Here is a 56,130-nt window from a genome sequence, read left to right on the forward strand (position 1 = left end):
GGTGGAGGGGGGGGGGGCGGGGCCCCCCCCCCCCCCCACTTCCGTTGCGGGCACGGCCTGCGTCAGGCGGGCACGGAGATCACGTCGTACGTCGTCTCCGGTGTCGGCGTCGTGGTGAAGCGCGCGTTGGGCAGGTAGAGACGGCCCTGGTACGCGGCCACCGTGGTCGGCACGTCGAACCGCGGGTCGGTGATGCGGCGCCGGAACACGCCGCTGCGGCCGTCGGGGGCGAGTTCGAGGACGTCGATGGCGTTCTGCCGGTTCTGGACGACGTACAACGTCCGCCCGATCAGCAGCAGTCCGTCGCCGTTGGTGAGCGGCGTCGCGCCCCCGAGGTCGACGAGTTTCGTGACGCCGGTGCGCGGGTCGACCCGGTGCAGCCCGCCGGCCCCGGACTGCACGACCAGCAGTGCGGAGCCGTCGGGAGTGCCGGTGATGCCGTTGGCGTTGACGACCTCGCCTGCGACCTGGCTCCAGTCGCCGCTCAGAGTGATCGTCACGATGTCGTCGGCGTCCGGGAGTTGGCCGTGCCGGCCGAGCGGCAGGGCGTACAGCGCGGGCTGGAAGGAGTCGGTGAACCAGGCCGCGCGCCCGGTGAGGAACACGTCGTTGGCGAAGGTCGGGGTCGCCGAGGTCAGCGCGTAGGAGGCGAGCACCTCGCCGCTGCGGGCGTCCACCACGCGGGCGCCCTGGCCGCGTCCGGCGACGAACAGGCGTCCCCGGTGGTCGATCTTGAGGCCGACCGAGGGGGTGCCCGGTCCGGCCGAGATGATCGAGCCGTCGCCGGTGCGCAGGTCGGCGCGGTAGAGGGAGCCGTCGCCGAGCGAGCCGAGGTAGGCGTACGGTCCGCCGCCGATGGCGATGCCCTCCGGGCGGAAGCCGTTCGGGAGGTGGAGCACGGTGGGGCGGCGCTTTCCGGCCGCGGCGGCGGGGGTGCCGGCGGCCGCGACGAATGCGGCGCCGGCGGTCGCGGCGCCCGTCGTGAGGAGTCTCCGGCGGGTGAGGTGACGTGCGAAGGAGCGGTGTTCGGGGGCCACGGTGCGTCCTTCCGCTGACAGGACCGGCCGACAGCTGGTCCAACGGTCAACTGACTCCCCCACCCCACCACACGCCCGGCGCCCCCGCAGCCGAGGACGGCGTCTCGACAGGGACTGGACAGCATCCGGCCGGATTATGGCGTGACATCTGTTTCCGGACGGATTGCACACGTTGCCCAGTTCAACTTGTTCTCAAACCATGTTGACGAAAAGGCTCTGGACGGACCGGCCGCCGCGTGCTTGGTTGTCCACCGAAGGCGCGCCGCACCACCCGCACTTGGCAACCCCAGGACCGAAGGGAGCGGCAGACCATGACCGACCAGGGACAGCCGGCGCAGGGCCCGGGAGCGGCCGGGCCGGGGCCCGACGGAGCGGGATTCACCTACCGAGGAGCCGAACCTGAACTGATCGTCGTAGCCCGTCCCGAGGCCCGGCTGCGGGCCCGGTCCGAGGGCGTCCGGTCGGTCGCGGGCGCCGACGTGACGGCTCTCAACATGTTCCTCAGCGACGAACAACTCGCGCTGGAGCCGCTGTTCGGCAGCGAGGAACGGCTGCAGCAGGCCACGGACGCACAGGACGTGCCCGACCTGGCCCTGTTCTACCGGGTGCGCGGCCGGCTCAGCCGCGCCGAGGAACTGCGGGCCCGTATCGCCGCGTTGCCCGGGATCGACACCGCGTACGTGAAACCGGGCGCGGTGCCGGCCGGGCTCGGGCAGGTCGGGGAGGGCAGCGGGCGTCTGAAGGAGGGCGCGCCGGTCACGCCCGACTACAGCGGCCGGCAGGGCTATCTGCGGCCGGCGCCCGAGGGCGTGGACGCGCACTGGGCCTGGCAGCGGCCGGGCGGTGCCGGTCAGGGCGTGACCGTGATCGACGTGGAGGGCTCCTGGCAGCTGGGCCACGAGGACCTGGCGGGCAAGCTGGCCGGGGTCGTCGTCGGCACCCCGCTGACCGACCTGGCCTGGCGCAACCACGGCACCGCCGTGATCGGCGTGATCGGCGGCGACCGCAACGACCACGGCGTCACCGGCATCGTGCCGGAGACGGTGACCGCGGCCGCGTCCTTCCACGGCATGGGCACGGCGGCCGCGATCCACGCGGCGGCCGACCGGCTCGGCCCCGGCGACATCGTGCTGGTCGAACTGCAGCGCCCGGGGCCCCGGTTCGAGTTCGCTGACCGCGACGACCAGCGCGGCTACGTCGCGCTCGAATGGTGGCCGGACGACCACGCCGCGATCCGCCACGCCACCGCCAGGGGCGTGCTGGTCGTGGCCGCCGCGGGCAACGGCGGCGAGTCCCTCGACGACGCGGTCTACGAGCGCCGCCCGGACGAGTTCCCGGAGTGGTGGCGCAACCCGTTCAACCCGTCCAACCCGTCCTCGGGGGCGGTCCTGGTCGGCGCGGGCGCCCCGCCCCCCGGGACGCACGGCCGCGATCACGGCCCGGACCGCTCCCGGCTCTCGTTCTCCAACTACGGCGCCCGGGTGGACGCGCAGGGCTGGGGCCGCGAGGTCACGACCACCGGCGGCTTCTGGGACCGGCCCGGCGACCTCCAGGGCGGACCCGAGGAGATCGCCTGGTACACCGACACGTTCTCGGGGACGTCGTCCGCGTCCCCGGTGGTGGTCGGCGCGCTCGCGGCGCTGCAGGGCATGCTCAGGGCCGCGGCCCAGCCGCCGATGTCCCCCGAGCAGGCGCGCGCGGTGCTGCGCGCGACGGGTTCCCCGCAACAGGACGCGCCGGGCCGGCCGTCCTCCCAGCGGATCGGCAACCGGCCCGACATCAGGGCGGCGGTGACCCATCTGGTGCCGCAGGCGGTCGGCTCCGGCCTCGCCGAGCGGTACTGGGACGAGTTGCTGCCGTATCCGCGCGAACTTCCGCCCCGGCTCCGGCTGTTCGTGGCCGGCGAGTGGCGGAACCTGAACCATCCGTCCCCCGAGATCCGCCAGGCGGTCCACACCGCCTTCGCGGGGGGACGGCCGGAGGTCCGAGTGTGGTTCTCGGACGACGAGATCGTCGGCCTGGTGATCACCGGCTGACGCAGCCCATCACATCAAGGGAAGGTGACACCCGTATGAGCACCACCCCGCAGATGAGTCACATGGGACAACAGCAGGGCCAGCAGTTCCCGAGCACGTCGCCGTACCAGCAGCCCTTCGGGCAGCAGCAGGGCTACGGCCAGCAGCAGCCGTACGGCATGAGCGGATCGCTGGAGCAGCTCCAGCAGCTCGGCCGGCAGCAGCCGTTCCAGCAACTGCTCCAGCAGCTCGGCCAGCCGCAGGGCTACGGGCAGCAGCAGAGCCACGGTCAGCAGCAGATCCAGGGGCAGGGGTTCCAGGGCGAGCAGCAGCAACAGCAGGTCGAGCAGCAGGTGCTGCACCTGATGCAGCAGGTCACCCAGGCCGCCGTACAGCAGGCGCCGCAGGCCGGTGTCGCGGACGGCTACATCGACATCGTCCAGCCGCAGCCGGGTCAGCCGTCGCAGATCTTCCTGCGCATCGACAACGTGTTCCGGGTCTTCAGCAACCCGAGCCCGCTCACCCATGAGCAGGTGCAGCAGGCCTTCACCTTCGGCCACCAGGTCGTCGGCGTCTGGGACAGCAACCAGCCGCTGGTCCTGCGGAGCATCCAGATCCGCAGGATCTGACCGGCCGCAGCCGCACCACGGCCAAAGGGGCGCTTCCTCCCGCGCGGGAGGAGGCGCCCCTCTCTTGTGCCTCTCGTGTGCGGACCGCTACAGGGCCACGCCCAACAGCGCGTCCACGGCCCGTGAAACGACTCCGGGCGCGCCGATGTCCGTGCCGCCCTCGGCCTCCTGCGTGGCCGCCCAGCGGTCGACCGCGGCGAGCGCGGCCGGGGCGTCGAGGTCGTTCGCGAGGGCGTCGCGGATCTCCTCGACGAGCGCTTCCGCGGCCGGTCCGTCGGGCCGGGACACCGCGGCACGCCAGCGGCCGAGGCGGTCCACGGCGTCCTGGAGCACCTGGTCGGTCCACTCCCAGTCGGCCCGGTAGTGGTGGGCGAGGAGGGCGAGCCGGATGGCGGCCGGGTCGACGCCGTCCCGGCGCAGCTGGGAGACGAAGACGAGGTTGCCCTTGGACTTGGACATCTTCTCGCCGTGCAGGGCGACCATGCCCGCGTGGACGTACGCCTTGGCCATGGGGAACTCGCCGGTCAGCACCTGGGCGTGCGAGGCGCCCATCTCGTGGTGCGGGAAGGCGAGGTCGGAGCCGCCGCCCTGGACGTCGAAGCCCATGCCGAGGTGGTCGAGGGCGATGGCGACACACTCGATGTGCCAGCCGGGCCGGCCGCGGCCGAGCGAACCGCCGTCCCAGCTGGGCTCGCCCTCGCGGGCCGCCATCCACAGCATCGGGTCGAGCGGGTTCTTCTTGCCGGGCCGCTCCGGGTCGCCGCCGCGCTCGGCGGACAGCAGGCGCATCGCGGCGGCGTCGAGGTTCGACACCTTGCCGAAGTCGGGGTCGGACTCGACGGAGAAGTAGATGTCGCCGTCCAGTTCGTAGGCGGCGCCCGCCTCCCGCAGTCGCTCGACGAGCGGGACGATCCCGGGTATCGCCTCGACGGCGCCGATGTAGTGGCGCGGCGGCAGCATGCGCAGCGCGGTCATGTCCTCGCGGAAGAGGGCGGTCTCCTTCTCGGCGAGGGCCACCCAGTCGATGTCGTCGCGCTGCGCCCGCTCCAGGAGCGGATCGTCGACGTCGGTGACGTTCTGGACGTAGTGAACCTGCCGCTTGGTGTCGAGCCACACGCGCTGCACGAGGTCGAACGCGTTGTAGGTCGCCGCGTGCCCCATGTGGGTCGCGTCGTACGGCGTGATGCCGCAGACGTAGATACGGGCGACGGGACCGGGGTCCAGGGTGACGAGACCCTCGGTCGCGGTGTCGTGGATCCTCAGGTCGCGGCCCTGACCGGGCAGGGCGGGGACCTCAGAAGCGGGCCAGGCATACATGTCATGAGCCTAACCGGACGGATGTTCCGTACACGAACCGGACCGGGCCGGATGGCCGGGGAGGCGTTCTTGCGCGACACGGGACATTGTGCTGCGGGGCCGGGAAGGCCGCCGGGGGGACGGCCGTGCCGGACGGACGGGCGTGGACGGGCCGGCGGGGGCCGCTAGACGGGTGGCCAGGGAATGGCCGGCCACTCCCCGCTCGGCTCGGGATGCGTGCCGGAGGCGAGCAGGGCGTCCACCCGCGCGCGCGTGGCGTCCACCTCGGCGGCGGTGATCAGCTCGGTGAGCCGCACGGCGAGCGCGCCGCCCTCCTTCAGCCCTTCCCGCAGGGTCGCGAGCACCTCGACGGCCTCTTGGGTGAGCGGCTCTCCCGCCCAGCCCCACAGCAGCGTCCGCAGCTTGTTCTCGGCGTTGAAGGTGACGCCGTGGTCGATGCCGTAGAGCCGGCCGTCCTCCGTGGGCAGCAGATGGCCGCCCTTGCGGTCGGCGTTGTTGATCACGGCGTCCAGTACGGCGAGGCGTCGCAGCCGCTCGTCGTCGGCGTGCACGAGCAGGGCCGTCCTGCCCTCCCCGACCTCGGCGAGGCCGATCGCCTTCCAGCCCGGTTCGGGCTCCTCGCCGTCCACCAGCGCGAGCAGCTCGGTCTCGGGGGTCACGTCGATCCACAGCTGGCACATGCCCTCGCCGTACGGCCCGTCGCGCAGCACGGTGGGCGGGACGAGTCCCCAGCCGGTCGCCTCGGAGACCTCGTACGCGGCGACCTCGCGCTCGGCGAGGGTGCCGTCGGGGAAGTCCCACAGCGGCCGCTCACCGGCGACCGGCTTGTACACGCAGGTCGCCTCCCGGCCCTCGTGCGTGACGGTGCAGTACAGGGCCGCGTTGGACGCCTCACGGATGCGTCCGCGCACCGTCAGCTCACCCTCGGTGAGCAGTTCCACCGAGGTCACGCTCCGCGGCGGTATCCGTTCTGGCGCGGACATACGTGTCCTTCCGGGTCGAGCGGGAGGCTGCACAGCGGACACGGCGGCCGCCCGGCGTTGACGACGTCCAGGGCGCGCTTGGCGAAAGCCCTCGCCTGCGCGCCGGTGAGCCGGACCCGCAGCATCGGGGGACCGTTCTCCTCGTCCTGGAGCAGCCGCTCCTCGGCCTCGGCGAGGTCCTCCTCGGAGTCGGCGTCGAGCTCCACGAGGGCCTGCGCCTCGACGATCATGCGCTGTTCCTCGCCGTCCCAGGCGAGCGCCATGGTGCCGACGCGGAACTCCTCCTCGATGGGGGTGTCCAGCGGGCCGGTGTCGGAGACCTCGCTGGGCGCCATCGCGGGGACCGCGGCGCTGCCGCCACTACGCCGTACGACCTCGTCGAGCAGTTCGTCCATGCGCTCGGCGAGTGCGGCGACCTGGGTCTTCTCCAGGGCCACGCTGGTCACCCGGGAGCCGGCGACGGCCTGGAGGAAGAACGTACGGCGTCCGGGCAGTCCTACCGTGCCGGCCACGAAGCGGTCCGGGGGGTCGTAGAGGAACACCTGACGGGACACGTCCTGTCTCCATTGGAATCGTGGGTACGGCGAATCGTGAGTTCGGCGACTCGTGACTGCGGCGATGTGCGGACCGCTTCACCCTACTGCGCCCGACGATCACGGTGCGCCCGCGCCGCCCCCGACCGTCGCGTCACCGGCCGGCGGTTCCTCGCGCGGGGCGAGGGACGCCAAGTCGCCGGTGTCCCCGAGCCGTACGAGGAAAGGCCTCAGGCGGGTGTAACGGATCGCGGTGATGGAACACGGTTCAACGGAAATCCTCTGGAAGAGGTCGAGATGAAGACCGAGTGCGTCCGCCACGAGGGACTTGATGATGTCGCCGTGCGAGCACATCACGTACACGGCGTCGGCACCGTGATCGCGCTCCACGCGCGCGTTCCACTCCCGTACCGCCTCCGCGGCCCGGGTCGCCATGGCCCGCATCGACTCCCCGCCGGGGAACGCCGCCGCCGACGGATGGGCCTGCACGACCTCCATCAGCGGCTCGTCCTTGAGGTCGGCGAGCTTGCGGCCGGACCAGTCGCCGTAGTGGCACTCCCCGATCCGCTCCTCGGTGTGCGCGGTGAGTCCGGGCCGGGCGTCCAGGAGCGGCCGGATCGTCTCCTGGCAGCGCTGGAGGGGGCTCGTGACGATCTCGGAGACCGGCAGCGCGGCGAGCCGTGCGGGCAGTGCGGCGGCCTGCTCGGCCCCGCGCTCGTCGAGGGTGACGCCGGGGGTCCACCCGGCGAGCACTCCCTCGGTGTTGGCGGTGGAACGTCCGTGCCGGACCAGGATCAGCGTGGGCATGCCGCCCAGGGTAGGCGCACGACGGGGTGCGTCCGGCGGCCGAGGGCGGGAGAATACGCTCCGTGATCGTCGACTGCGCCATCTACCGGGACGGGCGCCGTACGGAGGGGCCCGCGGACTTCTCCGACGCCCTGGATCTGTGCCGCCTCCAGGACGACGCGTTCGTCTGGATCGGTCTGTACGAGCCGACGGAGAAGGAGTTCGACAAGGTCACCGAGGAGTTCGGGCTGCATCCGCTGGCCGTGGAGGACGCGCTGAACGCGCACCAACGGCCCAAGCTGGAGGTGTACGACGACTCGCTGTTCATGGTCCTCAAGCCGGTCGGCTACGAACCGAAGAGCGACATCGTCTCCTCGGGTGAGGTCATGGTCTTCATCGGCGACTCGTTCGTGGTGACGGTCCGGCACGGCGAGGAGGCGCCCCTGGGGGTCGTGCGGGCCCGTCTGGAGCACGAACCGGAGATGCTGCGGCACGGCCCGACGGCGGTGCTCTACACGATCGCGGACGCGGTCGTCGACCACTACGTGGACGTGGCGGGCGAGTTGGGCACCGACCTCTCGGAGCTGGAGGCGGAGGTGTTCTCGCCGACCGGCGGCGGGTCCCGGCACACGGCCTCGCGCATCTACGCCTTCAAGCGGCAGATCATGGAGTTCCGCAAGGCCACCGGCCCGCTCGCGCAGCCCGTGTCCCGGCTCGCGGGCGCCGGCCCCATCGGTGCGCGGGTGCCGTTCGTGCACGACAAGGCGCAGCCCTTCTTCCGCGACGTGAGCGACCACCTCACGCGCGTGAACGAGGCCGTCGAGGGTCTGGACCGGCTGGTCTCCGACGTCCTGTCGGCGCATCTCGCGCAGATGAGCGTCCGGCAGAACGACGACATGCGGAAGATCTCCGCGTGGGCGGCCATGGCCGCGGTCCCCACGATGATCGCGGGGATCTACGGCATGAACTTCGAGCACATGCCGGAGCTGCACTGGACCGCTTCGTATCCGGTGCTGATCCTGGCCATGGCCGCCATCGAGGTGCTGCTGTACCGGCTGTTCAAACGCCGGGGCTGGTTGTAGCCGGGCCGTTCGGGGGCGTCAGGCGAACTCGGGTGCCGAGGTGGCCGGGCCGCCGAGGGCGTCGCGGCGTTCCGGCATCGACAGGGACACCATCTTCCGCCAGCCCGCGAACCGCTCCCAGGCGTACACGGCGTGGATGCCCGCGGCGAGCGCGGCGGCCTTGGCCCGCGGCCAGCCGAGGATGCGGCCCATGTGGTCCATGACCGCGAGGCTGACGTCCCGGTAGACGCGGATCTCGGCGAGGGCGCACTCGCGCAGGGCGGCCTGGATGAGCCGGCCGTGACCGGCGGCCGCGAAGCGGAGCAGTTCCTCGTGCGTGTAGGCGAGGTGGTTGTCCTCGTCGTTGGAGATCATCCGGACGGCCTTGCCGATCACCGGGTCGTCGGCGAAGAAGTTGCGGAGCATGATCATCTGGTCGGAGGCGCGTTGCTCGGTGACCCGGCTGTGCGCGAGGTAGGTGATGATGTCGTCGACCGAGAGCGGCTTGTCGGCCTTGAGTTTCTCGTGGGCGAGGCCGATGCCGTGCTTCTCCAGAAGCATCGTGTAGTCGGTCTCGGGCGGGACGGGGACGGGTTCGAGGCCGCGCTTCTTCAGCAGGGCGTTGAAGATCCGCCCGTGCTTGTCCTCGTCCGCGCCGTGCCGGGTGATCTTGGGGGCCATGGCGCGCTCGCTGTCGGGGACGAGCGCGGCGATGCGCGCGTTCTCCCAGCCGCCCTGCGACTCGCCGCTGGCGGCGATCGAGCAGAACAGCCGGAAGGACTCGTCGTTGTCGAGGATCTCCTGGAACAGACTCTTGGCCGAAAGCATCGTGGGGCACCTCTCTCAGGACGCCGCAGGATTCCGCAAAGAACGAGTCAAATGCGGAGAGAGAGCCGCTGCAACAGCTGAGTCGGACAACTGCGCCAAAAGAATGACCATCGGGGTCACGACGGGGGCGTAACCGGGTGGGCACGCGCGCGTTGTTCTGCGTGACGGCCGTGGCGGGGAAGACCCCCGAGCCCCCACCACGGCCGCAGAACTTTCCCGGCCGGTACGGCCCCTCGGCTCACGCCAGTCCGGCGCGCTCCAGGGCCTCGCTGCCGGCGCGCAGGGACGCGAGCCGCTCGTCGAGCGTGAAGCCGGCCGGCGCGAGGGACAGGGTGGTGACCCCGGCGGCGGCGTAGGCCTTCATCCGGTCCGCGATGCGGTCGACGGAGCCGAGCAGCGTGGTCTGGTCGATCAGGTCGTGCGGTACGGCGACCGCGGCCCCCTGCTTGTCGCCGGAGAGGTACTTGGTCTGGATCTCGGCGGCTTCCTTCTCGTACCCCATGCGCTGGGCGAGCTGGTTGTAGAAGTTCTGCTTGGGGCTGCCCATGCCGCCGACGTAGAGCGCGGTGTAGGGGCGGAAGGTGTCGGCGAGCGTGGCCACGTCCTTGTCGTCGCCGACGGCGAGCGGCAGGGTCGGGCAGACGTCGAACCCGTCGAGGCTCTTGCCCGCCTTCTCTCGTCCGGCGCGCAGGTGCTTGACGGTGGTCTCCTCCAGGTGGTCGGCGGAGGGGAAGATCACCAGGGCGCCGTCGGCGATCTCGCCGGTCTGCTCCAGGTTCTTCGGGCCGATGGCGGCGATGTACAGCGGGATGTGCTCGCGCTGCGGGTGCACGGTCAGCTTGATCGGCTTGCCGGGGCCGTCGGGCAGCGGCAGCGTCCAGTGCTGCCCCTCGTACGTCAGGCGCTCGCGGGTCATCGCCTTGCGGACGATCTCGACGTACTCACGCGTGCGTGCCAGCGGCTTGTCGAACTTGACGCCGTACCAGCCCTCGGAGACCTGCGGTCCGGAGACACCGAGGCCGAGGCGGAAGCGGCCGCCGGACAGGGAGTCCAGGGTCGCGGCCGTCATCGCGGTCATCGCCGGCTGGCGGGCCGGGATCTGGAAGATGGCCGAGCCGACGTCGATGCGCTCGGTCTGGGCGGCGACCCAGCTGAGCACGGTGGCCGCGTCCGACCCGTACGCCTCGGCGGCCCAGCAGACGGCGTAGCCCAGCCGGTCGGCCTCCTGCGCGACGGCGAGATTGTCCGCGTCCATTCCGGCACCCCAGTAGCCGAGGTTGATCCCGAGCTGCATGGCCGATCCCCTTACCGATCAGTAACGTCCCTTTGGGCCAGACCTTAGCGCGGGGGGCCTCTCGCGGGGAGGCCGATGTGGCGGGCGTCGCCCGACTGCCCCCGGGCATCGCCGGTGACGGTCCGGGAAACTGGTCATCCACAGGCCCCCACATGGCAGGTTCTGGCCAGTAATCTCGGCGTTCATGGAGCAGAGGCATCTCGGCCGCACCGGCCTGCGCGTGTCCCGGATCGGGCTCGGCACCCTCACCTGGGGCAGGGACACCGACGAGCACGACGCGGCGGACCTCTTGAAGACGTTCTGGGAGGCGGGCGGCACCCTCGTCGACACGGCGGACGTGTACGGCGACGGGGAGGCCGAGTATCTGCTCGGGCGGCTGATGGAAGGGCTGATCCCGCGGCGGGACCTGGTCATCTCGACGAAGGCGGGCAGCGTGCCCGACCCCGACCGCCGCTTCGACGGCTCGCGCGGTCATCTGCTCTCCGCCCTGGACGCCTCGCTGGCCCGGCTCGGCACGGACTACGTCGACGTCTGGCACATCCACGCCTTCGACCCGTACACCCCGCTGGAGGAGAGCCTCCAGGCGCTCGACCTCGCGGTCAGCAGCGGTCGGGTGCGCTACGCCGGTGTCTCCAACTTCTGCGGCTGGCAGCTCGCCAAGGCGGGCACCTGGCAGCTCGCGGCGCCCGGGATACGCACCCGGCTGGCGAGCACACAGCTGGAGTACTCACTGCTCCAGCGCGGTGTGGAACGCGAGGTGCTGCCGGCCGCGCTCGACCTCGGCATCGGCATGCTGCCCTCGTCGCCGCTCGGCCGGGGCGTGCTCACCGGGAAGTACCGCAACGCGACGCCGGCGGACTCGCGCGGCGCCTCGGAACATCTGGCGCCGTTCGTCGCGCCCTATCTCGACGACACGGCGAGCCGGATCGTGGACGCCGTGCAGACGGCGGCCGACGGGCTGGCCGTCTCCCCGCTCCAGGTCGCTCTCGCCTGGGTCCGTGACCGGCCCGGTGTGGCCGCGCCGGTCATCGGCGCGCGCAACGCGCAGCAGCTCACGGCGGCGTTGTCAGTGGAGGCCCTTACTCTTCCTGACGAGATCTGCCGGGCGCTCGACGACGTGTCGGCGCCCGTGCACCGCTATCCCGATCACGACTGGAGCACGCTGTGAGCACGGAGCCACCCGAGACCACGGAGAACACGGAGCCGGGGACGCCGGGGGCCGCGGCCCAGGAGGGGGCCGCCGCTGCGAGTGCGGGAGGCGACGGCACGAACGGCACGCCGGAGGACGGCGAGCAGGTGACCGGGGCCGCGCCGGACAGCGCCGACGGCGAGGGCTCGCAGAGCGCGGCACAGCAGTCGGAGGCGGAGGCCGAACTGGCCGCCCAGCGGGTCGAGCGGGAGCGGATCGAGCGGCGCAAGGCCGAGAAGACGGCGCCCGTCGACAGCGGGGCCAAGCTGAGCGGTCAGGCCGCCGATCTCCTCGCCGCGGTACGGGCCGTGGAGAGCGGCGCGAAGCCCGCGGCGACCGTCTTCAGCGAGCCGGAGACACCTCGACGCCCGGCCCCGGAGCCGGCCCGCCGGCCGCAGCCCGCACCGGTGCCCGCCGCGCCCGCGGCCCCCGCGTCACAGACCGTGGAGTCCGTGCGGGGCGTGCTGACCGAGGGCGGCGCCCCGGAGGCGCTCGCGGCGCAGGCCGCCGCCGCGCTCGGCGAGGGCGCCGCCGACCAGCTGCGGGCGGATCCCTGGCAGTTGCTGCGCGTCGGCGGGGTACGGCCCGAGCAGGCCGACGGGTTCGCGCGGGCGCTGCTCGGCGCGGAGTGCGGGCCGGACGACGAGCGGCGCGGCCGGGCGGTGGCCGTCTGGCTCCTGGAACAGGCGGCCCTGGCCGGACACACCGCCCTCGAACTTCCCGTGCTCACCGCCGCGCTGGCCAAGCAGGGCGTGCCGGACGCCGACGCGGCCGTGCAGAACACCCTGGCCGAGGGTGAGGCGTTGGCCTTCCAGGACGCCCTGGACGAGCCCGGCGCCCCGGCCCGGCGGAACGAGGAGACGGAGGAGGACGAGGAGCGCCCGGTTCGTGTCCTCGTCGGCCTGGAGCGGTACGCCCTCGCGGAGGAGAGCCTCGCCGACGGGCTGGGCCGCTTGATCAACTCGGCGCCCGAGCAGGACGGTTCCGCCGAGGAGTGGGACCGGGCGGCAGGACGAGCGGGTTCCGCCGCCGAGCTGATCCGGGCGGTCGCGGCGAACGGCCTGGTCCTGCACACCGGTGGGGAGGCCTCCCGCGCCGAACCGGCGGCGCTGCTGCGGGCCGCGCAGGCGCTCGGACTGCGTGCCTGGGCTGCCGTGCCCGGCCCGCCCGGCACGGAGCGCTTCTCGGCGCTCCTGAGCGGCGCCGGCCCCGCCGTGGCGGATTCGGTGCCCGGTGTCGCCACCGTGGCCGGGCTGCTGTCCGGCTCCGAAGGGCCCGGCCGGGACACGGACGGGGCGTTCGACCTCGATCTGCTCGTCGTGCTCGACGCCCCCCAGCTGGACGTGGAGACGGCCGCGCTGCTCACCGAGTCGCTGCCGGACGGGGCCCGGCTGGTGCTCGCCGGGGACCCCGGGGTGTTGTGGTCGGCGGGGCCCGGGCGGGTGTTCGCCGATCTGCTGGCGGCGCGGGTCTGCCCGCAGATCGCCTCGCGCCTGCCGGATCCCGGCCCGCTGGGCGAGCTGGTCTCGGGGGTCGGCATCGGTGAGCTGAACCAGGTCGAGGCGCCCGGCAAGGAGGTCGTGATCGTGCCCGTGCGGGACGCGGGCGAGGCCGTGCACCGCACCGTGCAGCTCGTCGCGGACTCGGTGCCGCGGGCGATCGGCGTCCCGGCGGAGCAGACCCAGGTGATCACACCGGGCCACGGCGGCGCGGCCGGCACGCGTGCGCTCAACGCCGCGCTCAAGGAGCGGCTCAACCCGGGCCCCGGCCGCTTCGGCGGCTTCGACCCCGGTGACCGCGTCGCGTACTCCCCCGCGCCGGGCCGTACCGTGCCCGGCCAGGTCGTGAAGGCCGACGCGGAGGGGCTGCACCTGTCCTGCGCGGGCGAGGCCGTGGTCGTACCGAAGGAGCGGGTGGAGCAGGCCGTGCGGCACGGCTGGGCGCTGACCGCCCACCAGGCGGCGGGCGCACGCTGGCCCGCGGTCGTCGTGGTCCTCCCCGGCGACGCGGCCCAGGCCCTGAGCCGCCCCTGGATCTACACGGCCTTCAGCCGCGCCGACCGCCACCTGTCGGTGGTCCACGGCGTCGAGCAGGCCCTCGCCCACGCGGTCGCCGAGATCCCGGCCAAGCCGCGCACGACCCGCCTGCCGGCGCTGCTGGCGCCGCAGCCGACGGCGGCCGGCTGACACGGCGGTCCTGGACGCGCGACGGCGGCGGTCACGGCGCCACCGCCCCGTGACCGCCGCCGTCCGGCAGCCTTCCGCCGTGTCTCAGCGATCCACGTCCAGCCTTTCGCCGTGTCTCAGCGATCCGCGTCCAGTGGTTCGAGGTCGTCCTCGTCGAGGTCGGTGTCGAGTTCGTCCTCGATGTCGTCCTCGGCGTTCACCGCGAGCCGCCTGCCGGGGTCGTCGTCCGTGTCCTCCTCGTCGAGGTCGTCGTCGAACACCGTGCTGACGTCGAAGCGGCAGACCACCTGCTGCGGGTCGACCCCCTCGAAGGGCGCCTCCAGCCATTCGCCGGGGTCGGTCTGGTCGTCCGCGGCGGTCACCCAGAGCGTGGAGTCACCCTCCTCCAGTCCGAACTCCTTGTGCCGGGAGGCGATCTCGTCCGGCTCGAACTCGCCGAACAGGATGCCCAGCGCCCCGTGCACCGTGCCGGAGGCGTCGCCGTCCGCACCGTCGTAGTCCGCCGCCTCGACCCGCTGGGCCTGGGCCAGCAGCCGCTGCGGCTCCGCCACGGCGTAGTCGCGGCGGATCAGCACGCTCAGCGCGTTCGGTTCCTCGGGGCCCGTGTACGGCGGCAGCGCGTCCTCCGTACCGGGGATCTCGAAGGGTGTGACCTCGTCGTAGCGGTCGTAGAGCAGCTCGTCGTAGGCCTCGGCGGCCGCGGCCAGCTGGTTGAACGCCTCGTAGACGGCCGGGTCGTCCTCCCCCGACCGGCGTTCGACCGCGGCCAGATGGCGGTCGAGCGCGGTCTTGACCGCCTCGGCGGCGGCGCGTACCTCGGCAGCGGTGGGCTGCACAGCATCAGACATAGTGCAGACGCTATCCGTACCGGGCCCCAGCCCGCACAATAGATGCGATGCCGGAATACGAATTTGTCGACGTGTACGTACCGCGCGGGGTCTCCCGCAAGGACGCCACACGCCTGCTGACGGACCATGCCGAGTACGGACACTGGGAGTTGGACCGCCTGAGCCTGCTGCGGGACGGAAGCCGCAGGGTGCGGTTGCGCCGCCGGATCATCCGGCAGGTGCGGGCCACGTGGTGAGCTGAGGCGCCGGACAGGAGTGACACGGAGCGGGCCCCGCCTCGGCGGGGCCCGCTCCGTTCGTACCGGAGGTCAGAGCCTCCTGGTGCGATGCCCTACTGCGACTGCCGTGCCTTGCGGTACAGCACCGCTCCCGCCAGCAGCGCTCCCGCGCCGACCGGAAGGACGAGGCCCAGCGGCATCTCACTGCCGGTTTGGGCCAGCTCCGCGTCGCCCCCGGGCTGGGTCACGAAGTGCGCGCCCGGCTGGTTCGGGGTGGAGGAGCCACCGCCCGGGGTCTCGCCGCCGGTGCCGGGCGGCGTGCTCGGGGTACCGGGCTGGTTCGGCTCTCCCGGGTTGCCCGGATTACCGGGGTTACCGGGGTTCCCCGGGTTTCCGGGCTCCCCAGGATTGCCCGGGTTTCCGGGGTTACCGGGGTTTCCAGGATTCCCCGGGTTTCCGGGCTCTCCCGGATTCCCGGGCTCTCCCGGATTGCCCGGGTTACCGGGGTTCCCCGGATTTCCCGGGTTACCGGGGTTGCCCGGCTCCCCCGGCGCGTGGTGACCGCCGCCGTTGCCGCAGTCGTTGCCCGTGCTGGGGTTGCCGATGCCGATGACGTCGACGCTGTTGCCGCACACGTTGACCGGCACATGGACCGGGACCTCGACGTGATTGCCGGAGCCGACGCCGGGCGAGTCACTGGCGTGGCCGTCGGCGGACGAGCCCCCGCCGCCGTGGGAGCCGCCGTGGCCGCCCTGGTTGGTGCAGCTGTTGCCCATCGCCGGGTTGAGCACCCCGACCACGTTCACGGTGTTGCCGCAGACGTTGACCGGCACGTGCACCGGCACCTGCACCGTGTTGCCCGACAGCACGCCGGGCGAGTTCACGCTGGAGCCGTGCGCGCCGGCGCCGGTCGCGTGGGCCGTGCCGCCCGCTGCGGCGATGACGCCGGTCGCGGCCGCCACGGTCATCAGGCCCTTGCGGGTGACCTGTCGCATTTGCTGAGTACCTGCCTTCGACCTTGTTCCGAAAGGACGACGTCGGACATTCGACCGACGTTCCGTAAAGGCCGGTCGGCCCCGGAGCGCATGGCGCGCGCTCCGGGGCCGACGGGCTCAGCCCCGGTTCACGGGGCGAGGCACAACGTCACTTGTTGATGCAGGTGTTGCCGAAGGCGGGGTTCAGCAGCCCGATCACCGAGATCGTGTTGCCGCAGACGTTCACGGGGACGTGAACCGGAACCTGAACCACGTTGCCGGACACGACACCCGGGGAGTGCACCGCGGCACCCTGGGCACCGGAGTCGGCCACGGCCAGGCCCGCGCCCGCGAGAACCAGCCCACCGGTGGCAGCCGCAGCGGCGACGACCTTCTTGATCATTATTCCTCCTTGTTGGCAATGCGATCACAAGTAGCTGATCGCATCACCTGTAACGAGGAGGAATTAATAGGGCTACGACCCTATGAGCGGGTTCACTCTCCCCAGTCACGGACAGTACGTCTGGACGATTTCTGGACGGTCCCGCCGACGGGCCGTTCAGGAGGCGTCGATGAACCTGTCGAGTACACGGACCCCGAACTTCAGCCCCTCCACCGGGACCCTCTCGTCGACGCCGTGGAACATGCCCGCGAAGTCCAGCTCCGGCGGCAGCTTCAGCGGGGCGAAGCCGAAGCCGCGGATTCCGAGGTCGTCGAAGGACTTGGCGTCCGTGCCGCCGGAGAGCATGTAGGGGATGGCCTTGGCGGCCGGGTCCTCGGCGACCAGGGCGGACTGCATGGCGTCCACGAGCGCCCCGTCGAAGCTCGTCTCGACGGCCTTGTCGGAGTGCACGTCCGCACGCCTGACCTTGGGCCCGAGGATCTTGTCGAGGTCGGCGAGGAACTCCTCCTCGAAACCGGGCAGGAAGCGGCCGTCGACATGGGCGGTGGCCTCGCCGGGGATGACGTTGACCTTGTAGCCGGCGCCGAGCTGGGTGGGGTTGGCCGTGTTGCTGAGGGTCGCGCCGATGAGCTTGGCGATGCCGCCGAGCTTGGCGAGGGTGCCCTCCATGTTCTCCGGGTCCAGTTCGGTGCCGAGCGCGTCGCCGAGCTCGTCGAGGAAGGCCCGGGTGGTCTTGGTGACCCGCACCGGGAACCGGTGCCGGCCCAGGCGCGCGACCGCCTCCGACAGTTCCGTGATCGCGTTGTCCCGGTGGATCATGGAACCGTGCCCGGCGGTGCCCGCCACGGTCAGCTTCATCCAGTGCATGCCCTTCTCGGCCGTCTGGATCAGATAGAGCCGTCGCTGCTCGCTCACCGTGAACGAGAAGCCGCCCACCTCGCTGATGGCCTCGGTGACGCCCTCGAAGAGGTCCGGGTGCTTGTCGACCAGGAAACGCGCGCCGAACTTGCCGCCGGCCTCCTCGTCGGCGAGGAACGCGAGGACGATGTCCCGCGGGGGCCTGCGGCCGCTGCGCAGCCGGTCACGGACGACCGCGAGGGTCATCGCGTCCATGTCCTTCATGTCGACGGCGCCACGCCCCCACACACACCCGTCGGTGACCTCGCCGGAGAAGGGGTGGTGGGTCCAGTCGTCGGCGTTGGCCGGTACGACGTCGGTGTGGCCGTGGATGAGCAGCGCGGGCCTGGAGGGGTCCTCGCCCTGGATGCGGGCCACCGTGGAGGCGCGCCCCGGGTGCGACTCGAAGATCTGCGGTTCGAGGCCCACCTCGGCGAGCTTCTCGGCGACGTACTCGGCCGCCTTGCGCTCACCGGGTCCCGAGTGGTCGCCGTAGTTGCTGGTGTCGATCTGGATCAGCTCGCGGCAGAGGTCCACGACCTCGTCCTCGCCGGTGACGTTCCTGGCCGTGTCCGTCTCGCTCACGCTGCTTCCTTCCGCGCGGTCGCTGCTGGTGGTCCCCCTCATCCTCCCCCCGACCGCGGCGCTGCCCAAGACCGGCCGGGACCCGTCACACGCCGTTCACGTCGCGACGGGGGGTGATCGGGCACTCCTCGAAGCCTGGTAATGTTTCCTCTGTCGCCGCGGGGGAAACCCCGCACGACAGACACCTTGTCCGGGTGGCGGAATGGCAGACGCGCTAGCTTGAGGTGCTAGTGCCCTTTATCGGGCGTGGGGGTTCAAGTCCCCCCTCGGACACCAGCTGAAACCCCTGTCAACCAGGGGTTTCTTGCTTTTCCGGGGTTCCCTGGGCGCGTGTGCGGCCGTCGGCCGCGAGCAGGGCGATGATCGCGAGCGCCGCGAGCAGGATGATCACCAGGATCACGACCGTCCAGACCGTGGGGTTGTTCCACAGCGCGAACACCAGCGTGATCAGCAGCAGGACACCCACGGTGAGCCACTTGCGGTTGTCCTGGGTCCAGGTCCCGGCCCGTCCCGTGGTGACACCGTGCGACTCCGCCCAGCGGGCGGTGGTGTCTGCGGCCCGCTCGCTCCAGCCCCGCACCGCGCGCGGGAGCCGGCCCGGACCGACGAGGTAGGCGCCGAGGGCGACGACCACACCGAGCACGATCACGGTCCGCAGGGTGACCTTCAAGAAGCGCAGAAGGGTGTCGAAGACCGAGGCCGCCGCCGGCTCGGACAGGATGGTCGGCGGCAGGTGGTCCAGGTAGTAGCGGCGGGCGACGACGAGGGCGATGGCCACGACGAGACAGCCGAAGGCCGCGCCGAGGGCCGCCTTGGCCAGCGCGCGGCGGCGCCGGCGGGCCAGCAGGACGCCCGCGGCCCCGAGCACCACGGTGATCACCGGCATCCAGTAGCCGGCCAGGTCCAGCGCGTGCGCGGCGTCCTGGAACTGGTCGAGTTCGTCGGACTTGAACAGCACCACCTGTTTCTCGACGGCCGGGATCTTGGAGGCCGGTTGCACACCGGCGTCCACCAGATCCTTCTTGACCTGTTCCACGGCGGTTCCGACGTCGAGGGTCACGGTGCCCTCCTCGACGCCGACCGCGCCGCGGCCCTTGCCCGTGAGGGCGTGCACCACGGCGGAGTGGGCGGTGCGGTTCGCCGTGACCCACAGCTTCTCGAACCGGTCGCTCTCCACGAAACGCTTCGCCACCCGGTCCGCCACCGCGTTGGCGGCCTCGTCGACCTGGGGGGCCAGCGCCTTGACGGCGTCGGCCGCGCGGGGCGGCAGTCCTTGCGACTTCAGCCAGTTCGAGATGTCGGTGGTGATCTGCTTGCCGTTCACGCGAACGTCCACCGCGTCGACGAGCCGGTGGCGCACGGCGTCCTCGATGTCACGGTCGGTGGCGAGCGGCTTCATCGTCTTGACGTAGCGGTCGGTGTCGAGCGCGATGTCGTGCACCCACACCGTGATCACGGTGACGGGGACGAGGACGCACGCGAGGACGATCAGCACCGCCGAGGCCGTGCTCCGCACGATCTTGCCCGCGCGACCTCCCTGTGGTGGGTTCGACATCCGCCCTCCGGGATGGGACACCGGCCGCGACCCGCCGCGGCTCGTGTCCATTCCCGCCCAACACGAGGGTTCCGGCATCCCGTGATGGGCCATCCGGACGCTGGGTCGACCTGATGGTCACGGACTGTGTGGGCGAAGTCTCCTTCGGTTGAAGATCACCAGGTCAGCAGGGGTGCCCCGGGTCCCGGGCAGGCCCCGTACGGGTGCCCCGAGTGGCCGTTGCCCGGCCGCGAACCTAGCGTCGTACTAAAATTTCCGGCTTGTTACGGAGCTGGAGCCGGACAACCCCAGGCAAACCTGCGGGCCCGCCAGCGCCCCGGAGGCATCCGGGATCGAGACGCGAGGACCGGATGGCAGCGATACACGAGAGCGATGCTCTCGGCCTGCTCGACGATGAGCTCCGCGAGAAGTTCGGCGACACCGCCCGTTTCTCCGGGGGCCTCGCGGCCTCCCCGCGCACGCTCGTCGACGTCTTCGACGCGTCGGTGCGGTCCTACCCGGACGAGCCGGCGCTGGACGACGGCACGACCAGCCTGACCTACCGGGCGCTGGCCGTCGAGGTGGAGCGGCTGCGGCGCGCGCTCGCCGAGGCCGGCGTGGGGCTCGGGGACCGGGTGGGCGTACGGGTTCCGTCCGGCACCAACGACCTGTACGTGGCGATCCTCGCGGTCCTCGCGGCCGGTGCCGCCTATGTCCCCGTGGACGCCGAGGACCCGGACGAGCGGGCCGAGCTGGTGTTCGGGGAGGCGGACGTACGGGCCGTCGTGGGCGCCGGACACGAGCTGACCGTGCACTCCCGCAGCGACGTCCCCGCCGCGCGCCCGGGCGTCGAGCACGACGCCTGGATCATCTTCACCTCCGGCTCCACCGGGAAGCCCAAGGGCGTCGCCGTCTCGCATCGCAGCGCCGCCGCGTTCGTGGACGCCGAGGCCGCGCTGTTCCTCACCGAGGAGCCCATCGCCCCCGGCGACCGGGTCATGGCGGGGCTCTCGGTCGCGTTCGACGCGTCCTGCGAGGAGATGTGGCTGGCCTGGCGGTACGGCGCCTGTCTGGTGCCGGTGCCGCGTGCGCAGGTCAGGAGCGGTGCCGATCTCGGGCCGTGGCTGGTGGAGCAGGAGATCACGGTCGTGTCGACCGTGCCGACGCTCGCCGCGCTCTGGGAGCCGGAGACCCTCAACGACGTCCGTCTGCTGATCTTCGGCGGTGAGGCCTGCCCGCCGGAGCTGGCGCAGCGGCTGGTGACCGAGGGCCGTGAGGTCTGGAACACCTACGGGCCCACCGAGGCGACCGTGGTGGCCTGTGCGGCGCTGATGAGCGGCGAGGAGCCGATCCGGATCGGGCTGCCGCTGAACGGCTGGGAGCTGGCCGTCGTGGACGAGGCCGGTGAGCCCGTGGCGATGGGCGCCAGCGGGCAGCTGGTGATCGGCGGCGTCGGTCTCGCCCGGTATCTCGACGCCGAGAAGGACGCGGAGAAGTACGCCCCGCTTCAGTCGCTCGGCTGGGAGCGGGCGTACCGCAGTGGTGACCTGGTCAAGGCGGAGCCGGAGGGGCTGGTCTTCCTCGGGCGGGCCGACGAGCAGATCAAGCTCGGTGGGCGGCGGATCGAGCTCGGTGAGGTGGATGCCGCGCTCCAGGCGCTGCCCGGTGTCGCCGGTGCGGCCGCCGCCGTGCGGACCGCGCGCAGCGGCAACCAGCTCCTCGTCGGATACGTCGTCACCCAGGACGGCTGGGACCAGGCGACGGCGGTGGAGAAGCTGCGGGCGGAGCTGCCGGCCGCGCTGGTGCCGCTGCTGGCGCCGGTGGACGACCTGCCGACCCGGACCTCGGGCAAGGTGGACCGGGCCGCGCTGCCGTGGCCGCTGGAGGGACTGGAGTCCTCCGGCCCGGCGGAGCATCTCTACGGCACCGAGGCATGGCTGGCCGAGCAGTGGACCGAGGTGCTCGGCATCCCGGTCACCGGCGCCCGCGACGACTTCTTCGCGATCGGTGGCGGGAGTCTGGCCGCCGCACAGCTCACGACACGGCTGCGCACCCGCTATCCGAGCGCGGCCGTCCTGGACATCTACCAGCAGCCGGTGCTGCGCAAGCTGGCCCGGCACCTGGAGGAGTCGGCGCACGACGACGGCGCGGAGCGGATCATCGCTCCGGTGCCCCGGCGCGCCCAGCTGATCCAGCTCCTGCTGCTCGTTCCGCTGTTCACGCTGCTCGGCCTGCGCTGGACGGTCGTGCTGGCCGCCCTCGGCAACCTGCTGCCCGCCTACGGGTGGCTGCCGACGGCGCCCTGGTGGCTGCTCGCGGCCGGGGCCCTGGCGCTGTTCAGCCCGCCCGGACGGCTGGCGCTGGCGGCCGGCGGGGCGCGGCTGCTGCTCAAGGACGTGAAGCCGGGCCGGTACCCGCGCGGCGGCAGCGTGCATCTGCGGCTGTGGACGGCCGAGCGGCTGGCCGAGTTCAGCGGGGCGACCTCGCTGACCGGCGCCTGGCTGGAGCGGTACGCGCGGGCGCTGGGCGCCAAGGTCGGGCCCGAGGCGGACCTGCACTCGCTGCCGCCGGTCACCGGGCTGCTGAAGCTGGGGCGCGGTGCGGCGGTCGAGTCCGAGGTGGACCTGTCCGGGTACTGGCTGGACGGGGACCGGCTGGAGATCGGCACGGTCAAGGTCGGCGCGCACGCCGTCGTCGGCACCCGCAGCATGCTCTTCCCGGGCGCCCGCGTGGGCAAGCGCGCCGAGGTGGCGCCCGGCTCGGCGGTCACCGGACAGATCCCGACCGGACAGCGCTGGGCGGGCGCGCCCGCGGTCAAGCTCGGCAAGGCCAAGCGCAACTGGCCCAAGGACCGGCCGCGGCGCGGCACGTACTGGCGGGTGATGTACGGCATCACCGGCTTCGCGCTCAGCGCGCTTCCGGTGCTGGCCGGGGCGGCCGCGTTCCTCGTGGGCCGGGAGTTCTTCACGCCCGCGTCGCCCCTGGCGGGCGCCGCGCTCGCCCTCGTACCGGCGACGCTGACCTTCGGGGCGGCGTACGCACTGCTGATCCTGATCTCCGTACGGCTGCTGAGCCTCGGTCTGCGCGAGGGCACGCATCCCACGCACAGCAGGGTCGGCTGGCAGGCCTGGACCGTCACGCAGCTGATGGACCGCGCCCGCGACACCCTGTTCCCGCTGTACGCCGGGCTGGCCACGCCGGTGTGGCTGCGGCTGCTCGGGATGCGCATCGGGCGGGGCGCGGAGGTGTCCACGGTGCTCGCGCTGCCGAGCCTGACGACGGTCGGCGAGGGCGCGTTCCTGGCCGACGACACACTGACCGCGCCGTACGAGCTCGGTGGCGGCTGGATGCGGATCGGGCGCGCGGAGATCGGGCGGCGGGCCTTTCTCGGCAACTCGGGGATGACCGGGCCCGGGCGGACCGTGCCGGACGGCGGGCTGGTCGGTGTGCTGTCGGCGACGCCGAAGAAGGCGAAGAAGGGCACGTCGTATCTGGGGCTGCCGCCGGTCAAGCTGCCGCGGGCCGCGTCCGACGGCGACCAGAGCCGGACCTACGAGCCGCCGGCCCGGCTGCTGTGGGCGCGCGCTCTGGTGGAGCTCTGCCGGATCGTGCCGGTGTTCTGCTCGGCGGGCGTCGCGGTGCTGACGGTCGCCGCGCTGTGTGCGCTGGGGGTCTGGGCGCCGCTGCTGTCGGGGCTGGTGCTGCTCGCGGCGGGTGCCGCCGCCGGACTGGTGTCGATCGTCGCGAAGTGGCTGCTCGTGGGGCGGCACCGCAGCGGGGAGCACCCGCTGTGGTCGTCCTTCGTGTGGCGCAACGAGCTGGCCGACACCTTCGTCGAGGTGCTGGCCGTGCCGTGGTTGGCGGGCTCGGTTCCGGGTACGCCGGTGATGACGGCGTGGCTGCGAGGACTCGGCGCGCGGATCGGCAGGGGCGTGTGGGTGGACAGCTACTGGCTGCCGGAGACGGATCTGGTGACCCTGGAGGACGCCGCGACCGTGAACCGGGGCTGTGTGCTCCAGACACACCTCTTCCACGACCGGATCTTGCGGACGGATACTGTGGTCCTCCGTGAGGGCGCGACGCTGGGCCCTGGCGGAATCGTTCTGCCCGGCAGCGCGATCGGGGCCCGTACGACGCTGGGTCCCGCGTCGCTCGTCATGGCCGCGGAGTCCGTCCCTGACGACACCCGTTGGCTGGGCAACCCGATCGAAGCATGGCGTCCCTGAGCACGGTCCACCCCGGGCCGGAGAGCGGTGGACCGGCACGGAGTGGCATCGGCAAGGCGCAGGGAGCACAGACAGCAGTGGCAGTTCAGCAGGCGGCGGGCGCGGACCCGTACTTCCCGGAGCACGGCGACCCCCGCTACCGGGTGCACCGGTACGAGCTGGCGCTGGACTACCGGCCGGGCCCGAACCGGCTGTCGGGCACGGCCCGGATCAACGCGATAGCGGGGCGCTCCCCGCTGGCCGAGTTCGTACTGAACCTCGCCGACTTCAAGATCGGGCGGATCCGGGTGGACGGGCGCCAGCCGCACTACTCGCACCGCGGCGGCAGGGTGCGTGTGCGTCCCGCGAAGCCGATCCGGGCCGGCGCCGCCTTCACGGTCGAGGTGCACTGGTCGGGCAATCCCAAGCCGGTGAACAGCCCGTGGGGCGGTGTCGGTTGGGAGGAGCTGGAGGACGGGGCGCTGGTGGCGAGCCAGCCGATCGGGGCGCCTTCGTGGTACCCGTGCAACGACCGGCCGGCCGACAAGGCGTCGTACCAGATCTCGATCACCACGCCGTCGGCCTACGCGGTGGTGGCGGGCGGGCGGCTGCTGACCCGGACGACCAAGGCGAGCACGACCACCTGGGTCTACGAGCAGGCCGCGCCGACCTCCAGCTATCTCGTCGGGCTGTCGATCGGGAAGTACCAGACGGTGCTGCTGGGCGACCCGGGGCTGGGCGGGGTGCCGCAGCACGGGCACATCCCGGCGCATCTGCTGGCGGAATTCTCGCGGGACTTCGCGCGCCAGCCGCAGATGATGGACGTCTTCCAGGAGCTGTTCGGGCCGTACCCGTTCGACGAGTACGCGGTCGTGGTGACCGAGGAGGAACTCGACGTGCCCGTCGAGGCCCAGGGGTTGTCGCTGTTCGGCGCCAACCATGTGGACGGCGCGCGGGGTTCGGAGCGGCTGGTGGCGCACGAGCTGGCGCACCAGTGGTTCGGCAACAGCGTGTCCATCGCGGACTGGCGGCACATCTGGCTGAACGAGGGGCTGGCGAAGTACGCCGAGTGGCTGTGGTCGGAGCGCTCGGGCGGGCGTACCGCGCAGCAACTCGCGGCCACCGCGCACCGGTTGCTGTCGTCGATGCCGCAGGATCTGCGCCTCGCCGACCCGGGCCGCAAGGCGATGTTCGACGACCGGCTCTACGAGCGCGGCGGGCTGACCCTGCACGCGGTGCGCTGCGCGCTGGGCGACATCGCCTTCTTCCGCATGCTGCGCGGCTGGGGTCAGCAGCACCGGGGCGGGACGGTGACCACGGCGGCGTTCACCTCGCACGTGGCCCGCTTCGCGAGCGAGCCGGTCGACGAGCTGCTGCAGGCGTGGGTGCACGGGGCGGCGCTGCCGCCGCTGCCCGGGGCCGCGACACGGGCGGCGGGGTGACCGTGGCACGCGCGACGTCACGCTCCTGCCCGTGCGGGCTGCCCGCGTCCTACGACGCGTGCTGCGGGCGCTTCCACGCCGTGGGCGGTGCCGCGGCGCCGACCGCCGAGGCGCTGATGCGGTCCCGCTACAGCGCGTTCGTCAAGGGCGATACGGCGTATCTGCTGCGTACCTGGCATCCGCGCACGCGGCCCGCGCGGCTGGACCTGGATCCGGGGATGCGGTGGACGGGGCTGGAGATCCTGGACACGGCGGACGGGTCGGCGTTCCACACCACGGGCACGGTGACCTTCAGGGCCTCCTACCGCGGTGGCTCGCTGCACGAGCGCAGCCGGTTCGAGCGGGTGGACGGGGCCTGGGTGTACGTGGACGGGGAGTTCCCGGACCAGTAGGTCTACGGCGCCAGGATGTCCAGCTCCTGGAGCGCCCCGACCGTGATCTCGCGGGTCAGGTGTTCCGCCCGTGTCGCGTCGCCGGCGCGGATGGCCTCGGCGACCTGGACGTGCAGGGTGACCGCCGCGGGGTCGGGGTCCTCGAACATGATCTCGTGCTGGGTGCGGCCGGTGAGGACCTCGGCGACGACGTCGCCCAGGCGCGCGAACATCTCGTTGCCGGAGGCGTTGAGGACGACGCGGTGGAAGGCGACGTCGTGGATCAGGTAGCCCTCCAGCTGGTGGCCCCGGGAGTGGGCGACCATGCCGAGGGCGCACTCGGTCAGTTCGGCGCACTGCTCGGCGGTGGCGTGCTTGGCGGCGAGGCCGGCGGCGATCGGTTCGATCGCCGAGCGCAGGACCGTGAGTGAGCGCAGCTGCTGGGGGCGGTCGGCGCCGGCCAGGCGCCAGCGGATGACCTGGGGGTCGTAGACGTTCCACTCGGACTTCTGGCGGACCGTCACACCGACGCGGCGGCGGGACTCGACCAGGTGCATGGACTCCAGGACGCGGACCGCCTCGCGCATCACCGAGCGGGACACATCGAAGCGCTGCGCCAGTTCGTCGGTGCGCAGGACGCTGCCCGGCGGGTACTCGCCGGCGGTGATCGCGGGGCCGAGTGTTTCCAGTACATGGCCGTGCAGACCCCGGCCCGGAGTGGTCATGCACTCAGCGTACGGGTTGGATCACGATCTCAAAAAGTCAGACTTATATGTCACACACTCTTGAATTCGTCGTACCTAATGGGTTTCAGTTGCGTCGACATCACGTGTCGACGAGGACAGCAGACAGTGAGGCAGCGATGAGTACCCCCCATGTCGTCGTGGTCATGGGCGTCGCGGGCACCGGGAAGACCACCATCGGTCCCCTGCTCGCGGCCCGGCTCGGCGTCCCCTACGCCGAGGGCGACGACTTCCACCCGCAGGCCAACATCGCCAAGATGTCGGCCGGTGTCCCGCTCGACGACGACGACAGGTGGCCCTGGCTCGACGCCATCGGCACCTGGGCGCACGAACGGGCCGGGCTCGGCGGGGTGGTCAGCTGCTCGGCGCTGAAGCGGTCGTACCGCGACCGGCTGCGGGCCGAGGCGCCCGGAGTCGTGTTCGTGCACCTCAGCGGCGACCGGGCCCTCATCGAGGACCGGATGGCGCACCGGCAGGGGCACTTCATGCCGACCGCGCTGCTGGACTCGCAGTTCGCCACGCTCCAGCCGCTCCAGGCCGACGAGGCCGGGGTCGCGGTGGATGTCACCGGCAGCCCCGAGGAGATCACCGCACGGGCCGTCGAAGCGCTGAGCGGGATTCCCGGGTCGGCCGCGTAACCCGCACCCCCCGCACCACCCCCGCTCCACCCCCGGCAGCCGCCGGACACCCCCCACGGCAGTACCCCCTCCCCCAACCCCCGTATCTGCAAGGGAACCCCCGTGACCAGACTCAGCGTCGAGATGCTGGCAGCGGACACCGTCGAGCCCATCACCTCGGCCGGCCACGCTCAGCTGGGCATCGCCGTCCTGACGGGCATCGCCGTCATCGTCCTGCTCATCACCAAGTTCAAGCTCCACGCGTTCCTGTCGCTGACCCTCGGCTCGCTGGTGCTCGGCGCGATCGCCGGGGCGCCGCTCGACAAGGTCATCGCCAGCTTCACCACCGGTCTCGGCACCACCGTGGCCGGCGTGGGCGTGCTGATCGCGCTCGGCGCGATCCTCGGCAAGATGCTCGCCGACTCCGGCGGCGCCGACCAGATCGTCGACACCATCCTCGCCAGGGCGAGCGGTCGGTCGATGCCCTGGGCGATGGTGCTGATCGCCTCGGTGATCGGCCTGCCGCTGTTCTTCGAGGTCGGCGTCGTGCTGCTGATCCCGGTCGTCCTGATGGTCGCCAAGCGCGGCAACTACTCGCTGATGCGCATCGGCATCCCGGCCCTCGCCGGTCTGTCCGTGATGCACGGCCTGGTCCCGCCGCACCCGGGCCCGCTGGTCGCGATCGACGCGATCGGCGCCAACCTGGGTGTGACGCTGGCGCTCGGCGTCCTCGTGGCCATTCCGACGGTGATCATCGCGGGACCGGTGTTCTCGCGGTACGCGGCCCGCTGGGTGGACGTCCCGGCTCCGGACCGGATGATTCCGCAGCGTGTCTCGGAGGACCTGGAGAAGCGGCCCGGCTTCGGTGCCACGCTCACCACCATCCTCCTGCCGGTCGTCCTGATGCTCTCCAAGGCCCTGGTCGACATAGTCGTCGACGACCCGGAGAACACCGTCCAGCGTGTCTTCGACGTCAGCGGCTCGCCGCTGATCGCGCTGCTGGCCTCCGTGCTCGTCGGCATCTTCACCCTGCTCAGGCCCGCGGGCTTCAGCAAGGAGCGGATCTCGCCGCTGGTCGAGAAGAGCCTCGCCCCCATCGCGGGCATCCTGCTGATCGTGGGCGCCGGCGGCGGCTTCAAGCAGACGCTGATCGACACGGGCGTCGGCCAGATGGTCCTGGACATCTCCGAGGACTGGTCGATCCCCGCGCTGCTGCTGGCCTGGCTGATCGCGGTGGCGATCCGGCTCGCGACCGGTTCGGCGACCGTGGCCACGGTCTCCGCGGCCGGTCTGGTCGCCCCGCTCGCGGCCGACATGTCGACGACCCACGCGGCCCTCCTGGTCCTCGCCATCGGCGCCGGCTCGCTGTTCTTCAGCCATGTCAACGACGCCGGCTTCTGGCTGGTGAAGGAGTACTTCGGGCTCAGCGTCGGACAGACCGTCAAGACCTGGTCCGTCATGGAGACGATCATCTCGGTGGTCGCCGGCGGTCTGGTCCTGCTGCTCTCACTGGTCATCTAGCGGTACGGCTGAGACAGGGACACGAGATGACGGCTCACCCCCTCTTCGACATCAGCGGCCGCACGGCCCTGGTCACCGGCTCCAGCCGGGGCATCGGCCTCGCGCTCGCCCGCGGTCTGGCCGAGGCCGGCTGCACGGTGGTCCTCAACGGACGCGACGCGCAGCGGCTCGCCGAGGCCGCCGGGGAACTCCCCGGCGACGTGCACACGGCCGCGTTCGACGTGACCGACGGCCCGTCGGTGGCCGCCGGGATCGCGGACGTCGAGGAGCGGGTGGGCCCGCTCGACATCCTGGTCAACAACGCGGGGATGCAACTGCGCGCGCCCCTGCTGGAGTTCGGGGACGCGGACTGGCACCGCATCCTGGACACCAATCTCACCAGCGCGTTCCTCGTGGGCAGGGAAGCGGCCCGGCGGATGACGGAACGCGGCCACGGAAAGATCGTGAACATCTGCTCCCTGCAGAGCGAGGTGGTCCGCCCCGGCATCGCGCCCTACGCGGCCACCAAGGGCGCGCTGAAGATGCTCACCAAGGGCATGTGCGCCGACTGGGGCCCCTACGGCGTCCAGGTCAACGGCCTGGGCCCCGGCTACATCGAGACCGAGCTGACCCGGCCCCTCGTCGAGGACGAGGAGTTCAGCGCCTGGGTGCGCCGCCGCACCCCGGCCGGACGCTGGGGACGCACCGGGGACCTGGTCGGCGGGGTGCTGTTCCTCGCCTCCCCCGCCGCGGACTTCGTCAGCGGCCAGGTGCTGTACGTCGACGGCGGCATGACCAGCGTGCTGTGAAGGAGGCCCGAGGGATGCTCGGTTGTGTGATCCACGGTCAGGGCGATCTGCGGGTCGAGGAACTGCCGGAGCCGGTCCCCGGTCCCGGACAGGCGCTGGTGGCCGTGCGGTACGGCGGGGTCTGCGGCTCCGACCTGCACTACTGGCGGCACGGCGGGGTCGGCGACTTCCGGCTCAGGGAGCCGATGCTGCTCGGGCACGAGGTCGTCGGGACGGTCGTCGGGTACGGCGACGGGGCGTCGGGCCCTCTCGCCGGCACGGCCGTCGCCGTCCACCCGGCCACGCCCTGCGACCGCTGTCCGGAGTGCGCGGACGGCCGGCGCAACGTCTGCCGGGACACCCGCTACCTCGGCAGCGCGGCGCGCTTCCCGCACGTACAGGGCGGATTCGCGGCCCGGGTCGTCGTCCCCGCCGACCAGGTGCGGCCGCTGCCGACCGGGCTCGGTCTGCGCCGAGCGGCGCTCGCCGAGCCGCTGTCGGTGGCGCTGCACGCCGTACGCCGGGCCGGCGAGGTGGCCGGCAGGCATGTCCTGGTCACCGGTGCCGGTCCCATCGGATGTCTCGTGGTCGCGGCGGCGAAGGCGGCCGGCGCCGGGAGCGTGACGGTGACGGACCTGCTGCCGGTGGCACTGGAGTACGCCCGAGCCGCCGGAGCCGACACCGTCGTACGGGCCGACGATCCCGGCGATGCCGGGTGGCCCCGCGAGGTGGACGTGGCGATCGAGGCGTCCGGGGTGGCGGCCGGGCTGGACACGTGTCTGCGGCTGGTGCGGCGCGGCGGTGTCGTGGTGCAGCTGGGGATGCTGCCGCCGGGCAACGCTCCGTTTGCGGGCAATCTGGTGGTGAGCCGGGAGATCGAGCTGCGCGGGGCGTTCCGCTTCGACACGGAGTTCGACGCCGCGCTGGAACTGCTGGCCGCCGAGGGCTCGTTCGACGGGCTGGTCAGCGCGGTGGTGCCGGTGCGGGAGGCCGCGGAGGCGTTCGCGCTGGCGGCCGACCGGAGCCGGTCGTGCAAGGTGCTGCTGGACTTCGGGGGCTGAACGGCCCGGCTTCCGTTTCCCCGGTCCGTGATCCTCGCGGGCCCGAACTCGCCCCGACGATCGGCTGAAGCCGCTTCCCCGGGAGCGCCGCGAGCCCGATGATGAGGGGACCCTCGGAAGCGGTGGCGGCTTTCGCGGGCGAGGACTTCGGGGGGCGTCATGGCGGTTTCCCTCGGGATGCGCATCTCGGGGCTGCTGGTCGTAGGAGCGGTGGCGGTGGCCGCCGCGGCGTTCACCGGTGACGGGGACGGCACGGCGGACGGCAGGGGCGGCGGGGGCACCGTCGTCACCGCCGGGCCCACGGCCGGTGCCCGGCAGCCCCCGACCGAGCCGGCCGGCAACTCCTCGGCCCCGCCCGGACAACGACCCGACGGGCACATCGGCGCACCCGCGTCCACGGGCACGCCCGCCCCTCCCCCGGTCCGCCGCACGCCGAGCGAACCCGCGAGCCCCTCCCCCGGCCCTTCCGTGAGCCGCAGGGTCCTCGAAGTCCCGCACTGGCTGCCGCCAGGCCCCGGCTCGCCGGACGCCGACGGCATCCCCGACCCGGCGAGCGTGTACGACCTGATGGGCGACCCCGCCGACTGCCTGGCCGCCCTCGACGTGACCCCCCGGCTCACCGCCGACGGCGACCGGACACTGCTGCGGGGCCTGGCCACCGCCTGTCTCGCCGTGCAGGGCGAGGGCGGCGACTGGGCGCAGGCGGTCCGGGATCATGCCGCGTCGTCGGGCGGCGACTCGTGCAAGGGGCGGGCCGCGTACGCCGTGCTCGGCGCCCTGCTCGACTTCCACCGGCGGCACCCCGGAGCCCATGTGCGGCTGAAGCCGGAGCCAGGCGCCACTCCCGCCTGCGCCTTGCGGATCACGGGAGTGGACACGGGCGGAGACGGAACGGCGATCCCGGGTGAGACGATCGGCATCGAGCTGGCGGACCTGTACTTCGACCCGGTCGAACTGCCGCACGGTGGGGGCGTGAGCATCGGGGGTCAGGAGGTGCCGCTGCTGAGCGGTCAGGGGCTGCTGTCGGTGGTCGTACCGGAACTGGCGCCGGGCCCGGTGGACGTGGCAGTGCGGTACGGCGGCACCGAGGTCCGACTGCCGACGGCCTTCACGGTCGCCCTGCCCGGCGAAGCGACCGACGGTTCATCCACGCCCCAAGAGGCGCGGGGAACTGCGCGACCGGCCACGACGAACCCGCAGACGCCGGACGCCCCGGCACGGCCCTCTCGCGGAGGGCATGTCACGGTCGCCACAGCCGGTGCTCCCGCTCGGCCCACTCCCGGCTCACCCTCCCCGTCCGCATGCCCCGCCGGGCTTCCGGATCCCCCAGCGCCATCCCGATGTGACCGGCGAGCACGATCCCGATCGTGAGAGCCAGCCAGTCATGGACGAACGTCGCGCTGGTGCGCCACTGCAGGGGCGTGAGATGGGTGAACCACATGATGAGGCCGGTGCCGAGCATCACGAGCGTGGCGCCGGCGATCCAGGCCGCGTAGATCTTCTGCCCGGCGTTGAACTTGCCCGCCGGACGTGCGGACCGCCGCTTGTCGCGCCGAACGGCGGCCCGCAGCCAGAGCCGGTCGTGCGGGCCGAAGCGGTTGAGGAAGCCCAGGTCGGCTCGGAACAGCCGGGAGGCGAGCCCGGCCAGGACGGGCACCGGCAGGGCGAGGCCGGCCCACTCGTGGATGCGGACCACCAGCTCACGGCGGCCGACGAGTTCGGCGAGCTGCGGGATGTAGAGGCAGGCGGCCGTGACCACGCACACGCCCATCAGCACGGCCGTCGTACGGTGCACCCAGCGTGTGGCCCTGCCGAAGCGCCGGACGCCGGTGGCCGCGCCGGGGGCGTCAAGTCGTAGGCTCATCGTCGCGTCCGTTCGAGCGGCCGACCCAGGCGTCGACGTCGTAGCCCCGTTCCTCCCAGTAGCCCGGCTCCACGTCCTCGGTGACCGTGATGCCGGAGAGCCACTTGGCCGACTTGTAGAAGTACATGGGGGCGACGTAGAGGCGGGCCGGTCCGCCGTGGGCGTGGCCGAGGTCCTTGTCCTGCATGCGCAGGGCCACCAGGACGTCCGCGCGGCGGGCCTGGTCGAGGGTGAGGCTCTCGCTGTAGGCGCCGTCGAAGCAGGTGAAGCGCACCGCGCCGGCTCCCTCGCGCACTCCGGCGGCGTCCAGCAGCCGGGACAGGCGCACCCCCTCGAAGGGCGTGCCGGGGACCCGCCAGCCGGTGACGCACTGGACGTCGCGCACCATCCGGGTCTGCGGCAGGGCGCGCAGGTCGGCCAGGGTGTAGGTCCGGGGGCGGTCGACCAGGCCGTCGATCTTGAGGCGGTAGGTCGTCTCGCTCTTGCGGGGTACGGAGGAGGTCACCGAGTAGTAGCGGAAGCCGCCGCCGTTGGGCAGCAGGTCCGTCAGGCCGGTGGGGTCCTTGTCGGAGGCGCCCGCGAGGAAGGACTCCAGGCCCCGCTGGAGGGTGGGCGCGGTGACGACGCCGAGGGCGCCCAGGCCGAGGGTGCCGAGCAGGACACGGCGGCCGATCGGCCGGCCCTTCCCCTCGCCCGGTTCCTCGTCCCGCGGCGCGGGCTGTTCGGGGTTCACCCCTTCATTCGAACACCCGCGACCCCGGCGGGACCAGGGATCGCGGGTGCTCGTCAGAGTTCCGTAAGCAGTTCTGCCCGGCTGCAGGTCCGGGGACGGCGCTACGACGTCTCCGTCGCGGCCTTGTCCAGTTGGAACGCCTCGTTGCCGAGTCCGATGCGGGCGTGCCGCTCGGGGGCGCGGGAGCGCAGGAGCAGGCCCTGGGCGACGCCGACGGCGAGCGCGAGGACGATGACGGCGGGCAGCGCCCAGCTCAGGACCGAATCCGGGCCCGCCCCGATCAGCACGTCGAAGTCCTTGACGGTGTACACGACGATGAACACCAGCCCGAGGACGGCGAGCCCGGAGGCGGCCAGCCGCCAGAACTGGGTGGCGACGGTCCCGCGGCGCACGAAGAAGGCGATGACGGAGACCGAGGCGGCGGCCATCAGCGCGGCGACGCCCAGCGCCCCGAGGTTGCCCATCCAGGTGAACAGGTGCAGCACCGGCGCGGTCGGGTCGCCGGCCGGCTTGTCGTCGGTGAGCGCGAAGACGGCGACGACCACGAGGGCGATCGCGGTCTGCAGCAGCGAACCCGTGCCCGGCGCCCCGCTCGCGCCGCTGGTGCGGCCGAACGTGGCGGGCAGCAGCCCCTCGCGGCCCATGGCGAAGGCGTAGCGCGCGACGACGTTGTGGAAGCTGAGCATCGCCGCGAACATGCCGGTCACGAAGAGCACGTGCAGCACGTCGGTGAACGTGTTGCCGAGCAGGTCCTCGGTGAGGAAGAAGAGCAGCCCGGCGCTCTGGTCCTGCGCGGTGCCGACGATCGCCGAGGGCCCGGCGGCGACGGTGTACGCCCAGCAGCTGATCGTGTAGAAGACCGCGATGCCGCCGATGGCCAGGAACATCACGCGGGGCACGAGGACGTGCGGGCGGCTGGTCTCCTCGGCGTAGACGGGGGCCTGCTCGAAGCCGAGGAAGGCGGCGACGCAGAAGCACAGGGCGGTGCCGATGCCCGCGCCGCTGAGGGTGTCCGGGTTGAAGGCGTGCAGGGACAGGCCCTCGGCCGCCGGGTCGGCGATGGCCGCGACGTCGAAGACGACCACGAGGACGACCTCGATGATCAGCAGCACGCCGAGCACCCGTGCGTTGAGGTCGATCTTCAGCCAGCCCAGCGCGCCGACGGCGAGCACCGCCAGCAGCGCCGGTATCCACCAGGCGATCTCGGTGTCGAGGTAGGTGGCGAACAGCCCGGAGACCTCGAAGCCGAAGATGCCGTAGATGCCGACCTGGAGCGCGTTGTAGGCGACGAGGGCGACCATCGCGGCGCCGGCGCCGGCCGTGCCGCCGAGGCCGCGGGAGATGTAGGCGTAGAAGGCGCCGGCGTTGTGGACGTGCCGGCTCATCTCGGCGTATCCGACGCTGAACAGGGCGAGGACGACGCCGAGGATCACGAAGAGCAGCGGCTGGCCGAGGACACCCATCACCCCGAAGGTCGTGGGCATGACACCCGCGACGACCATGAGGGGCGCGGTGGCGGCGAGCACGGACAGCAGCAGGCCCGTGGTGCCGAGCCGGTCGGCGCGCAGGGCGCGGTCCTGTCCTTTGAACGTACTGATGCCGCCGCCGTCGGCGGTGGCTCTGGTCGTACTGGAACTGCCCGTCGTCATCGAATGACCGTCCTTCGTCGGGTCGGGGGCGCTGGTGTGCGGTCGGTGTCGGTGCGGGTTCGTCGGGGCGGTGCTCTCGGTGCCGGCCTAGGCAGTGCCCAGCGCGGTGTCGCGGGCGGTGCGGAAGGCGGAGTACGGGTCCCGGTCGGGGTAGGACCACGGCGACGGGGTGGCGTGTTCGCCGATGCGGTGGAAGAGGGCTGCGGCCTCGGCGCCCCGGCCCTCGCACACCTTGGCGTGGGCGAGGAAGTTCAGGTCGACCAGCCGGCGCGGGTGCCCCTCCTGCTCCCACTCCAGCCACCAGTCGAAGGCGGCCCGCATCACCTGCCGGGCCCGGCGGCCGGTCCAGTGCCCGGAGGCGGCCGCGTCCCGGGTCTCGTGACCCGCCGCCGCCAGGACGCGGTAGCGCTCGGCGTGGGCGATGACCGGCAGGACGGCGAGCGGGGAGTCGGCGGGGGCCCGCTCCGCGGCCGCGTTGGCGAAGTCGTAGACCTCGTGCAGGGGGTCGATGCCGGTGCCGGACTGCTGCTCCGCGAGCCGGGCGATCATCAGGTGGTGGGCGTGGTGGTGGTCGGCGTACCGCGCGCGGACCTCGGCGAAGAGGCGGCGCACCTCCGGCTCGGCGCCGAGCTTCTTCTCCAGCATGAGCAGGCCGAGCCAGGGGGTGGGGTCGGCGGGCGCGAGTTCGGCGGCGGCATGGCAGGACTCACGGGCGCGCAGGGGTTTCTCCTTGCCCCGCAGGGCGCGCTGCACCTGGCCGAGGCCGAGCAGGACGGCGGCGTCGACCGAGTCGGGCTCGGCGAGCAGCCAGTCGCGGGTCCAGGGGACGCAGTGCTGCTCCTGGGCGAGGACGGTGACGCGGTGTCCTCTGCGGTCCCATTCGTCGCCGGTTCGGGCGAGCAGCGAGCGGGCCGTCTGCCACCTGCCCTGGGCGAGGGCGGTGCGGGCGGCGGCGAGCTCGGCGTCGTCGAGGGCCGCGTCGTAGGCGTGGGCGGCGCGCTTTCGGCCGCGGCCCAGAGGGGGTGGGGGTGGGGACACCGGCTTGGGTCCTGTGGTGAGCAGATTGTGGACTGTCATCAAGCGATCACTCGCAGCAAACCCCCCGCCATGGGTTCGCGTCAAGAGCCGCCGGCGCGTTACACGCGTCAACTGGTGTTACTGATGGGGCAGTTGCGGCATTCAACCTGTCCGTAATGACCCATTTGTTCGGAGTGTGTGGCGTACGTCATGGCGGCTTCCGTTTGGGCATCGCACGATGGTGGAACGCGCACGCCGGGCGTGGGGCCGCTACAGTCGGCCCTTAACGCACCCCGTCCCAGCCCGGCAGGATTCGAGGTACGCAGCGTGTCGCTCCAGATCCTGATACTCGCCGTCACCGCTGCGTGCTGTCTCGGATTCGGTTTCGTCCTGCAGCAGAACGCGGCCCAGAAGGCTCCGCTCAGCGACTTCCTCTCGCCGCGGATCCTGCTCGACCTGATGAAGGTGCCGCGCTGGCTCGGCGGCATCGGCCTGATGGTGGTCGGCATGGCCCTGGGCGCGATGGCGCTGGGCCAGGGCGAGATCTCCCTGGTGGAACCCCTGCTCGCGACGAACCTGCTGTTCGCGCTGATGCTCTCGCGCCGCCAGACCAAGCAATCCCTCGGCCGTCAGGGCTGGACGGGCCTCGCACTGCTCGCGGGCGGCGTGACGGCGTTCATCATGGCCGGCCAGCCGACCGGCGGCACCGCCACCAGCGACCCGGTGCGGCAGTGGCTGATCATCGGCGTCATGGTCGGAGTGGCGCTGCTGCTCACCACGTACGCCAAGCGCTCCCGGCTCAGCTCCGGCCCCGCGCTGCTGGCCACCGCGGCCGGACTCCTCTACGGCGTGCAGGACGCCCTGACCCGGATGACCGGGGAACGGTTCGCCGAGGGCGGCATGGCCGAGGTCCTCACCAGCTGGCAGCCCTACGCCGTGGTGGCGCTCGGCCTGACCGGGCTGATCCTGGTCCAGAGCGCCTTCGAGACGGCCTCCCTGCGGATGTCCCTGCCCGCCCTGACCGCCGCCCAGCCGCTGGCCGGCATCCTCTGCGGCGTCGGCTTCCTCGGCGACCGGCTGCGCACCGACGCGGGCGCGCTGGCCTGGGAGGCGGCCGGACTGGCCGGGATCGTGGTCGGCATCATCCTGCTCGGCACGCACTCGGCGATGCCCTCCGGCGTCCTCCAGCCCAAGCGCACGCCGGCTCTGCAGACTCCCTGAACGTGCCCGGGCCGCCCCTGCTTGGATGGCCCCATGAGCTCTGCTGACGAGATCCTCGACATCGTCGACGAACAGGACCGGGTCATCGGGCAGTCCCCGCGGGGCGAGGCCTACGCCAAGGGGCTGCGCCACCGCTGCGTCTTCATCGAGGCGCGGGACGCCGAGGGCCGGCTCTTCGTGCACCGCCGCACCCCCACCAAGCTGGTCTTCCCCTCGCACTACGACATGTTCGTCGGCGGGGTCGTCGGCGCGGGCGAGTCGTACGACGACGCCGCCCTGCGCGAGGCGGAGGAGGAGCTCGGGGTGAGCGGGCTGCCCCGGCCGACGTTCCTGTTCAAGTTCCTGCACGACGACGGCGCCGGTCACGCCTGGTGGTCGTCGGTGTACGAGGTGCGCTGCGAGCTGCCGGTGAACCCCCAGGTGGACGAGATCGCCTGGTACGGGTTCCTGTCCGAGGCCGAGGTGGAGCGGCGGCTGACGGACTGGGCGTGGGCGCCGGACGGGCTGGCCGCCTACGAGCACCTCAAGACCCTGCGGGCGGCCGGCTGAGCCGGCCCCGGCGGGCGGATCCGGCGGCGCCCTCGGCGGAGCGCCCGGATAGGGTCGGGCATGTGAGCGAGTTCGTGCGAAACGTCCGGCTGTGGTTCGCGCCGCAGGAGGTGCGCCAGGAGGGCGGCACCCCCGACTACCGGTTCTCCCTGGCGAACGAGCGCACCTTCCTGGCCTGGCTGCGCACCGCGCTCGCCCTGATCGGTGGCGGCTTCGCGGTCGACCAGTTCCTGCCGGACCTGCGCTGGGGCTGGCGGGTCGGCCTGGCGCTCGCACTGCTGGCGGCCGGCGTGCTGTGCTCGCTGCGCGCGGTCAATCACTGGGTGCGCTGCGAGCGGGCGATGCGCCGCGGCGAGGATCTGCCGTTGTCGCGCTTCCCGGCGGTGCTGAGCCTCGTGGTCGCGGTCGTGGCCGTCGCGATGGTCGTCGTCGTGCTCGTCGGGTGGGAGGGGTGAGCGCCTCGGCCACCCCCGAGCCGGTACGGGACCCCGGGCTGCAGCCCGAGCGCACCCGCCTCGCCTGGCGCCGTACGACACTGTCCGGCACCGTGGCCGCCGTGCTCGCCATGAAGACCGCGCTGCACGGCGGGATCTCGGTGGCCGGAGGTCTGGTCTGCGCCCTGTGCTGTGGGCTGTGGCTGGGCTTCCTGGCCCTCGCGCACCGGCGCATCCGCGCCCTCGCCTCGTCGCCCCGGCCCGCCGCACTGGCTCCCCGGCACGCCACGGCGACCGTCCTGATCACGGTGGCCCTGGCCGCGTGCGGCGCGGCGCTGCTGTTCTGATCCCCCTCGGCGCGACGCCGCCGTTCCGAGCACCCCTATTCCGGCTGCTCCGGCTCCTGCCACAGCCCGTCCGGCGCCGCCGGGTCCTCCGCCTCCCAGTCCACGGTGACCACGATCTTGCCCCGCGTGCGGCCCTCCTGGTTCAGCCGGTGGGCATCGGCCGCTCGCTCCAGCGGGAACGTCTCCGAGACGTGCACGGTCACCACGCCCTGCTCCGCCAGCTCGGTCAGCCGCAGCAGGTCGCCGGGGTCGGGGCGCACGAAGGAGTAGCGGCCGCCGTAGTCGACGACGTCTGGGTCCGCGATCGACACCAGGCGGCCCTCGGGGGCCAGCAGATTGGCGGACGCCTTCAGCGCGTCGCCGCCGACCGTGTCGAACGCCGCGTTCACACCCTCGGGGGCCAGCCCGCGCACGCGTTCCATCAGGCCGTCGCCGTAGGTCACGGGCTCGCCGCCGAGGCCGCGGACGAAGTCGTGGTTGCGCTCGCTCGCCGTGCCGATCACCCGGGCGCCCAGATGGCGGGCGAGCTGGACGGCGATCGAGCCCACCCCGCCCGCGGCGGCGTGCACCAGGACGGTCTCGTCCCGCTTGACCTGGAGGGCCCCGGTCAGGACCTGATATGCCGTCAGCCCCACCAGGGGCAGCCCGGCCGCCTCCTCCCAGGTGAGGTTGCGGGGCTTGCGGGCGAGGGTGCGCACGGGTGCGGCGACGTACTCGGCGAAGGTGCCCCGGGAGAGGAAGTCCTCGCGGACGTATCCGATGACCTCGTCGCCGACGGCGAACTCCGTGACGGACACGCCGGGCTGGACCACCACACCCGCCACGTCCCACCCCGGGACGACGGGGAAGACCGGCTCGATCAGCTGGTCCAGATAGCCCTCGCGGCACTTCCAGTCGACCGGGTTCACCGCCGCCGCCCGGACCTTGACCAGCACGGAGTCGGGCCCGACCCGCGGGTCGCGCACGTCTCCGTATGCGAGCGTCTCGGGCCCGCCGTAGCGTGAGTAGCTGATCCCCTTCATGGCTTCGACCCTCCGGGGTGACCGGACGCCACGCAAGCCGAATCGCCCGATATGCGGCGTTCGCGTGGCAGCCTGTCCGACGTCATCACCCGCTCCTCCGAAGGTGAGCCCCATGACCACCCTGCACACGGAACACCTCGCCCACTCGCACGCCCACGGTCCCGCCTGCGGCCACACCGCGGTGCCGCACGGCGACCACACCGACTACGCGCACGACGGCCACCTGCACCGCGAGCACGCCGGACACTGGGACGAGTGCGAGGCGGACGGACATCACGCGCACGAGGGCCACGCCCACCGGCACGGCGCCGACTGCGGACACGAGAGCGTGCTGCACGGCGACCACGTCGACTACCTCCACGACGGCCACCGGCACGCCGCGCACGACGGCCACTGGGACGACCACTGAGGCCCAGGGGCACCCCTCCGAGTCCCAAAAGATCCCCATCGACAGCTCCTCGGCGCCCGGCGCGGGGAGCTGTCGGCCTATCGTGGCCCCGATCACGTTCGGCTTCCGCACTGGACGACATACCGACTGGTCGGCATCATGAGTCAGGTCGCGTTCACCTGCCTTGAGGAGCCACGTATGAGCCCCGACCATCCGCCCGGCCTCGACCTGGACCGGCTGCGCGGCCTGCTCGAGCGCGAGCGGCCCGGTCTGGCGCACGGTCCGCTGACCGGCCGGCTGATCGAGGGTGGACGGTCCAATCTCACCTACGCGGTCTCCGACGGCACCTCGAACTGGGTCGTACGACGCCCCCCGCTCGGCCACGTCCTCGCCACGGCGCACGACATGAAGCGCGAGCACCGGGTGATCAGCGCGCTGTACCCGACGGACGTACCCGTGCCGCGGCCGGTACTCCTGTGCGAGGACGAGGAGGTGCTCGGGTCGCCGTTCTACGTCATGGAGTTCGTCGAGGGCACCCCGTACCGCACCGCGGACCAGCTGGCCCCGCTCGGCGCGGAGCGCACCCGGGGAGCGGTGCTGTCGCTGGTGGACACCCTCGTCGAACTGCACGCGGTGGACCCGGCGTCGGTGGGCCTCGAGGACTTCGGGCGCCCCGAGGGCTTCCTGGACCGTCAGCTGCGCCGCTGGGGCAAGCAGCTGGACGCCTCCCGCAACCGCGAGCTGGCCGGCATCGACGAACTGCACGCCACGCTCGGCAGGCAGCTGCCCTCCTCCCCCGCGCCGACGGTGATCCACGGCGACTACCGCCTCGACAACGTCCTGATCGGCGACGACGACCGGATCAAGGCGATCCTCGACTGGGAGATGTCGACGCTCGGCGACCCGTTGACCGACCTCGGCCTGCTGGTGATGTACAGCATGCCGCTGGGCATGGCGGACTCCCCGGTCTCCACGACCGCCGAGGCGCCCGGCCACCCCTCCCCCGCCGAGCTGATCCAGCGGTACGCCGAGCGCTCCGGGCGCGATGTCTCCGCGGTCTCCTGGTACACGGCGTTCGCCTGGTTCAAGCTCGCCGTGATCCTGGAGGGCATCCACTACCGCTACACGCTGGGCCAGACGGTCGGCCGCGGCTTCGACCGCATCGGCGACCTGGTCCCGGTCTTCATCGAGCACGGCCTTACCACTCTTCAAGACGGCATCCAGGAAGGCTGACGGGACATGGACTTCGCGTTCGACGCACGCACCGAGGAACTGCGCGCCAAACTGCTGGCCTTCATGGACGAGTACGTCTATCCGGCCGAGCCGGTCGCGGAGGAGCAGCGCGCCGCGCTGGCGTCCCCGTGGGACACCCCGGCCGTGGTGGAGGAGCTCAAGGCCGAGGCCCGCAGGCAGGGTCTGTGGAACCTCTTCCTGCCCGACGCCGAGTACGGCGCCGGTCTCACCAACCTCCAGTACGCCCCGCTCGCCGAGATCACCGGCCGTTCCCCGCAGTTGGCGCCGACCGCGCTGAACTGCGCGGCACCGGACACCGGGAACATGGAGGTGCTGTCCCAGTTCGGCGACGAGCAGCAGAAGAAGCAGTGGCTGGAGCCGCTGCTGGCCGGTGAGATCCGCTCCGCGTTCGCGATGACCGAGCCGGAGGTGGCCTCCTCGGACGCCACCAACATCACCACCCGCATCGAGCGGGACGGCGACGAGTACGTCATCACCGGCCGCAAGTGGTACATCTCCGGGGCGATGAACCCGGACTGCAAGATCTTCATCGTGATGGGCAAGACGGACCCGGACGGCGCGGACATCCGCCGCCAGCAGTCCATGATCCTGGTCCCCCGTGACACCCCGGGCGTCACGGTGCAGCGCGCGATGCAGGTCTTCGGCTACGAGGACCACTACCACGGCGGCCACGCCGAGGTGATCTTCGACAACGCGCGCGTGCCGGTGACGAACCTCATCGGCGAGGAGGGCGGCGGCTTCGCCATCGCCCAGGCCCGGCTCGGCCCCGGCCGGATCCACCACTGCATGCGACTGATCGGCATGGCCGAGCGGGCGATCGAGCTGATGTGCCGCCGGGCCGCCTCCCGTACGGCGTTCGGCAAGGCGCTGGCCCAGCAGGGCGTGGTGCACAACTGGATCGCCGACGCGCGCGTGACGGTCGAGCAGCTGCGGCTGCTGGTGCTGAAGACCGCCTGGCTGATGGACACCGTCGGCAACAGGGGCGCCCACACCGAGATCCAGGCCATCAAGATCGCCACCCCGCGCGCGGTCGTCGACATCATCGACCGCGCGATCCAGCTGCACGGCGCGGGCGGCGTCAGCCAGGACTTCCCGCTGGCCGAGCTGTACGCCGGGGCGCGGACGCTGATGATCGCCGACGGACCGGACGAGGTGCACCAGCGGTCACTGGCGCGGCGGGAGTTGAAGAAGTACCTGTGAGCTGAGGTGCCTGTGCGCTAGGGCCGCAGAGCCCTCAGCAGCAGATCGGCCAGGTGGTCGGCGAGCTGCTGGGGGCTCATCGGGCCGTCGGGGCGGTACCAGGTCGACAGGTGGTGCACGGAGCCGAAGTGGTAGTCGACCACGAGGTCGGCCGGGGTGGCCGTGGAGAAGACGCCCGCCCGCTGGCCCTCTTCGATGAGCGCACGGAAGCGTTCGTGGTAGCGCCGGCGCTCGGCGCGCACCTGCTTGTTCTTCTCCGGGCTCAGGTGGTGCATCGAGCGGAAGAAGATCATCGCGTCGTCGAGGTTCTCGATGGTCGTCACCACGACGTCCGCCGCGGCGCCCCGAAGCCGCTTCTCGATGGGCTCGTCGGCGTCCGCGAACGCGTCGAGCCGCTCCTGCTGGACGCGCAGCACACGCGCGTACACCTCGTGCAGGAGGTCGTCCTTGGAGCCGAAGTAGTGGTACAGCGCGCCCTTGGTGACGCCTGCCGCCTCGACGATCTCCTGCACCGAGGTGCGGTCGTAGCCCTGCTCCGCGAAGAGCCGGGTGGCGGCGGCGAGCAGCCGCTGCGGGACGGGCGTACCGTCTCCGTCCGTCGTCCTGGCCACTGTGCCGCCACCTGCCCTTCCGAGATGTTCCGCTTGCCGTGGTGCCGTCTGCCGTCTAGCCGTCGTTCGCGCGGGAACGAAGTTCCCGACGGAGGATCTTCCCACTCGCCGTCTTCGGCAAGTCGGGCAGGACCTCCACCTGCCGCGGGTATTTGTAAGCGGCCAGTCTCTCCCGGCAGTACGCGGCGAGTGCGTCGGGGTCCGCTTCGGCACCCGGACGGAGGCTGATGTACGCCTTGACGGTCTCTCCGCGGTACCCGTCGGGTACGCCGACGACGGCCGCCTCGCGCACCGCCGGGTGCGTGTAGAGCACGTCCTCGACCTCGCGCGGCCAGACCTTGAAGCCGGACGCGTTGATCATGTCCTTCTTGCGGTCAACGACGTACAGCCAGCCCTCGGTGTCCATGAAGCCGATGTCGCCTGTGCGCAGTTCCCCGTCGGGGAAGGTCTCGGCGGTGGCGTCGGGGCGCCGCCAGTAGCCGGGCACGACCTGCGGCCCGCGCACCACGATCTCGCCCTGCTCGCCGAACGGCAGCTCCTCGCCCTGGTCGTCGACGATCCGCACGACCGTCTCGGGCCCCGGCACGCCCACGGCGAGCGTCCCGGAGGCCGGGTCGACGGGGGCCTCCAGGCCGGGCGGTACGGCGGCGCAGGGCGCGGTGCACTCGGTGAGGCCGTAGCCGTTGCGGATGTAGGGCCCGAAGCCGGCCCGGAACTTCTCCACCAGGGCGGGCGGCAGCGGCGCACCGCCGGAGGAGATGTTGACGAAGGACGCGAAGTGCTCGCGGCTGACGTCCGGGTGGGCGGCCAGTGCCATGAAGGCGGTCGAGGGGCCGACGGTGTAGTGCGGCCCGTGCTCGGCGAAGGCGTCGAGCACGACGCCCGCCTCGAAGCGGTACGCCAGCACGAGCAGGCCGGCGCTGTTGAGGCAGGCGGCGAACTGGGCGACCATCCCGGTGATGTGGAACAGCGGCGCCATCGCGAAGTAGACGGGCGCCTCGGGCAGGGCGAGGCCGGTGCGCTGCCGCTCGGCGTTGTACATGATGTTGCCGTGCGTGTTGGTGGCGCCCTTGGGCGTGCCGCTGGTGCCCGAGGTGTAGCTGATGAGCGCGATGTCGGAGGGTCCGGCGTCGCGGCCCTCCGGTGCCTTGTTGCCGTCGCGTGCCACGGCGGCCAGGTCGTCGGCGTCGGCGGCCCGCGGCAGCCGTTCGAAGGTCAGCACCCGCGGGTCGTCGCGGGTCTGGAAGTCCAGCTCGCACCCGGTGAGCACGATCCGCACGGGCGAGTCGGCCGCGGTCTCGCGCAGATACGCCTCCCAGGCCCGGTCGGAGCAGATCAGCGCGGCGACGTCGCCGTCCCGCAGCACATGGGCGACCTCCCCCGACTTGTACATCGGGTTGACGGGCACGACGACCGCCCCCGCCTTCCACGCGCCGAGCACGGCGAGGACGAAGTGCGGGGAGTTCTGGAGCAGGACGGCCACCCGGTCGCCGCGCTCCAGGCCCCGTGCGGCGAGGTGCCCGGCGACGGAGTCGCTGAGCTCGTCGACCTCGCGGTAGGTCAGACGGCCGTCGAAGTAGGCGAGGAAGGGGCGGTCGGGAGACTCGGCGGCGACCCTGCGCAGGGCGTGCACGAGGGAGTCGTCGGGGGTGACCGGGGCGCGCTGGGTGTCGCTCAGCAGCGCAAGCCAGGGCCTCGCCGCGTACCGGGAGCCGGTCACCGGGCCTCCTCCCACTTCTGCTGGAGGTGGTTCATGCCGGCCAGCCAGCGCTCGGGATCACCGGCGCGCGCCTCGTAGAACCCGGCGACCTCCGGGTGCGGCAGGATCAGGAAGCGGTCCTCCGCCATGCCCTTGAACAGGGCGTCCGCCACATCCTCCGGGGCGATGGCGGTCGGCCTCAGGACCAGGTCACCGGCGGTGCCGGTGGCGGCGAGCATGTCGGTGCGCACGCCCTGCGGGCAGATCGCGTGCACCTTGATCCCGCGGTGCCGGTACGTCAGCGACAGGTACTCGGCGAAGGCGTACGCGCCGTGCTTGGTGACGGCGTAGGGCGCGGCGCCGATCATGGTGAGCAGGCCGGCGGCGGAGACGGTGGAGACGAAGCGGCCGCTGCCGCGCTCCAGCCACTCGGGCAGCAGGGCGTGCGCGGCCCGGACGTGGGCCATGACGTTGACGTCCCAGGACAGCGACCAGGACTTCTCGTCGCCGAGGTCGTCGAGGTCCGGCCCGCCGCAGGCGACACCGGCGTTGGCGCAGTAGACGTCGACCGAGCCGCCGAGCGCGTCCCGGGCGTCGGCGACGATCGAGGAGGCGTCCCCGGGGACGGCGATACCGCCGATCTCCTCGGCGACGGCCCCGGCCTTCCCGGCATCGAGGTCATTGACGACGACACGAGCCCCCTCGGCGGCGAACCGCCGGGCGAGCGCCGCGCCGATGCCACCCCCAGCCCCGGTCACGACGACTCCGGCACCCTGCACGGCTTCCACCATCGGTCTCCTTCGGCTGCGGCTCTCCTGCGATCGTCAGACTAACCGGTCGGTATGTGACTGGGAAGGGACACCGCGACGCCGCTCAGGGGCGCGGGGAACCGCGCGACCAGCCACCCACCACCCGCACCCTCCCCACAACCTGCGGGAGCGCATACCGTGCACCCCATGCGCCTATCCAGACGAGCTCTCCTCGCAGCGACCACGGCAGCAGCATCCCTACCTTCGGCAGCGGCGGCAGCCGAACGCACCGGACACCTACGGACCGGCTTCGAGCGCCTGGCGGCCGACGGATACGCGGTCCTCGAAGGCCGGAAGGTCGGCATCGTCACCAACCCCACCGGCGTCACGCGGGACGTCCGCCACATCGTCGACGTCATGCACGCGGACGACCGCGTGAACCTGACCGCCGTCTTCGGCCCCGAGCACGGCTTCCGCGGCACCGCCCAGGCCGGCGGCTCGGAGGGCCGCTACGACGACCCGGCGACCGGGCTCCCGGTCTACGACACGTACCTCAAGAGCGGCCGGCCGCTCGCCGACATCTTCACCGCCTCCGGCGTCGACACGGTCGTCTTCGACATCCAGGACGCGGGCGCCCGCTTCTACACCTACATCTGGACGCTCTACGACTGCATGGAGGCGGCCCAGCTCGCCGACAAGCGCTTCGTCGTGCTGGACCGGCCGAACCCGGTGACCGGCCGCTCCGCGCAGGGCCCGGTGCTGCACATGGAGTTCTCGACGTTCGTCGGCCGCAGGCCCATCGCGCAGGCGCACGGCATGACGGTCGCCGAGCTGGCCAGGCTGTTCAACGGGGAGTTCCTGACCACCCCGGTCCCCCTGGAGACCGTCCGGATGTCGGGCTGGAAGCGGTCCGCGTTCTACGACGCCTGGGGTCTGCCCTGGGTGCCGCCGAGCCCGAACATGCCGACCCCGGACACCGCTCTGGTGTACTCGGGCACCTGCCTCTTCGAGGGCACGAACCTCTCCGAGGGGCGCGGCACGACCCGCCCCTTCGAACTGCTCGGCGCCGAGGGCATCGACGGGCGCTGGGCCGCGGCGGCGAACGAACTCCGGCTGCCGGGTGTGCACTTCAGGGAGGCGTACTTCGCGCCGACGTTCTCGAAGTTCCAGGGCAAGACCGTCGGCGGCGTGCAGATCCACGTCCACGACCGGGCCGCCTACGACCCCGTCCGCACCGGAATCGCCCTGCTGGTGACCGCCAAGCAGGTGTGGAGCGGCTTCGCCTGGCGCTCGGACAACTGGATCGACAAACTCACCGGCAACACCCGGGTCCGCACGCTGATCGACGCGGGCGCGAGCTCCGACGAGGTGGTCGCGGACTGGCAGCAGGAGCTGTCGGCGTTCCGCCGGACCCGCCGGGAGTACCTGCTGTACACATGACCGGCCCACGGATGGGTGACGACGTATGGCCAATCCCGCCCGTCGGCAGGACGATGCGCCCGTATCGCACCGTCACGGGGGACGAGGGGGCCTGTCATGGCGGAACCGGCAGTGGGCGTGAGTCCTTACTGGGAGCTGACCTTCGACGCCGACGGGGACCCGGACGCCGGGCGGCGGGACCGGCTGCTGGCCGGGGTGGCACGGCACGGCGTCCGTGATCTGATCGTCTTCGCGCACGGCTGGAACAACGACCGCTCCGGCGCGACGCGGCTCTACGACGGTTTCTTCGCGCCGATCCCGCGGCTGGCGCCCCGCGCGAGGGTGGGCTACGTGGGGGTGGTCTGGCCCTCGATGCGGTTCTCGGACGAGCCGATCCCGGACTTCCCGCGGGCCGTGGCGGCCGAGATGCCACGCCGGCCGGTGCTCGACAAGGACACGCGGCACGCGCTGCTGGAGACGTTCCCGGGGCGGGCCACCGTGATCGACCAGCTCGCGCGGCTGCTGGACCAGCAGCCGCGCGAGGAGGCCGAGCTGGAGGAGTTCGGGCGGCTGGTGCGGCTGCTGGTGGACGTCGTGCCGCCGGGGCCGCAGGCGCTGTTCGCGGCGGACACGCTGTGCGAAGGGGTGCCGCAGGACTCCCCTGACCTGTTCGCCGGCTCGACCGCGGCCGTGTGCGAGGACTTCGCGCGGGCCCTGACCCACCTGGAGAGCCCGGACGGAACGCCGGACGGCGCGGCCTCCTTCTCGTTGCCGAACCCGTGGGAGGGCGCGCACGAGCTGCTGCGGCAGGCGACGTACTACGCGATGAAGCGCCGTGCGGGGACCGTCGGCGAGCGCGGGCTCGGCCGGGTCGTCGGGCAGCTCGCCGCGCGCTCGCCCGGGGTCCGGGTGCATCTCGTCGGGCACAGCTTCGGCGCGCGGCTGGTGTCGTTCGCGCTGCGCGGACTGCCCGAGGGCGTACGCACGGTGAAGTCCGTGACCCTGCTCCAAGGCGCCTTCTCGCACTACGCGTTCGCGTCCCGGCTGCCGCACGACGCCCGGGCGGGCGGGGTGCTGGAGGGACAGCACAACCGGATCGACGGACCGCTGGTGTGCTGTCACTCACGGCACGACTCGGCCCTGTCCACGATGTACCCGCTGGCCTCCCGCATGGCGGGCGACGCGCGCGGGGTCGGGGCACCCGACCTGGGCCGGATGCTGGGGGCCCAGTGGGGAGCCATGGGGCACGACGGGGTGCAGGCGGTGCCGGGGACGACGTCGTACGACCTGGCCGACGCGCTGCGGGCGGAGCTGCCCGCGTCGGGATGCGTGAACGTCGACGCCGCGGCGGTGGTCAGGCGCGGCGGGCCGCCCGCGGGGGCGCACAGCGACATCGTGCACCGGGAGCTGGCGCAGCTGGTGCTGGCGGCGGGGCGCATCCGCTGACCCCGCCGCCCGCCGCTCACCGTCACCGGTGGGACGTGAACTCCACGACCTGCTGATACGTCGGCCGGTTCTGCCAGCTGATCCTGCCGTGCTTGATGCCACCCAGGGTGCGCTGGACGATCGAGTCGGCGCACCACTGGTCGCCCGCCGAGCACTGGTCGTCGCCGGGGTAGACCTGCGCCGCGGTCCTGCCGGCGGCCTCCTTCAGGGTGCTGATCAGCAAGTCCCGGCAGGCACCGAGGCTGCCGCCGCCGCAGTACTTCCGGTCGAGCGGGCCCTGTACGGACTCGCCGAGGACGGCCCGGATGTCCTTGTCGACGTAGCTCCACCAGCCGTACTGGAAGGAGCTTCCGGCGTGCGAGCCGGTCGGACCGTGCCCGGCCGACGGGGACTCGTCGATGGGCAGGTTGGCGGTCATCGCGGCGTACAGCTCACTGCCGAGGCCGGGTTCGAACTCGGCCTTGACCAGCAGCGGCCACCACGCGTCGAGGATGCGGATCGCGTCGGCGTCGGCGTACTTCTTCGAGCCGGCCGACGTCTCGGTGCGCCTGCCGCCCGCCGACAGCCACGTCTGCAGCTTGCCGACGGCCGCCGCGGCCGCGGAGTCGGTCACCGCGGAGCTGTTGACGACCTCGAGCAGATCCGGCAGGACGTCCTCGGCCCGCAGGTCGGCGAGTCCCGCCTCGGCCATCGCCTTCACCAGCGAGGCCCGCGTCACACCGCCCGCGGCGACCAGCTTCTTCACCCGGTTCTCCAGCAGGTTGCCGCGGTGCACCGAGCCGTCGCCCCAGGGCGCGCTCGTGTAGTCCTCGGCCTGCTTGTTGTTCCAGGAGATGTAGTAGTCCTGGTCGACGGAGTTGGGGTGCGCCGAGGGCGGGGTGTAGTCGGCGGTGTTCGTCGCCGGGTCCCAGCCGCGCCACTCGTACGCCGGCTGCGCCCACGCCGGGAACTCCGCGTCGACGCCGGCCGCGCGGACCGGGTTGTCGCCGCTGTTGTAGTAGGCGGTGTGCGCGGAGTCGGCGTAGAACCAGTTGAAGGTGTAGTTGATGTGCTGCGCCGCCTTCTGGAAGTCCTCGGGGCCCTTGACGTAGTCGGGGTCGTTCAGCATCTGGAAGCCGATGATGGAGTCGGCCTCGTGCAGGTAGGAGGAGCGCAGGGTGGTGTAGGCGACCTTCTTTCCGCCGACGGTCGCGCGGTGGGTGACGGGACCGTACTTCGTGCGCCACACCCGCATCGTGTACGAGCCCGCGGGGGTGCTGTCGGCGGTCGTCGGCTTCCACGCGTTCTTCTGCTCGACCTTGTCCATCGCCGTGCAGGTGCCGCGGTACAGGTAGTGGTGGTCGTCCTGGCACAGCTCGACGGCGTAGGTGTCGATGATGTCCTGGCCGGAGGTCGTGGCGCTCCACGCGTAGTCCTGGCCGCGGCCGAGCTCCACGTACATGCTCAGGCCGGCGAAGGAGGCGCCGCGGGCGCTGATGCCGGGGCCCTGGATCTCCTGGAGCAGGAGCAGCTGGGGGGCGAAGTAGCCGGTCTGCGGGCCGAAGACGGCGACCGGGTGGCCGCTCGCGGTGTGCTCGCCGCCGACCACGAGGGCGTTGGACATGCCCCGCTTCGCCGAGGTCATCGCCGTCCGGGCGGCCGTGGTCGAGGCGCCGGAAGCCGCCGCGCCGGACGCGCTGCCCGTACGGTCGTAGACCAGTTGCTCCTCGGTCACCGAGCCCGCGTCGGGCAGTGCCTCGCCCTGCGGGTCGGCGGGCTTGGTGGCGTACGGGAAGCTCTTGTCGTGGACGGTGACGACGGCCTCGGGGTCGTTGCGCTCGCGGAACGACTCCCACAGTTCGGTGCCCTCGGTCACGCCGTACTTCTCCTGGGCGGCCAGCAGGGAGAGCGCGTTGTCGACCTCGCCGCCTCCCCCGGAGCCGAACAGCGCGCCGATCACCGAGCCGAGCGCGACCAGGTCGGTGATCTTGAAGTGCTCGATCGTGCCGGCGTTGGTGACGGAGTCCTTGTGCCCGGTCAGGACGTACTCGCCGGGGAAGTAGCGGCCGCTGTCGGAGGCGTCGATGTAGGCGTTGATGCCGTCGAGGTAGGCCCTGGCGTCGGCGAGGGCGAGCTGCCCTCGTTCACCGTTGGAGGACACGGCGTTGTCTATCTGCGCCTGGAGATCGGCCTCGGTGTACGGCGCGTTGCGCCAGAACTGCTGCTCAAGGCCCTGGTTGGAGGGGGCGCCGCCCGCGAAGGAGGTCAGTTGGCCACGTCCGACGTGGCGGAAAACGTCCATCAGCCACAGCCGGTCCTGGGCCGCGGCATAGCCGGCACCGAACTCCGTGCCGTATCTGGTGGTACCGGTGATGTGCGGCACACCCGTCTTCTTGTCCCGGACGATCGTCACATCGCCGCGCCCTGCGGGACTGACGGTGGAGGCGACTTGATCGGAGGGGACGCCGAACGAGGCGTCGTTGAAGAAGGTGTTGATCGTCGCGTTGGTGAGCCCCGAGTAGCCCTTGGCCAGGTTGGCATACGGCCCGAGCTGGTCCTCAGCGTGTTCCGGCTGGGTGCCGAAGGCCTGGTTGAGCAGGATCTGGGCGAGGGTGGCGTTGCCGTTCTGGCCCGGCGGCAGGACGTCGGAGCACTGGTTCCCGCAGTGGTCGTTCACGGCCGTGGCTTCGGCCGCCGCGGCCGGGGACGCGGTGGCCGCCGGGGAAAGAGGCGACAAAAGACCGGCAATCAGCGCGCATACGGATGCCGCCTTCAGGAACCCGGGGGATCCGCCGGGAGTTCTCAGTCTGTCTGGCGCGGTACGTGGGGTACGCCGTGGCATGGCAGCTCCTACCGACGAGGGTGGGCCGAGAGTGTTACCGGCGGTATCCCCGGGATTGAAGATGAACATGCGTCACTTTTTGAGCCACCGCGACGCCACGAGGACTCGCTCGGGAGGTCATGGGAAATCGGATGGAGCCGAATCGCTTGTCGATACGTCTATTCGTCAACGTCGCACGAAGTCCGTGCGACAACGCCGAAGTGACCGAAGTACAGGTGCAGATGTGACGGAGGTGCAGGGCGATGGCCGGTTTCCGGAGTCTGGCGAGACAGGTGCGCGATCCGCGGTGCGATCTCGCGCTGCGGCGCTACTCGCTGCGTAAGTGCCTGGAGCGGTTCGCTCCCTACGGGCACAGGGCGACCTGGGACCACTTGTGCTCCCGGGCGGGATTCGGTCCCGAGGACCGCTCCCCCGACCCGGCGCGGCTCGTGGCCGCGTTGGAGGAGCTGGAGGAGGCACGTTCGGTCTGGCTGGCCTACGAGGTCGAGTTCGCCGAGCGGCGCAAGAAGGAAAAGCACGACGGACTGCGCAGGCCGGGAAGCGTGGATGACTGGCACCGGCTGACCTGGGGCGGTTTCGGCGTCGCCTGGTGCGACGACCCCCGGGTTCACCCGCAGGAACCCCTGGCGGAAGTGCTGCGCCGACTGATCTCCGCGCTGGAGCGCGAACCGGGTTCGGAGTGCCCGGCGTGCAGCGGGGGGCGACTGATCTGGAAGTACGACCTGGCCCATGAACCTTCGTCGGGCCCGGTCTGCACGGACTGCGGGATCGTGGTGCCGCGTCCGGTTCTCACGCCCGAGGCGCTGGCGGCTGCCAGGCGCGGACGGCGGCTGCTGGTGTCCGCCTAGTACGACGGGGGTGCGCCGGGGATGCCGCACCCCCCTTTGCCAGGGCTCCCCTGTTTCCCGTGCTCCCCTTTGCCAGGGCCGGCCTTCGCCGGGGCCCGCCTTCGTGAGGCCCGCCGTCGTGAGGCCCGCCTTCGTGGGGGCGGCGACTGTCAGTGGTGACTGGCACCATCGACCCATGATCCAGGTGTGTCTGAACGGAGCTCGCGGAGCCGGTGACGGCGCGGTGGTGCCGCTCTCGCCGGAGGCGCTGGCCGACTCCGCCGCCGAGGCCGTCGCGTCCGGGGCCACGGACATCCACGTCCACCCCAAGACCCCCTGCGGGCAGGACAGTCTGTCGCCGCGCGTGCTCGCGCCGGTGCTGGAGGCGATACGGGCCCGGGTGTCGGTGCCGGTCGGTGTGACGACGGGCGCGTGGGCGGAGCCGGATCCGGCGGTGCGGCTGGAGCGGGTGCGGAGCTGGACGGTGCTGCCGGACCACGCCTCGGTCAACTGGCACGAGGAGGGCGCCGAGGAACTCGCGGCGGCGCTGATGGAACGGGGTGTGGGCGTGGAGGCCGGCATCTGGTCCGGCACGGACGGCGCCGCGCGGTTCGCCGCCTCGCCGCTGGGGCCGCGGGTGTTGCGGGTGCTGGCGGAGGTGACGGACACATCGGCGCGGACGGCCGAGGCGACCGCGCAGGCGTTGCTGACCGACCTGGGCCCGGCGTTCGGCCGTCCGGTGCTGCTGCACGGGGAGGAGGGGAGCGCGTGGCCGGTGCTGCGGCTGGCGGGCCGGCTGGGGCTGGCGACGCGCGTCGGCCTGGAGGACACCCTGACCCTTCCGGACGGTGAACGCGCCCGCTCCAACGCCCAGTTGGTGACCGAAGGGCTGGTCCAGTACGCGCGAACGTCCTGAGCGCCCGGGCGAGGTGCGTGACCATAGCAGGGGCTAAACGGGTCGCTCCATCCCTTTCCCTTACGGACAGTTGGGGGCGATGAAACGACACCCGAGCACCTGAAGGAGCCCCTCATGTCGACGCTGCGCGTCACCGCGGAAGTGCTGACCGTCCATGAACATCCCAACGCCGACGCGCTGGAACTGGCCCAGGTGGGTCTGTACCGGGCCGTCGTCGCCAAGGGCGCGTACCGCACCGGCGAGGCCGCCCTTTACATCCCCGAGCAGGCGGTGCTGCCGGCCGGCCTGATCGAGGAGCTGGGGCTGACGGGGCGGCTGGCGGGCAGCGGGGCCGACCGGGTCAAGGCGGTGCGGCTGCGCGGTGAGCTGTCGCAGGGAATCGTGTGCCGTCCGAAGGCGCTGGCCGACGTGGATCTGACCCGGGCGGCCGGCGAGGGGACCGACTTCGCCGAACTGCTCGGGATCACCAAGTGGGTGCCGCCGATCCCGCCGACGATGTCGGGGGACGTGGAGTCGGCGCCGGATCTGCTGCCGTGGGTCGACATCGAGAACATCCAGCGGTATCCGGACATCTTCACGCCCGGCGAGCCGGTGGTGCTGACCGAGAAGCTGCACGGCTCGGCGTGCCTGCTGACGTACGTCGCCGACGAGGAGCGGGTGTACGTCTCCTCCAAGGGCTTCGGGTCGAAGTCGCTGGCCCTGCGCGAGGAGTCGCGGAACCTGTACTGGCGCGCGATCCGCGGCCACGGCGTCGCCGAGGCGGCGGCCCGGCTGGCGCGGCGGCTCGGGGCCCGGCGGGTCGGCGTCTTCGGGGAGGTCTTCGGGGCCGGGGTGCAGGACCTGACGTACGGCGCCGACGGCCGGCGCGAGACGCTGGGGTACGCCGCGTTCGACGTGTCCGCGGAGATCGACGGACGGGTGCGGTGGCTGGACGCGACGGAGCTGCTGGACGGCGAACTCCCCCTGGTACCGCGGCTGTTCGAGGGGCCCTTCGACATCGCGCGGGTGCTGGAGGTGGCGAGCGGACGCGAGACCGTGTCCGGGCGGGGGCTGCACCTGCGTGAGGGTGTGGTGATACGTCCGGCCGTCGAGCGGTACAGCGCGGTGACCGGCGGACGGGCGATCGCGAAGGCGGTCAGCCCGGCGTACCTGACCCGCAAGGGCGGCACCGAGTACGAGTGAGCGGAGCCGGCGGCCGTCCGCGGACCGGGGCGGCCGGACGGCCGCCGGCTTCGCAATGCCTCAGGGGCGCGCGGAACCGCGCGACGAGCCGCCCATGCCCCGCGCCCGCCGCCGGCCCCGAGACGCCGAGTCGCCGAGTCCATGGGCGAGCGATCCGTCACCCGCGACGGCCTCTCGCCCGCTCCGCCATCAGCCGCGACCCCGCCATCCGCTCACCGAAGGCGTCGTCCGGATTGGACAGGACGCAGCTGTCCAGCGAGAGACACCCGCAGCCGATGCAGTCCGTCAAGTGGTCGCGGAGGCGGTTGAGTTGCTTGATGCGCTCGTCCAGCTCGGAACGCCACGCCTCCGACAGACGCGCCCAGTCCTCGTGGGTGGGGGTGCGCTCCTCGGGGAGCTCGGCGAGGGCGTCACGGATGGTGGCGAGGGGGATGCCGACGCGCTGCGCGGCCCGTACGAAGGCGACCCGGCGCAGGGTGTCACGGGTGTAGCGGCGCTGGTTGCCGGAGGTGCGCCGGCTGCTGATCAGGCCCTTGGACTCGTAGAAGTGCAGGGCGGAGACGGCGGCGCCGCTACGGGCGGAGAGCTGGCCGACCGTGAGCTCGTGAATCTTCTCGGGGATCTGGGGCACGCCTCAAACCTACCTACCCGGATCACCGCCCCGGTCCGTTGACAGAGACCCGGCCACCTAGCATGCTAAGCAGTTGCTTAGACATGGGCGCAGGTAACACTCACTGGGCATACGTGACGCGGGAGGCCGAGACATGGCAGAGCCGAGGATCTTCACCTCCGTCGACGACCTGAAGTCGGCGGTGGGCGAGCAGTTGGGGTACACGGACTGGCTGGAGGTCGACCAGAAGCGGATCGACCTGTTCGCGGAGGCCACCGGTGACCACCAGTGGATCCACGTCGATCCGGAGAAGGCGGCCGGCGGCCCCTTCGGGACCACCATCGCGCACGGATATCTCACCCTGTCGCTGCTGCCCCTCTTCGGCCCCCAGCTCATCGCGGTCGAGGGCGTGAGGATGGGCGTGAACTACGGGACCAACAAGGTGCGTTTCCCCGCGCCGGTACCCGTGGGCTCGCGGCTGCGCGCCACCGCGACGATCACCGGCGTCGACGACGTGACGGGAGGCGTCCAGGTCAGCGTCGCGTTCACCGTGGAGCGCGAGGGCGGGGACAAGCCGGTGTGCGTCGCCGAGTCCGTCTCGCGCTACTACCTGTAGCCGGCACGCCGGGCACTCCGGCGGCCGGCCGGGCCTACTTCGCCCCCACCATCCGCAGCACGAGGTCGGCGTACAGCGCGCCGACCTCGTCCGGCGTCCAGGGCCCGTCGACGCTGAACCAGCGGGCCACGTCGATGCACAGCGACAGGACGGCGAGGGTCGTGCCCTTGACGTCCAGGACGTCGAAGTCGCCGGCCGCCACCCCGTCCTCGATGATCGCGCGCACCTCGGCGTCGCACTGGCGGCGCAGCGCGAGGATCTCGGCGCGGGCGTCCGGGCCGAGCGAGTCCAGTTCGTACTGCACGACCCGCGCGGTGGTGCGCCCCCCGGCATGCCAGCGGACGAAGGAGCTCACGGCGTCGGAGAGCCGCTCGGCGGGGGTGCCCTCGCGCCGGGCCGCGGTCCGCAGGATGTCCAGGGCCTTCTCGTGGCCGATCCTGCTGATGCGGTGGAGCAGCTCTTCCTTGGTCTTGTAGTGGATGTAGAGCGCGGCCGGGCTCATACCGGCGCGGCCCGCGATGTCACGGGTCGTCGTGGCGTGGTAGCCGCGCTCGGCGAAGGCCTCCACGGCGGCGATCAGCAACCGCCGGGCCGCGTCGGGCGTGACCTCGGCCCACGCCGACGTCTCGCCGCCGGCCGTCTCCTCCGCCGTACTCATCGCTCACTCGCCCCTCTCGCTGACAGAGGAACCACCATACCGCCCAGGGTGAGCGAGCGCTTAGCGTGCTCGTTCCGGCCGGTGCGGTTCTCAGAGCTTTTCGAAGGGGTGGTACGCGGGCCGGTCGGCCTCCTGACGGTCCCGGATCACCTTGGCCAGGGTGAAGGCGGAGGTGACGAGGTACAGGACGGCGATCGCGAGGAACGCGCGCACCCAGGCGTCGGCGTTCAGCTTGAAGATGCCGATGGCGGTGGCGGCCATGGCGACCGCGAAGGAGGCGACCGCCTGGCCGTAGAAGGCGGCGGTGTTCTGCTGCTTGCCCGAAGCGTCACTCATGAGGACAAGGGTCGGCGGATGTGGCCGCCGCCACATCCGCAGAAGTACCTAGAAGACGCGCGCAGGTACTCAGAACGCCGAGACCCCCGTCAACGCCCGTCCGATGAGCAGCTTCTGGATCTGGCTCGTGCCCTCGTAGAGGGTCATCACACGGGCGTCCCGCAGCAGCTTGCCCGCCGGGTACTCGTCGATGTAGCCGTAGCCGCCGAAGACCTGGAGGGCGTTGTTGGCGGCGCGCACGGCCGCCTCGGACGCGAAGAGCTTGGCCTTGGAGGACTCCACGGCGAAGGGCTGCCCGCGGTCGATCAGATCGGCGACCCGCCAGGTCAGCAGCCGCGCCGCGTCCACGTCCACGGCGATGTCGCTGATCAGCTCCTGGACCAGCTGGTGCCGGGCGATGGGCTTGCCGAACTGCTCACGCTCACCGGCGTAGCGGACGGCCGCGTCCAGGGCGGCCTGGGCTATGCCGACGCAGCCCGCGGCGACCGACATCCGCCCCTTGGCCAGGGCCGACATCG

Annotated in this window: 52 protein-coding genes and 1 tRNA gene (1 of these 53 only partly in view); 27 read left to right on the forward strand and 26 right to left on the reverse strand. The window is 72.0% G+C overall.

The features are described from left to right. Positions 1-62 precede the first annotated feature (62 nt). Positions 63-1,037: an SMP-30/gluconolactonase/LRE family protein gene (locus ACGFW6_RS42505; protein WP_393522366.1), complete on the reverse strand. Its 975-nt coding sequence runs from the start codon at positions 1,035-1,037 to the stop codon at positions 63-65. A gap of 311 nt (positions 1,038-1,348) precedes the next feature. Between ACGFW6_RS42505 and ACGFW6_RS42510 the strand changes: the two genes are divergently transcribed. Both ACGFW6_RS42510 and ACGFW6_RS42515 read left to right on the forward strand, forming a co-directional pair. Further along, on the forward strand, positions 1,349-3,073 hold the full coding sequence (locus ACGFW6_RS42510) for a S8 family peptidase (RefSeq protein ID WP_393522369.1): 1,725 nt from the start codon (positions 1,349-1,351) through the stop codon (positions 3,071-3,073). Between the two features lie 35 nt (positions 3,074-3,108). Then, positions 3,109-3,681, forward strand: a complete 573-nt coding sequence (locus ACGFW6_RS42515; protein WP_393522372.1) for a hypothetical protein — start codon at positions 3,109-3,111, stop codon at positions 3,679-3,681. An 87-nt stretch (positions 3,682-3,768) separates the two neighbouring features. On the opposite strand, the gene mshC is transcribed toward ACGFW6_RS42515, so the two are convergent. From mshC to ACGFW6_RS42535, 4 genes are all read right to left on the reverse strand, one after another. Next, positions 3,769-4,998 carry a cysteine--1-D-myo-inosityl 2-amino-2-deoxy-alpha-D-glucopyranoside ligase gene (mshC, locus tag ACGFW6_RS42520; protein ID WP_393522375.1) on the reverse strand — a complete coding sequence of 410 codons (1,230 nt, stop codon included), beginning with the start codon at positions 4,996-4,998 and terminating at the stop codon, positions 3,769-3,771. 164 nt (positions 4,999-5,162) lie between these two features. Next, positions 5,163-5,981 (reverse strand): SCO1664 family protein, encoded by an 819-nt coding sequence (locus tag ACGFW6_RS42525; RefSeq protein WP_393522378.1) that lies wholly within the window; start codon positions 5,979-5,981, stop codon positions 5,163-5,165. Beyond that, on the reverse strand, positions 5,945-6,535 hold the full coding sequence (locus ACGFW6_RS42530) for a DUF3090 domain-containing protein (RefSeq protein WP_393522381.1): 591 nt from the start codon (positions 6,533-6,535) through the stop codon (positions 5,945-5,947). The genes ACGFW6_RS42525 and ACGFW6_RS42530 overlap by 37 nt, the downstream gene beginning before the upstream one ends. A gap of 99 nt (positions 6,536-6,634) precedes the next feature. Then, positions 6,635-7,321 (reverse strand): histidine phosphatase family protein, encoded by a 687-nt coding sequence (locus ACGFW6_RS42535; protein ID WP_393522384.1) that lies wholly within the window; start codon positions 7,319-7,321, stop codon positions 6,635-6,637. Positions 7,322-7,383: 62 nt separating this feature from the next. Here ACGFW6_RS42535 and corA point away from each other — a divergent pair, with 62 nt between their 5' ends. Beyond that, the gene (corA, locus tag ACGFW6_RS42540) at positions 7,384-8,382 is read left to right on the forward strand and encodes a magnesium/cobalt transporter CorA (RefSeq protein ID WP_393522387.1); all 999 of its coding nucleotides are present in this window, start codon (positions 7,384-7,386) and stop codon (positions 8,380-8,382) included. Positions 8,383-8,400: 18 nt separating this feature from the next. Here the strand turns inward: corA and ACGFW6_RS42545 are convergent, their stop codons facing one another. Together ACGFW6_RS42545 and ACGFW6_RS42550 are read right to left on the reverse strand one after the other, a co-directional pair. Beyond that, positions 8,401-9,189 (reverse strand): ferritin-like domain-containing protein, encoded by a 789-nt coding sequence (locus tag ACGFW6_RS42545; protein ID WP_393522390.1) that lies wholly within the window; start codon positions 9,187-9,189, stop codon positions 8,401-8,403. Between the two features lie 238 nt (positions 9,190-9,427). Continuing rightward, on the reverse strand, positions 9,428-10,483 hold the full coding sequence (locus ACGFW6_RS42550) for an LLM class F420-dependent oxidoreductase (protein WP_393522392.1): 1,056 nt from the start codon (positions 10,481-10,483) through the stop codon (positions 9,428-9,430). A gap of 184 nt (positions 10,484-10,667) precedes the next feature. On the opposite strand from ACGFW6_RS42550, the gene ACGFW6_RS42555 reads away from it, so the two are divergent. Beyond that, on the forward strand, positions 10,668-11,651 hold the full coding sequence (locus tag ACGFW6_RS42555; RefSeq protein WP_393522395.1) for an aldo/keto reductase: 984 nt from the start codon (positions 10,668-10,670) through the stop codon (positions 11,649-11,651). Beyond that, the gene (locus tag ACGFW6_RS42560; RefSeq protein ID WP_393522398.1) at positions 11,648-13,858 is read left to right on the forward strand and encodes a helix-hairpin-helix domain-containing protein; all 2,211 of its coding nucleotides are present in this window, start codon (positions 11,648-11,650) and stop codon (positions 13,856-13,858) included. Before ACGFW6_RS42555 ends, ACGFW6_RS42560 begins: the two co-directional genes overlap by 4 nt. A gap of 116 nt (positions 13,859-13,974) precedes the next feature. Here ACGFW6_RS42560 and ACGFW6_RS42565 read toward each other — a convergent pair whose 3' ends face one another. Next, complete coding sequence (locus ACGFW6_RS42565; RefSeq protein ID WP_393522401.1) at positions 13,975-14,706, reverse strand: hypothetical protein; 732 nt, start codon at positions 14,704-14,706, stop codon at positions 13,975-13,977. A gap of 47 nt (positions 14,707-14,753) precedes the next feature. Between ACGFW6_RS42565 and ACGFW6_RS42570 the strand changes: the two genes are divergently transcribed. Beyond that, positions 14,754-14,942, forward strand: coding sequence for a DUF5703 family protein (locus tag ACGFW6_RS42570; protein ID WP_005485166.1), 189 nt, complete (start codon positions 14,754-14,756; stop codon positions 14,940-14,942). 95 nt (positions 14,943-15,037) lie between these two features. On the opposite strand, the gene ACGFW6_RS42575 is transcribed toward ACGFW6_RS42570, so the two are convergent. The 3 genes from ACGFW6_RS42575 to ACGFW6_RS42585 form a co-directional block, all read right to left on the reverse strand. Further along, a complete protein-coding gene (locus ACGFW6_RS42575) occupies positions 15,038-15,919 on the reverse strand; it encodes a chaplin (RefSeq protein WP_393522403.1) in 882 nt (293 codons plus the stop codon). A 148-nt stretch (positions 15,920-16,067) separates the two neighbouring features. Then, on the reverse strand, positions 16,068-16,301 hold the full coding sequence (gene chpH / locus ACGFW6_RS42580) for a chaplin ChpH (protein WP_329508865.1): 234 nt from the start codon (positions 16,299-16,301) through the stop codon (positions 16,068-16,070). A 156-nt stretch (positions 16,302-16,457) separates the two neighbouring features. After that, on the reverse strand, positions 16,458-17,783 hold the full coding sequence (locus tag ACGFW6_RS42585; protein ID WP_393522407.1) for a M20/M25/M40 family metallo-hydrolase: 1,326 nt from the start codon (positions 17,781-17,783) through the stop codon (positions 16,458-16,460). A gap of 188 nt (positions 17,784-17,971) precedes the next feature. On the opposite strand from ACGFW6_RS42585, the gene ACGFW6_RS42590 reads away from it, so the two are divergent. Continuing rightward, positions 17,972-18,059 (forward strand) — tRNA-Leu (locus ACGFW6_RS42590). Between the two features lie 13 nt (positions 18,060-18,072). Here the strand turns inward: ACGFW6_RS42590 and ACGFW6_RS42595 are convergent. Beyond that, entirely contained in the window at positions 18,073-19,338 is a 1,266-nt protein-coding gene (locus tag ACGFW6_RS42595) for a hypothetical protein (protein ID WP_393522409.1), read from the reverse strand. A 350-nt stretch (positions 19,339-19,688) separates the two neighbouring features. On the opposite strand from ACGFW6_RS42595, the gene ACGFW6_RS42600 reads away from it, so the two are divergent. From ACGFW6_RS42600 to ACGFW6_RS42610, 3 genes are all read left to right on the forward strand, one after another. Then, on the forward strand, positions 19,689-23,543 hold the full coding sequence (locus ACGFW6_RS42600) for a Pls/PosA family non-ribosomal peptide synthetase (protein ID WP_393522411.1): 3,855 nt from the start codon (positions 19,689-19,691) through the stop codon (positions 23,541-23,543). 77 nt (positions 23,544-23,620) lie between these two features. After that, positions 23,621-24,964 carry a M1 family metallopeptidase gene (locus ACGFW6_RS42605; protein WP_393522413.1) on the forward strand — a complete coding sequence of 448 codons (1,344 nt, stop codon included), beginning with the start codon at positions 23,621-23,623 and terminating at the stop codon, positions 24,962-24,964. 2 nt (positions 24,965-24,966) lie between these two features. After that, positions 24,967-25,356 (forward strand): YchJ family protein, encoded by a 390-nt coding sequence (locus ACGFW6_RS42610; protein ID WP_393522416.1) that lies wholly within the window; start codon positions 24,967-24,969, stop codon positions 25,354-25,356. A gap of 2 nt (positions 25,357-25,358) precedes the next feature. Here the strand turns inward: ACGFW6_RS42610 and ACGFW6_RS42615 are convergent, their stop codons facing one another. Beyond that, positions 25,359-26,060, reverse strand: coding sequence for a FadR/GntR family transcriptional regulator (locus ACGFW6_RS42615; RefSeq protein ID WP_393522419.1), 702 nt, complete (start codon positions 26,058-26,060; stop codon positions 25,359-25,361). A gap of 137 nt (positions 26,061-26,197) precedes the next feature. Here ACGFW6_RS42615 and ACGFW6_RS42620 point away from each other — a divergent pair, with 137 nt between their 5' ends. The 4 genes from ACGFW6_RS42620 (at position 26,198) to ACGFW6_RS42635 (ending at position 30,044) form a co-directional block, all read left to right on the forward strand. Beyond that, entirely contained in the window at positions 26,198-26,716 is a 519-nt protein-coding gene (locus tag ACGFW6_RS42620) for a gluconokinase (protein WP_393522422.1), read from the forward strand. 102 nt (positions 26,717-26,818) lie between these two features. Then, positions 26,819-28,216, forward strand: a complete 1,398-nt coding sequence (locus tag ACGFW6_RS42625; RefSeq protein ID WP_393522425.1) for a GntP family permease — start codon at positions 26,819-26,821, stop codon at positions 28,214-28,216. Between the two features lie 26 nt (positions 28,217-28,242). Beyond that, positions 28,243-29,004, forward strand: a complete 762-nt coding sequence (locus ACGFW6_RS42630) for an SDR family oxidoreductase (RefSeq protein ID WP_393522426.1) — start codon at positions 28,243-28,245, stop codon at positions 29,002-29,004. Between the two features lie 14 nt (positions 29,005-29,018). Beyond that, positions 29,019-30,044, forward strand: a complete 1,026-nt coding sequence (locus ACGFW6_RS42635; RefSeq protein ID WP_393522429.1) for an L-idonate 5-dehydrogenase — start codon at positions 29,019-29,021, stop codon at positions 30,042-30,044. Positions 30,045-31,284: 1,240 nt separating this feature from the next. Here ACGFW6_RS42635 and ACGFW6_RS42640 read toward each other — a convergent pair. The 4 genes from ACGFW6_RS42640 to ACGFW6_RS42655 form a co-directional block, all read right to left on the reverse strand. Then, positions 31,285-31,908 carry a cytochrome b/b6 domain-containing protein gene (locus ACGFW6_RS42640; RefSeq protein ID WP_393522432.1) on the reverse strand — a complete coding sequence of 208 codons (624 nt, stop codon included), beginning with the start codon at positions 31,906-31,908 and terminating at the stop codon, positions 31,285-31,287. Next, on the reverse strand, positions 31,892-32,641 hold the full coding sequence (locus ACGFW6_RS42645; RefSeq protein ID WP_393522434.1) for a molybdopterin-dependent oxidoreductase: 750 nt from the start codon (positions 32,639-32,641) through the stop codon (positions 31,892-31,894). Before ACGFW6_RS42645 ends, ACGFW6_RS42640 begins: the two co-directional genes overlap by 17 nt. A gap of 101 nt (positions 32,642-32,742) precedes the next feature. Next, the gene (locus ACGFW6_RS42650; RefSeq protein WP_393522437.1) at positions 32,743-34,290 is read right to left on the reverse strand and encodes an APC family permease; all 1,548 of its coding nucleotides are present in this window, start codon (positions 34,288-34,290) and stop codon (positions 32,743-32,745) included. Positions 34,291-34,377: 87 nt separating this feature from the next. Next, complete coding sequence (locus ACGFW6_RS42655) at positions 34,378-35,328, reverse strand: hypothetical protein (protein WP_393522514.1); 951 nt, start codon at positions 35,326-35,328, stop codon at positions 34,378-34,380. Positions 35,329-35,634: 306 nt separating this feature from the next. Here ACGFW6_RS42655 and ACGFW6_RS42660 point away from each other — a divergent pair, with 306 nt between their 5' ends. From ACGFW6_RS42660 to ACGFW6_RS42675, 4 genes are all read left to right on the forward strand, one after another. Continuing rightward, complete coding sequence (locus ACGFW6_RS42660; RefSeq protein ID WP_393522439.1) at positions 35,635-36,528, forward strand: DMT family transporter; 894 nt, start codon at positions 35,635-35,637, stop codon at positions 36,526-36,528. Positions 36,529-36,561: 33 nt separating this feature from the next. Continuing rightward, positions 36,562-37,077 carry an NUDIX hydrolase gene (locus ACGFW6_RS42665; RefSeq protein WP_393522442.1) on the forward strand — a complete coding sequence of 172 codons (516 nt, stop codon included), beginning with the start codon at positions 36,562-36,564 and terminating at the stop codon, positions 37,075-37,077. Positions 37,078-37,139: 62 nt separating this feature from the next. After that, positions 37,140-37,532, forward strand: a complete 393-nt coding sequence (locus ACGFW6_RS42670) for a YidH family protein (protein ID WP_393522444.1) — start codon at positions 37,140-37,142, stop codon at positions 37,530-37,532. Beyond that, a complete protein-coding gene (locus ACGFW6_RS42675; RefSeq protein WP_393522447.1) occupies positions 37,529-37,858 on the forward strand; it encodes a DUF202 domain-containing protein in 330 nt (109 codons plus the stop codon). Before ACGFW6_RS42670 ends, ACGFW6_RS42675 begins: the two co-directional genes overlap by 4 nt. Positions 37,859-37,893: 35 nt before the next feature. On the opposite strand, the gene ACGFW6_RS42680 is transcribed toward ACGFW6_RS42675, so the two are convergent. Further along, positions 37,894-38,880, reverse strand: a complete 987-nt coding sequence (locus tag ACGFW6_RS42680) for an NADP-dependent oxidoreductase (protein WP_393522450.1) — start codon at positions 38,878-38,880, stop codon at positions 37,894-37,896. A gap of 112 nt (positions 38,881-38,992) precedes the next feature. Between ACGFW6_RS42680 and ACGFW6_RS42685 the strand changes: the two genes are divergently transcribed. From ACGFW6_RS42685 to ACGFW6_RS42695, 3 genes are all read left to right on the forward strand, one after another. Beyond that, positions 38,993-39,289: a hypothetical protein gene (locus ACGFW6_RS42685; RefSeq protein WP_393522452.1), complete on the forward strand. Its 297-nt coding sequence runs from the start codon at positions 38,993-38,995 to the stop codon at positions 39,287-39,289. A 177-nt stretch (positions 39,290-39,466) separates the two neighbouring features. Continuing rightward, complete coding sequence (locus tag ACGFW6_RS42690; protein WP_393522455.1) at positions 39,467-40,501, forward strand: phosphotransferase family protein; 1,035 nt, start codon at positions 39,467-39,469, stop codon at positions 40,499-40,501. Between the two features lie 6 nt (positions 40,502-40,507). Further along, positions 40,508-41,722, forward strand: coding sequence for an acyl-CoA dehydrogenase (locus ACGFW6_RS42695; RefSeq protein ID WP_393522457.1), 1,215 nt, complete (start codon positions 40,508-40,510; stop codon positions 41,720-41,722). Positions 41,723-41,739: 17 nt separating this feature from the next. Here ACGFW6_RS42695 and ACGFW6_RS42700 read toward each other — a convergent pair whose 3' ends face one another. Genes ACGFW6_RS42700 through ACGFW6_RS42710 form a run of 3 tightly spaced genes read right to left on the reverse strand, consistent with a single transcriptional unit; the run spans position 41,740 to position 44,823 of the window. Continuing rightward, positions 41,740-42,333 (reverse strand): TetR/AcrR family transcriptional regulator, encoded by a 594-nt coding sequence (locus ACGFW6_RS42700; protein WP_393522460.1) that lies wholly within the window; start codon positions 42,331-42,333, stop codon positions 41,740-41,742. Positions 42,334-42,388: 55 nt separating this feature from the next. After that, a complete protein-coding gene (locus ACGFW6_RS42705) occupies positions 42,389-44,053 on the reverse strand; it encodes a class I adenylate-forming enzyme family protein (protein WP_393522462.1) in 1,665 nt (554 codons plus the stop codon). Continuing rightward, entirely contained in the window at positions 44,050-44,823 is a 774-nt protein-coding gene (locus ACGFW6_RS42710; protein ID WP_393522465.1) for an SDR family oxidoreductase, read from the reverse strand. Before ACGFW6_RS42710 ends, ACGFW6_RS42705 begins: the two co-directional genes overlap by 4 nt. A 165-nt stretch (positions 44,824-44,988) precedes the next feature. On the opposite strand from ACGFW6_RS42710, the gene ACGFW6_RS42715 reads away from it, so the two are divergent. Further along, complete coding sequence (locus ACGFW6_RS42715) at positions 44,989-46,221, forward strand: exo-beta-N-acetylmuramidase NamZ domain-containing protein (protein ID WP_393522468.1); 1,233 nt, start codon at positions 44,989-44,991, stop codon at positions 46,219-46,221. A gap of 96 nt (positions 46,222-46,317) precedes the next feature. Continuing rightward, on the forward strand, positions 46,318-47,646 hold the full coding sequence (locus ACGFW6_RS42720; protein WP_393522470.1) for a serine-threonine protein kinase: 1,329 nt from the start codon (positions 46,318-46,320) through the stop codon (positions 47,644-47,646). A 22-nt stretch (positions 47,647-47,668) separates the two neighbouring features. Here ACGFW6_RS42720 and ACGFW6_RS42725 read toward each other — a convergent pair whose 3' ends face one another. After that, on the reverse strand, positions 47,669-50,467 hold the full coding sequence (locus tag ACGFW6_RS42725) for a penicillin acylase family protein (RefSeq protein ID WP_393522473.1): 2,799 nt from the start codon (positions 50,465-50,467) through the stop codon (positions 47,669-47,671). A 242-nt stretch (positions 50,468-50,709) separates the two neighbouring features. Between ACGFW6_RS42725 and ACGFW6_RS42730 the strand changes: the two genes are divergently transcribed. The 3 genes from ACGFW6_RS42730 to ACGFW6_RS42740 all read left to right on the forward strand — a co-directional run bounded on the left by ACGFW6_RS42730 (position 50,710) and on the right by ACGFW6_RS42740 (position 53,392). Then, positions 50,710-51,315: a hypothetical protein gene (locus ACGFW6_RS42730; RefSeq protein WP_393522476.1), complete on the forward strand. Its 606-nt coding sequence runs from the start codon at positions 50,710-50,712 to the stop codon at positions 51,313-51,315. A gap of 175 nt (positions 51,316-51,490) precedes the next feature. Continuing rightward, positions 51,491-52,210, forward strand: coding sequence for a 3-keto-5-aminohexanoate cleavage protein (locus tag ACGFW6_RS42735; protein WP_393522478.1), 720 nt, complete (start codon positions 51,491-51,493; stop codon positions 52,208-52,210). Between the two features lie 114 nt (positions 52,211-52,324). Beyond that, positions 52,325-53,392, forward strand: a complete 1,068-nt coding sequence (locus ACGFW6_RS42740) for an RNA ligase (ATP) (protein WP_393522480.1) — start codon at positions 52,325-52,327, stop codon at positions 53,390-53,392. A gap of 157 nt (positions 53,393-53,549) precedes the next feature. On the opposite strand, the gene soxR is transcribed toward ACGFW6_RS42740, so the two are convergent. Further along, positions 53,550-54,023: a redox-sensitive transcriptional activator SoxR gene (gene soxR / locus ACGFW6_RS42745; protein WP_393522482.1), complete on the reverse strand. Its 474-nt coding sequence runs from the start codon at positions 54,021-54,023 to the stop codon at positions 53,550-53,552. A gap of 133 nt (positions 54,024-54,156) precedes the next feature. Between soxR and ACGFW6_RS42750 the strand changes: the two genes are divergently transcribed. Continuing rightward, complete coding sequence (locus tag ACGFW6_RS42750; protein WP_393522485.1) at positions 54,157-54,618, forward strand: MaoC family dehydratase; 462 nt, start codon at positions 54,157-54,159, stop codon at positions 54,616-54,618. 34 nt (positions 54,619-54,652) lie between these two features. Here the strand turns inward: ACGFW6_RS42750 and ACGFW6_RS42755 are convergent, their stop codons facing one another. From ACGFW6_RS42755 to ACGFW6_RS42765, 3 genes are all read right to left on the reverse strand, one after another. Beyond that, positions 54,653-55,276: a TetR/AcrR family transcriptional regulator gene (locus ACGFW6_RS42755; protein WP_393522487.1), complete on the reverse strand. Its 624-nt coding sequence runs from the start codon at positions 55,274-55,276 to the stop codon at positions 54,653-54,655. 90 nt (positions 55,277-55,366) lie between these two features. After that, a complete protein-coding gene (locus ACGFW6_RS42760) occupies positions 55,367-55,612 on the reverse strand; it encodes a YiaA/YiaB family inner membrane protein (RefSeq protein WP_030955107.1) in 246 nt (81 codons plus the stop codon). A gap of 69 nt (positions 55,613-55,681) precedes the next feature. After that, a protein-coding gene (locus tag ACGFW6_RS42765; RefSeq protein WP_393522490.1) for an acyl-CoA dehydrogenase family protein crosses the window boundary here: on the reverse strand, positions 55,682-56,130 show its 3' portion. It continues 703 nt past the right edge of the window; 449 of the gene's 1,152 nt are visible here — the last part of the coding sequence; the start codon falls outside the window, past its right edge; the stop codon is at positions 55,682-55,684.

The sequence above is a fragment of the Streptomyces sp. Y7 genome, from assembly GCF_043195415.1.
Lineage (GTDB): Bacteria > Actinomycetota > Actinomycetes > Streptomycetales > Streptomycetaceae > Streptomyces.

Bases quoted from the DNA above. Each gene is read 5' to 3' on its own strand.
- mshC (WP_393522375.1), bottom strand. From the start codon at position 4,998: ATGTATGCCTGGCCCGCTTCTGAGGTCCCCGCCCTGCCCGGTCAGGGC.
- ACGFW6_RS42545 (WP_393522390.1), bottom strand. From the start codon at position 9,189: ATGCTTTCGGCCAAGAGTCTGTTCCAGGAGATCCTCGACAACGACGAG.
- ACGFW6_RS42510 (WP_393522369.1), top strand. From the start codon at position 1,349: ATGACCGACCAGGGACAGCCGGCGCAGGGCCCGGGAGCGGCCGGGCCG.
- ACGFW6_RS42750 (WP_393522485.1), top strand. From the start codon at position 54,157: ATGGCAGAGCCGAGGATCTTCACCTCCGTCGACGACCTGAAGTCGGCG.
- ACGFW6_RS42640 (WP_393522432.1), bottom strand. From the start codon at position 31,908: ATGAGCCTACGACTTGACGCCCCCGGCGCGGCCACCGGCGTCCGGCGC.
- ACGFW6_RS42730 (WP_393522476.1), top strand. From the start codon at position 50,710: ATGGCCGGTTTCCGGAGTCTGGCGAGACAGGTGCGCGATCCGCGGTGC.
- ACGFW6_RS42555 (WP_393522395.1), top strand. From the start codon at position 10,668: ATGGAGCAGAGGCATCTCGGCCGCACCGGCCTGCGCGTGTCCCGGATC.
- ACGFW6_RS42630 (WP_393522426.1), top strand. From the start codon at position 28,243: ATGACGGCTCACCCCCTCTTCGACATCAGCGGCCGCACGGCCCTGGTC.
- ACGFW6_RS42740 (WP_393522480.1), top strand. From the start codon at position 52,325: ATGTCGACGCTGCGCGTCACCGCGGAAGTGCTGACCGTCCATGAACAT.
- ACGFW6_RS42725 (WP_393522473.1), bottom strand. From the start codon at position 50,467: ATGCCACGGCGTACCCCACGTACCGCGCCAGACAGACTGAGAACTCCC.
- ACGFW6_RS42715 (WP_393522468.1), top strand. From the start codon at position 44,989: ATGCGCCTATCCAGACGAGCTCTCCTCGCAGCGACCACGGCAGCAGCA.
- ACGFW6_RS42735 (WP_393522478.1), top strand. From the start codon at position 51,491: ATGATCCAGGTGTGTCTGAACGGAGCTCGCGGAGCCGGTGACGGCGCG.
- ACGFW6_RS42665 (WP_393522442.1), top strand. From the start codon at position 36,562: ATGAGCTCTGCTGACGAGATCCTCGACATCGTCGACGAACAGGACCGG.
- ACGFW6_RS42515 (WP_393522372.1), top strand. From the start codon at position 3,109: ATGAGCACCACCCCGCAGATGAGTCACATGGGACAACAGCAGGGCCAG.
- ACGFW6_RS42635 (WP_393522429.1), top strand. From the start codon at position 29,019: ATGCTCGGTTGTGTGATCCACGGTCAGGGCGATCTGCGGGTCGAGGAA.
- ACGFW6_RS42535 (WP_393522384.1), bottom strand. From the start codon at position 7,321: ATGCCCACGCTGATCCTGGTCCGGCACGGACGTTCCACCGCCAACACC.
- ACGFW6_RS42695 (WP_393522457.1), top strand. From the start codon at position 40,508: ATGGACTTCGCGTTCGACGCACGCACCGAGGAACTGCGCGCCAAACTG.
- ACGFW6_RS42620 (WP_393522422.1), top strand. From the start codon at position 26,198: ATGAGTACCCCCCATGTCGTCGTGGTCATGGGCGTCGCGGGCACCGGG.
- ACGFW6_RS42710 (WP_393522465.1), bottom strand. From the start codon at position 44,823: ATGGTGGAAGCCGTGCAGGGTGCCGGAGTCGTCGTGACCGGGGCTGGG.
- ACGFW6_RS42615 (WP_393522419.1), bottom strand. From the start codon at position 26,060: ATGACCACTCCGGGCCGGGGTCTGCACGGCCATGTACTGGAAACACTC.
- ACGFW6_RS42755 (WP_393522487.1), bottom strand. From the start codon at position 55,276: ATGAGTACGGCGGAGGAGACGGCCGGCGGCGAGACGTCGGCGTGGGCC.
- ACGFW6_RS42595 (WP_393522409.1), bottom strand. From the start codon at position 19,338: ATGTCGAACCCACCACAGGGAGGTCGCGCGGGCAAGATCGTGCGGAGC.
- ACGFW6_RS42550 (WP_393522392.1), bottom strand. From the start codon at position 10,483: ATGCAGCTCGGGATCAACCTCGGCTACTGGGGTGCCGGAATGGACGCG.
- ACGFW6_RS42565 (WP_393522401.1), bottom strand. From the start codon at position 14,706: ATGTCTGATGCTGTGCAGCCCACCGCTGCCGAGGTACGCGCCGCCGCC.
- ACGFW6_RS42690 (WP_393522455.1), top strand. From the start codon at position 39,467: ATGAGCCCCGACCATCCGCCCGGCCTCGACCTGGACCGGCTGCGCGGC.
- ACGFW6_RS42720 (WP_393522470.1), top strand. From the start codon at position 46,318: ATGGCGGAACCGGCAGTGGGCGTGAGTCCTTACTGGGAGCTGACCTTC.
- ACGFW6_RS42680 (WP_393522450.1), bottom strand. From the start codon at position 38,880: ATGAAGGGGATCAGCTACTCACGCTACGGCGGGCCCGAGACGCTCGCA.
- ACGFW6_RS42570 (WP_005485166.1), top strand. From the start codon at position 14,754: ATGCCGGAATACGAATTTGTCGACGTGTACGTACCGCGCGGGGTCTCC.
- ACGFW6_RS42600 (WP_393522411.1), top strand. From the start codon at position 19,689: ATGGCAGCGATACACGAGAGCGATGCTCTCGGCCTGCTCGACGATGAG.
- ACGFW6_RS42650 (WP_393522437.1), bottom strand. From the start codon at position 34,290: ATGACGACGGGCAGTTCCAGTACGACCAGAGCCACCGCCGACGGCGGC.
- ACGFW6_RS42575 (WP_393522403.1), bottom strand. From the start codon at position 15,919: ATGCGACAGGTCACCCGCAAGGGCCTGATGACCGTGGCGGCCGCGACC.
- ACGFW6_RS42525 (WP_393522378.1), bottom strand. From the start codon at position 5,981: ATGTCCGCGCCAGAACGGATACCGCCGCGGAGCGTGACCTCGGTGGAA.
- ACGFW6_RS42760 (WP_030955107.1), bottom strand. From the start codon at position 55,612: ATGAGTGACGCTTCGGGCAAGCAGCAGAACACCGCCGCCTTCTACGGC.
- ACGFW6_RS42685 (WP_393522452.1), top strand. From the start codon at position 38,993: ATGACCACCCTGCACACGGAACACCTCGCCCACTCGCACGCCCACGGT.
- chpH (WP_329508865.1), bottom strand. From the start codon at position 16,301: ATGATCAAGAAGGTCGTCGCCGCTGCGGCTGCCACCGGTGGGCTGGTT.